The organism is Paraburkholderia sp. 31.1 (assembly GCF_014397645.1).
Lineage (GTDB): Bacteria > Pseudomonadota > Gammaproteobacteria > Burkholderiales > Burkholderiaceae > Paraburkholderia > Paraburkholderia tuberum.
This window is the reverse complement of the sequence record NZ_VZQN01000007.1, coordinates 1-56,985: the sequence shown is the minus strand read 5'-3', so window position 1 is coordinate 56,985 and position 56,985 is coordinate 1. Positions and strand designations below refer to the sequence as shown.

Genomic DNA, 56,985 nt, shown 5'->3' with positions numbered 1-56,985 from the left:
GATGTTGATGGAAGCGGAGTCACCGGAGCAACTGTCCGGCGCGGACTGGCTCGCATTCTGGACCGGCAAGGACCGCACGGCGGCCGAGAAGGCTTTGGCGGGCGCCGTTTCCGGCAAGAGCACATCGTTCACTGGAAGCTGCGCGACGACGAGAGGGCGTACCAGGTGGTGGAACTCCACGCTCACGCCAGTGACGGGCGACGACGGTGCGGTGAGCGCGCTGCTTTGTGCTTCCGAGGATGTCACCCAGCAATCCGAGCTGTTGAAGACACTGCGCGAACGCGATGAATTGATGCATGAGATGGAGTTGCATGTCCGGCTCGTGTTCTATTCGTATAGCTCGCATTTTGAACACTGTCATCATGTCAGCGCAGGTGTCGAAAGCGTGTTCGGCATTACGCCTCAAGAGCTTGGCAACAGGCCTTCCGCGTGGCTCGATCTCGTGGTGCCGGAGGATCTGGGACCATTGCTCGCCGAGATGAACCGCGTCGCGTCCGAGGTGGCGGAAGGTCGCGTCGAATACCGCATCCGCCGTCCGGATGGTTGCCTGCGCTGGATCAGAAGCACGGCCTATCCCGTGTGCGACGGCTCCGCGAACGTGGTGCGCATCGTCGGTGTCAGCGAAGACATCACGCTGGAACAGGAACGCCTCGCAGCGCTCGACCGTCTGGCCTACACCGATGGCCTGACGGGTTTGGCTAACCGGGGTGCGCTGATCCGCCAGATGAAGACGCTTTGCAGGCAGAACGTCGCCTTCAGTCTGATGTTCGTCGATCTCGACCGATTCAAGGTCCTGAACGATACGCTGGGCCATACGGCCGCTGACCGTCTGTTGCAGGACATCGCCAAAGTCATTCAGGGAGCGCTTGCGCCGGATGCCTGTGTAGCGCGCCTCGGCGGAGACGAGTTCGCGGTGATCGTCAGGGGCGAGAGCGACAAGGCCACGTTGGCGAGCCTGGCGCAGTCCCTGCTGAACCTGTTTTCAAGCGACGTTCGAAAAGACCACGCTGCGCCATTCGTCACGGCGTCGATCGGCATATCGATCTTTCCCGAGCACGGCCGCGATCACGAGGCGCTGCTGACGAGCGCGGATATCGCGATGTATGCGGCGAAAAAAGGCGGTCGCAACGGCTTCCGGTTTGCCGACGAAGCATCCAGCGACGTGCTCGGCGATTTCGAACTCGAGTGCAATTTGCCCACGGCGCTGGCGTCAAACCAATTCGTGCTGCATTTCCAGGGTATTCATGAGCCAGCCTCTCTGGCGGTGAAAGGCGTCGAAGCACTGGTTCGATGGAATCATCCAGCACGAGGCCTGGTGGGTCCGGGCAGCTTCATTCCGATCCTCGAAGAAAGCGGGTTCATCGTCGAAGTCGGGGCATGGGTCGTGGACGCGGCCCTCGCTCAACTGGCCGTCTGGCAGGCCGCCGGCAGGAAAGAGCTGTCCATGTCGGTGAACGTGTCCGCGCGTCAGCTCAGGGATGACTCGCTTGTCGCCATAGTCGACCAGGCGCTGCGAAAACACCGGGTGCCGCCGCGCTGCCTCCAGATCGAACTGACCGAAAGCGCGTTGATGGAAAACCCCTCGCTCGCGCAGGCAACGCTGATGGCGCTCAAGCGACTTGGCGTGCGCATCGCCATCGACGACTTCGGAACGGGATACTCGAGCCTGCGTTATCTGGCCGATTTTTCGCCGGACATCGTCAAGATCGACCGCTCGTTTACGGCAACGCTGGGACGCGACGCGGCGGCCGCCTCGATCGTTCGGGGCATCATTCAGATGTCGCACGAACTCGGCATCAAAGTGACGGCCGAAGGTGTCGAAACGAGTCAACAGTTGCATGCGCTGCGCGACGCAGGCTGCGACTACGTGCAAGGGTTCTTTTTGACGAAGCCGATGAATGCGGAGAATCTGGTTCAGTGCGAAAGCTTCGTGCCTTTGTCCGCAGCGGGAGCAACGAGCGACTGCTCCAACTGACGAACAGCTCCGCGACGACCGCGCGCAATCCGCGATTGGCGGCCTCGACCTACATACGATGACGCAGCCAACCCGGTCCCATTCCGGTTCTCGCCTTTGCCCTCAATGCGTGCGCACCGGTTGCCCGCTCTGTCCCGCACTCATCGCCGCGCCCCTTTCCGCTCGATGCATGGCCGCGACCTTCGCTTCGGCAGCTTGAATGTCGGCGGGATACGAACCGTCGTCGCCGACCGACGGGTTATATCCGGCCGCTTCCAGCTCCTCGAGTTCGTGCATGACTTCCGCGCGGGTGACTTGATGAGGTTCGGGCTCCGACGCAGTTTGCGCATACAGGCTCGCAGAATTGGCCATCAACCTCGCACCGGGCTTCGCAGTGTCGAGCGAGTACGACACTCTGGCGTGCCCGCGATGACGATTCGGCGCGCGTTGCGTGAGTTAGCGACTATGATTGATTGGTTGATTTTGGCCGACCGGAACCACATCGACAGGCCGATGAAAGACTTCTACCAAATCGAATACAAGTGCGGATATGCGGTGTCGGGCGGGATTGCGCGCAAGACGCGACGTGGCGTTGCGCACGCGGTGGCCGCGCCGTTGGCAAAAACAACAAAGGTCAAAGGTCATGGGTACGTCATGGCATAGGGGGCTGATGCCGCGACGTCCGGTGCCGTCTCCAGGCCTCATTGGAAGGAGACACGGCGATGAACTTGAGCAGAGAGTCGTGGCGCGCGCGTGGGCGCGTGCCGTCGTGGGTGGGGGCGTGCTGTGTGCTGGCGCTGTGCGCCATGTGGAGCCACGGCGCGTACGCGGGTTCGACAGCAGGACAATGCCAGGGCGAGGCATGCAAAAGGCACGAGCCGCCACCCCGATCGAAACTCAGCTGTCCGAATCTGAATGGATTGACCATCCGCGCCCGTGAGATCGGTCTGCCGACGACAGGCGCCGTCGTCACCTCGACGACCCAGGTGGCGGCGAGCGGCAGCGGCGCGACGGCTACCGGATCGTACTGCCTCGTGGCCGGCGCGATTCATCCGGTCGATCCATCCGCGCCAGACATCCTGTTCAACGTCGCGTTGCCGGAACAGTGGAACGGCAAGATCCTGATGCTCGGCGGCGGGGGGTTCGACGGCTCGATTCCCGCCATCACAGGTAACGTGCCGAGCGCGCCGGCGGCTCTGCCGGGACCGTTGTCGCGCGGCTACGCGGTGTTCGCGAGCGATTCCGGGCACGAGGCGAGCAACGGTTCGGTGAACGGCGCGTTCTCCGTCAACGCCGAGGCCTACGACAACTTCATGGGAGAAGCGCTGAAGAAAACGCATGACGCCTCGCTCGTGATCATCGACGCGCATTACGGCACGCATCCGTCCAGGGCGTATTTCGCGGGCGGCTCAACTGGCGGGCGCGAGGCGCTGACCGTCGCGCAGCGCTGGCCGCGCGACTGGGACGGCATCATCGCGTTCTATCCCGCGTACGACTTTACGACGCTGAGCCTTCAGCAATTGCGCGTGACCGAAGGCTTCGCAGCGCCCGGCGCGTATCTCGACACAGCGCAGCGCGCGCTGCTGCTCAACGCGGTCATGCAGGCTTGCGACGGACTCGACGGCGTGGTCGACGGTCTCATCAGCAACGTGCAGGCGTGCAATGCGACGTTCAACCCGGCGACGGCCAGCGTCGACGGCAAGCCTTTGCGTTGCGCCGGCGGTATCGCGCGCGGCGACACGTGCCTGTCGGACCGGCAGATCGCGGCGCTGAACACGATGAACACGCCGCTCGTGTTTGCGTACCCGCTCGAAAGCGGCGAAACGCTGTATCCCGGCTATAACGTGTATGGCGCCGATCTCGGGGTGGGCGGCAGTTCACCGCTCGAAGGCGCCGTCACGACGCTCGCGCTCGGCACGACGCAGCCGTCGTATCCGCTGCAAAGCACCGCGATGTTCGACGGCCAGATCGCCGACGACTTCGTCCGCTACACGGTGATGGACAACCCGGACGCAGACTCGCTGCAGTACAACCCCGCGATTGCCGGTCGATGGTCCGGCCGCGTCAGCATGCTGTCGGGGCTTGACGCGACCGATGCGAACCTGACGCCCTTCATGCGGCACGGCGGCAAGTTGCTGATGGCGCACGGCACCGTCGATCAGACCGTCAGCACGCGGGCAACCGAGATCTACTATCAGCGCATGCTGGTGACGATGGGCTTTGGCGCGGTCGGCTCGTTCGCGCGCTTCTATGAGATTCCGGGGCTGCAGCACGCGGTCGGCACCGAGTTCAATGCGTCGTGGGACTCGCTGACGACGCTGGAGAACTGGGTCGAGCACGGCATACCGCCGGCGCATCAGGTGGTCACCGACACGGAGGGTGTGCCGGGACGCACGCGGCCGCTATGCCAGTATCCGGCGTGGCCCAGCTATAACGGCGCGGGCGACGTGAACAGCGCGAGCTCGTTTACCTGCGTGCAGTGAAGCCGGTCATGGAGAGGCTTGCCGGTCGCGGCGCTAACTGGATGAATCGACATCGTGCCGGAATCGACCGGGCCTGCCGCGTCTGATGCGGATTGTCTGGTCAGCGATCCGGTGCTGTGTGTGGACGATGCGCCGTAGACGTCTGGCGGAAAGTGGGCGACGCCTCGCCCGGCGGCATGAAATTTGCGGGAGCCGCGTCAACGCATCCAGACAAGGAGACCGACATGGACACGCGGCAAATCGAAGAGCTCCGTCCCACACAAATGACCCACGGCGCGCGGGAGGTCCGCGAAAAAGCCCGCCAATACCAGTCCCTGAGCAGCCATGACCTGGAGATGGCCATCGCCGAAAAGCCGATACCGGTCGTCTGCGGACCCAACGGCATACCGTTCGCGATCGATCATCACCATGTGGCGGCGGCGCTGTGGCAGGTGGGCGTGCGCGCGGTTCCGGTCGTGCTCGTGCGGGATCTTTCGTCGTACACGTGGGCATCGTTCTGGCTCAGCATGGAAAATCAACGATGGACCTTTCCGTATGACGCGCAAGGCATGCGCCGGCCGTTTGCCGAATTGGCGGAGCACGTGTGGGAAATGAAGGACGATGAATACCGAAGCCTCGCGGCAGCGGTCCGCGATGCCGGCGGCTATGAAAAAACCAGTGTCCCGCTGGAAGAATTTCGCTGGGCCGACTTCTTTCGCGCGACGTTGCCGCAGCCCGATAGCGACGAAAAGTTCACAGCTTTGCTCAAGGAAGCCTTGAAGCTGGCCAGGAGCGACTCTGCATTGGGGCTACCGGGCTATCTCGGTCGCACGGATTGAGTCGGCGGCCCACTTAATCGTGGGCCGCTTTGCCCGCCGGCACTAGAAACTGATCCATCAACGAGATCTTCAACGGCTTGTCCGCATCGAGCGTCTTCTTCTCGATCACATACTTCCAACCATCCCCGCTACCCGGATTGCGATAGAACGCGACGACCGCCACATAGTTCGTGTCGGCCCGCATCGGTTGCGACAGGCTTGCCGACGCACCGGGATTCAGCACCGATGCCATGCTCGCCTGCAAGTCCTGCGCGAGCACCGTGCGGTCGTTCTTCAGCAGATCATCGTACGACGCCCCATCGAACATCTTGCGGTCCTTCAGCTGATACACGCGCACCGCGACCGATGTCGCACGACCAGCATCGTCGGGGTTCAGCGCTTCGCGCGCGGACAGATCGATGTCGAGCACCTTGATCTGCTTGAAAAACACCGCGTGATAAGCGCTCGACGACACGTCCGATACGGATTGCCAGGCGCCGCATGCCGACAGCAGCGCGGCGGACGCAACGGTGGAAACGGTAAAACGAAGGTTCATCAATGGTCCTTTCGGCGCGTCGTTCATGACGCGGCATGAGTCAGGTACGGATTGGCGGCGGGCTTCGGAAGCGCCCGATAGACCCCGAGTGCGACGTCGATCAGGCGTTCGTTCACGGCAGGCAGCACGGTCGTCCAGCCGAGGCGCGGCGCGGGTCCGGCCGATCCGTCAGCGACCCGGCCACGCGAGTTGATCGACGGCAGCGGCGCGAGGCGCGACGACATTGCCATCCGCAGATGCGCATCGGCCTTCAGCCCGACATACAACTGCACGAACGCCATCAAGTCGCGATGCAGCCACGCACCCGGCAACAGATCGTGCGCCTGCGTGGCATGGGCCGGCCGCAACGTCACGCGTACCGCGCGACTGCGATACGCAAGCCGCTTGCCGAGCACATAGCCGCCGCCGAGGCCGCGACGCGCGTCCTCGTTCACCGCACCGGCACGAGCGGCCGACGACGTCAGCGGCTGCGGCTCGCCCGCGCGCGCGAGCGCGGGAAAGAACTCATCGACGCGCACGTCCGCGCCGGGCACCGCGAGCGCGATCACGCCCGCGAGCCCTTCAGGTGTGCGCGTTCGCTGGATCAGCAGGCCGAGCAGCGCGAGCATCCGCGAATCGCACAAGCCGGCGCGTTGCGGCTTGTCGCCCCAGCCAAAGCCGGCGAGGCACAACAGATTGCGCGAATGCGCATCGCTGCCGCCCGCGCGAAAGCTTTCCGGATAGCGGTACTTCTTCCACGCCCGATACAGCAGCGTGACGAAACGATGATTGAACTGATCGAGAAAGGCCTTCCTCGCGCATCACGATCTCGTCGATCATGTGCGACGGCATCGCCGCGTCGACGCCGTAAAGACTCATGAACGTCGTGCGCACGGTCGGCGCCGCGGCACTGACCAGAGAATCCGGATCAGCATCGAATTCGACTGCGGCGATCTCGCCTGCCGGAAAGCCTGTGCGCGCTGCTAATCGAATCCGACGCTACGATTCAGATCTATTCGGGAATTCGCCGGTCGATTCGACCGCGACATTTGTTCACAGTTGCTCGGCGGATAACTGGCTATAGTGGGCAAGGTCGATCACGGGTCCGATCGACCTTCCCAGACAGGCATTGAGTCTGTCCTTCGGCAGCCTCGATCACGCCTCGTGTTCGAGGCTTTTTTCCTTGCTGCTCCATTAGCAAACGATCACGTGGCCAGCGTGCCGTCCGCCGCATTCATGCGCGCGGGCCGTTCATGAGGATCGGGACTATCGGTCTGAGTCGTCCCCGCCACGGAGACAATAACGGCAAACAGAAAGGATTTTCGAATAAGCATTATTTGTTCCGCTTGCTTTTTCACCCGCATTTCACACAGCCGACATAAATCGCGAGCTAAACATGCTCTTTTCATGCGGATGTGGTAGTGCATTACCGAGCGCCCGCAATGTCGACTGACAAAAAAAAATCCCGCACAGGGGGGCGGGATTAAAACAACAGGACGCTGAGGAGACGACCACGCCCTGCCTGGAACCCACACGCACCGCAGGGATACGCGTGGTTATTTCGACGCTCGCCACGACCGACAACCGTAGTCGACGGTCAACGATCCCGAGCGCTTTGAAATGCCGGGACCGCTTGGGCACCCCTGTGCGCGATCACGCCTGCCGCGTGGCACCGCGGCGCCGAGCGCCTCGTGTGGAACTCAGGCCGCCTTGCGCGCGAACCCGTCGCCCATCACGCTCACCACGTCGTCGACGACCCGAGTGGCGGCCGCAAATCCAGCCGCCAGCACTTCCCGCAGATCGGTCGACGAACGACCGGGCACCGAAGCTACCCGGAAAGCGGTCGACCACTCGTCGCCGATCAGCCGCGTCTTCAACGTGACGCTCGCCACGTACGCGCGCCGCGCCGTGGCACTGCCGACACGGGTGGACATATCGGTCGCGCGCAACGCGTTGACCACGATGTCGAATCCCCGATAACGATAGGTTTGCTCCATGCTCTTCTCCGTCTTCACCCATTGCTACATAACAGCATTTCGCCATGTATCCATGCTGCATCATTCTCGACTCGCGTTTGTCAACAATTGTCATATCCTGGGCGATTCCCGGCTAGGGCTTTCCCTGCTCTCGACCTGCCAATTCCGGCGTCAACGATGCTCAATGACGAGCAAAACAGTTTTACTGTGAGATTAGATATATGCTTTACAGATTTTGGAACAATGAATCACAAGGCTCCATGCAATGTGAAGTCATCGGACCGGCAAATTCGGATTACAGATTCATACCGTTTATTCAGATTCGATTGAATAGCCTCGACGAATCAAGCCCCGCGAACCATCTCGAAATAAAAAGCCATATCCCAAAATAAAGACCGGAACTCCTCCGGCGCTTCAGTAGTCCGAACACTGCCACTGCCCATCGTGGCGCCCGTCTGGCGAGCCTGGCTCCGCCCGGTTCGCCGTCATCCGCTCGTGGTCCAATAAAAAGCACGCTGCGTCTGACCGCCTCGTCCGCTGCGTTTGAATAAAGCGTCCGTCCCGGTACGTCGCTCGATCGCCAGCGGCAAAGATCGTGTCATTACAGACCGCAGATCGCTTATCGGATTGAATGAGCCTGAATAAGGAATAGCTGGTGAAACATCTCGCTGGTTCAATATCGCAATTGTGTCGGCATTCTCTGCCTGCCTGTTTTATGCCTTGTCGCGCGAGTTACCTCGGTGCCACCCTGATCACGCGTTCGCGCCGCCGCGAAGCGGGAGAGCGTGCACGATGAGCGTCTTCCAGATTGCCGGTGCGCTGTTCGCCATCGTCGCGCTGTTCGGCGTCCTCAATTATCGATTCATCAGGTTGCCCGACACGCTCGGCATCACCGCGGTGGGGCTCGTCGTCTGCGTCGGCATTTCTGCGCTCGGGTTCTACTATCCGGCGATGGCGATCGCCGCGCGCAAGATCGTCGTGCAGATCGATTTTGCCGACATCGTGTTTCACGGCCTGCTAAGTCTGCTGCTGTTCGCCGGCGCGCTGCACGTCGATCTGTCGAAGATGCGCACGCAGCGGCGCGCGGTGCTGATGCTCGCGACGATTGGCGTATTGATTTCGATCGCGGTGGTCGGCTTCGGCTTTTACTACGCGGCGCAATGGCTCGGCCAGCCGGTGAGCCTGCTGTGGTGTCTCGTGTTCGGCGCGCTGATCTCGCCGACCGATCCGATCGCGGTACTCAGCGTGCTCAAGCGCGCGGCGGCGCCCGAAAGCCTCGAAACCAAGATTACCGGCGAATCGCTGTTCAACGACGGCACGGCCGTCGTCGCATTCGTCACGCTAGTCGGACTCGCGACCGGCGCGAACGAGTTTTCCGCGGGCGCGATCGCATTCGATCTGCTGCGCGAAGTCGCCGGAGCGCTCGTGCTCGGCGCGGCGCTCGGCTTCGGCGCGTCGCTGCTGCTGCGAGGTATCGACAGCTATCCGGTCGAAATCCTGATCACACTCGCGCTCGCGACCGGCGGCTATAGTCTCGCCGAAGCGCTGCACGTGTCAGCGCCTCTCGCAGTCGTGATCATGGGGCTCGTGATCGGCAATCACGGCGCGTCGACGTCGATGTCGGAGAAGACGCGCGAGCATCTGTTCAACTTCTGGGACCTGCTCGACGAGTTGCTCAATCTCGTGCTGTTCGGGCTGATCGGACTCGAAATCATTGCGCTGTCGCTGCGCGTCGAGATCGTTTGGCTCGGGCTGGCGGCGATTCCGGTCGTGCTGTTCGCGCGCGGCGTCAGCGTCGCGATTCCGCTGCTCGCGCTGCAGAACTTCCGGCGGCTCAGTCCGCATTCGGCGGTCGTGCTGACGTGGGGCGGACTGCGCGGCGGCATCTCGATTGCGCTCGCGCTGTCGCTGCCGGAGTTTCACGGACGCGAAATGTTCATCGGCGTCACATATCTCGTCGTGGTATTCAGCCTACTGATTCAGGCGACGACATTGGGCCCGCTGATCCGTCGGCTCAATATCCCGGCCGCTCACGCAACCGGGCCAGCCCCGCCGGACTCATCGCCTGCACAAAACGCGCGCTAATCGTAAAGTGGATACCTACGCCGATCTGCACCGCGAGATTGGTGAGAAAATCCAAACACAGTCCGAGACCGGCGCGAGCGGCTCTCGCGTCGATTTCGACATTGGATTGGAGCGCCCGATTTAAGCGTTTTCTGAGCAGTGCCGCCGCGATTCTGACCCGGGGCGGCCCACCAGCAGGCGAGACCGATGGCGAGTCGAGCCGCCGCCGTCTCCCTCCGGCCACGGTTCACGCCGCGGCCCTGGCTCGGACTTGAACGAGTCCGCCGCCAGTTTCTGGCTTACTTTTCGCCAGTTTCCGGACCGTCGCGCCTGCCGCGGCGCCGGGCATTTGGCCGTCAATGCCGGTTCTCCCACATACCTGGCAGGCGCGGTTTGTCATCCTGTCGATTCAGGCGTCCGAAGGAGTTCGCCATGTCGGTCTATGTCGATGAAGGGTTCCGGCCCTGTGTGACGGAATGCGCGACGGTCGCGTTCCGCGTGTGCTGCGACGATCGTGCGCAGATTTTTGAAGTTAGCGCCGACGCGCTGGTCGAGTTCTGTGGCGCCGTGAGCCGTCGCAAGCAGGACCTGTTGGTCGCGTTCGAGGATGCGCAGGACGAGATCCTCTCCGTAGCCGCGCAGCGATGGCAGTTCACGCCGAGCGAGCCGGTGCGGCTCGGTCTCGACGAATTCAAATTGGTCAGACATTAGGCGCGAGAAACGCCTTCATGAGCTGGATCGCCGCCCTGCCGATGTACAACGTGACACCCGCGCTCGATCTCGAATGGCGCGAGTGGCTCGACGACGTGCTGCGCCGGGTCAAGCCCGCGTGCCGCATCGTCGAACCGGACGAGGAACTGCACGGCTTCTGGCGGCGCCCGAATCTGCTGATTTCCCAGACCTGCGGTTATCCGCTGATGCAGGGGCTGCACGCGCAGGTGCAATTGGTCGCGACACCCTGTTTCGATGCGCCCGGCTGCGACGGCGCGCATTACTCGAGCGTACTGGTCACGCGCGCCGACGCGCGCTTCGACTCACTCGCCTCGTGCCGAGGCGCACGCGCCGCCTACAACCAGGACGATTCGAACAGCGGCATGAACGCATTTCGTCACGCGGTCGCGCCGCTCGCGCGCGCCGGCATGTTCTTCGGCGCGGTGCTGCGCACGGGCTCGCATCTCGGCTCGCTGCGCGCGGTCGCGGACAATCGCGCGGACGTCGCCGCAATCGACTGCGTGACCTTCGCCTTCGTTTGCGACGTGCTGCCGGAACTCGCGGGGCGCGTGCGCGCGATCGGCATGACCGCCGCCTCGCCGGGCCTGCCGCTGATCGCCGCGGCCAATGTGCCGCCGGCCACGATCGCCGCGTTGCGCGACGCGTTGAACGAGGCGCTGAGCGTGCGCCCCGAGCGCGCAAAACGCCTGCGTTTAAGGGGTTTTTCGACGTTGCCGCTGACCGACTACGCGCGCATCGGCGAGTTGGAAAGCGAAGCGCGCGCCGCGGGCTACGAGCGGCTCGCTTGATTCACCTACTCGCTCATCTGCCACTCGACGCGCTTATTCACCCGCCTGCTGCACCTCCAGCACCAGCAGTTGCGCGCCGTCGGCGACCTGATCGCCGACCGCATACAGCACCTCGGCGACCGTGCCCGCCGCCGGGGCGCCGATCGTATGCTCCATCTTCATCGCTTCCATCACGATCAGCGGCGCGCCCTTCTCGACCACCGCGCCTGGTTCGACCAGCACCGCGATCACTTTGCCCGGCATCGGCGCCGTCAGACGGCCTTCGCCGTGCTCGGCATCCGCGGCATGCGCGAGCAGGTTCTGCCATTCGAATGCGAGCGTCTCGCCATGGCAGAACACGTGGAACCTGTCGCCGTCGACGAATACACGCCCCGTCACGCGCGCATCGCCGATCGTCGCGCGGAATTCATGGGCGCCCGCGCCGACCGACCATGTGAAGTCCTCGCGCACGCCGTCGTGTTCGAGTGTTTGCACGAGCGCTTGCGTGTCCCCGTTGCGCGCGAAAACGACCGTGAACGCGTCGGGGCTGTCGTCGTTGGCGCCGTCGTCAATCACGCGCCAGCCGAGCGTTTGCGTGTAGCCGCTATTGAGCCGCCAGTGCGACAGCGCGTCCCACGGCGACGCGCCGTGCGCGGTGCCGCCCTCGCGCGTCAACAACGCGGCGCACGCGAGCGCGAGCGCTTCCTTGAACGGCTTCTGTGCCGGCGCGAACAGCACGTCGTGATGACGCTCGATCAAACCGGTGTCGAGCTCGCCGCTCGCGAACGGCTCGCTCACGACGATGCGCCGCAGAAACTCGACGTTCGTATGCGGCCCGACCACCTCGCAGGCATGCAGCGCACGCGCGAGGCGCGCCAATGCCTCCTCGCGCGTCGCGCCGTGCACGATCAGCTTGGCGATCATCGGATCGTAGAACGGCGTGATCGTGTCACCCTCGCGCACGCCGCTGTCGAGACGCACCGGCGCCTTGCGGCCCGGCTCGCCGAGCCCGGCCGCGTCGATCGCGAACTCGACGCCTTCGGGCATGCGCAGATGCTTGAGCGTGCCGGTGGACGGCAGGAAGCCGCGCGCCGGATGCTCTGCGTAGATGCGCGCCTCGATCGCGTGGCCGTCGAGCTTCAACTGCTGCTGGGTGAGCGGCAAACTCTCGCCCGCGGCAACGCGCAACTGCCATTCGACGAGGTCCTGCCCCGTCACCATCTCGGTGACGGGATGCTCGACCTGCAGCCGCGTGTTCATCTCCATGAAATAGAACTCGCCGGTCGGCGTCATGATGAACTCGACCGTACCCGCGCCAACGTAGTTGACCGCGCGCGCGGCGGCCACGGCCGCTTCGCCCATCGCGCGCTTGACCTCGGCCGGGAGCCCCGGCGCGGGCGCTTCCTCGAGCACTTTCTGATGACGCCGCTGCACCGAACAGTCACGGTCGAACAGATAAACGGCGCCGCCGTGCCGATCGGCGAACACCTGGACCTCGACGTGACGCGGCCGGGTCAGATACTTCTCGATCAGCACGCGATCGTTGCCGAAGCTGCTCGCCGCCTCTCGCTTGCACGACAGCAGCGCGGCCGCGAAGTCCGCGCTGCGCTCGACCACGCGCATACCCTTGCCGCCGCCGCCCGCGCTCGCCTTCAGCAGCACCGGATAGCCGATCGTGTCCGCCTCGCGCTGCAACAGCTGCGGCTCCTGGTCGTCGCCGTGATAGCCGGGCACGAGCGGCACCGCGGCCGCGTGCATCAGCGCTTTCGCGGCGGCCTTCGAGCCCATCGCGGCAATCGCTTCGACCGGCGGTCCGATAAAGACGATGCCGGCCGCCTCGCACGCATGCGCGAAGTCTTCGTTTTCCGAAAGAAAGCCGTAGCCCGGATGCACGGCCTGCGCGCCGGTCGCGCGCGCGGCTTCGATGATCCGCTCGATGCGCAGATAGCTTTGCGCCGCCGTCGAACCGCCGATATGCACCGCTTCGTCGCAGGCGGCGACGTGTTTCGCGTTGGCGTCGGCGTCCGAATAGACGGCCACGCTCGCGATGCCGAGCCGCTTGCAGGTCGCCGCGACGCGGCACGCAATTTCACCCCGGTTGGCGATCAGGATCTTGTTGAACATGAGTGTCTCGATGAAATGGGCGGTACGGGGCGATGGTTGTTAGCGGAGCATGTCAGTTGCGCCAGCCCGGCGTGCGCTTTTCGAGGAACGACGCCACGCCTTCGCGGCCCTCTGCGCCGGCCCGCGTTTTCGCAATCCGCACGGCGGTGTCCTCGATCAGCGCGTCGCTCAACTCGCGGCCCGCGATGTCCTGCACGAGCCGCTTGCAGGCGCGCACCGCTTGCGGGCCGTTCGCGCACAGCGTCTGCGCGAGCTGCGCGACCGTTGCATCGAGCTGCTCGGCGCTCACCGCTTCGCTGACCAAACCCAGCCGCAACGCGCTCGCGCAGTCGAACGCCTCGGCGGTGAGGAAGTAGCGCCGCGACGCCTGCTCGCCGAGCGCACGAATCACGTATGGCGCGATCGTCGCGGGAATCAGCCCGAGCCGCGCTTCGGACAGGCAGAAGTGCGCGCTGTCGACCGCGACGACGATGTCGCACGCGGCAATCAGGCCCATGCCGCCCGCGTATGCGTCGCCGCTCACGCGCGCGATCACCGGCTTGTTGCAGCGATACACCGCCGACAGCATGCCGGCGAGCCGCATCGCATCGGCGCGGTTCTCGTCGTCCGAGTAGCCGGCCATTTTCTTCATCCAGTTCAGGTCGGCGCCCGCGCAGAACGCCTTGCCGTTCGCGGCGAGCACGACCGCGCGCACGTCGTCGCGCGTGTCGAGCGCGGTGAATGCGGCGGTCAGCTCGGCGATCATCGTTTCGTTGAACGCGTTGCGCACGTCCGGACGATTGAGCGTGACCGTCGCGATCTGGCCGGCAAGCTCGACCTTCAGCGTTTCGTATTGCATGCGTAACACTCCTTTGCCTTACGCGGTCGCATCGCGGTGACGCGGGCCATCACATTCTGAACACGCCGAAACGCGTGTCTTCGATCGGCGCGTTCATCGCCGCCGACAAACCCAGCCCAAGCACGTCGCGAGTTTGCGCGGGGTCGATCACGCCGTCGTCCCACAACCGCGCGCTCGCGTAGTACGGATGGCCCTGACGCTCGTATTGCTCGCGGATTGGCTGCTTGAACGCCTCTTCTTCCTCCGCGCTCCAGTTGCCGCCCTTCGCTTCGATGCCGTCGCGCTTGACGGTGGCGAGCACCGACGCGGCCTGCTCGCCGCCCATCACCGAGATGCGCGCGTTCGGCCACATCCACAGGAAGCGCGGCGAATACGCGCGGCCGCACATGCCGTAGTTGCCCGCGCCGAACGAGCCGCCGATGATCACCGTGAACTTCGGCACCTTCGCGGTCGCGACCGCGGTGACCATCTTCGCGCCGTTCCTCGCAATGCCTTCGTTTTCGTACTTGCGGCCGACCATGAAGCCGGTGATGTTCTGCAGGAACACGAGCGGAATCTTGCGCTGGCAGCACAGCTCGATGAAGTGGGTGCCCTTCAGCGCCGACTCCGAAAACAGAATGCCGTTGTTCGCGACGATGCCGACCGGATGCCCCCAGATATGCGCGAAGCCGCAGACGAGCGTGGTGCCGTAGCGCGCCTTGAATTCGTCGAACGCGGAATCGTCGACGATACGCGCGATCACTTCGCGGATATCGAACGGCTTGCGCGTGTCGACCGGAATCACGCCGTAGATGCTCTGGGTGTCGTAGCGCGGCGGCTTCGGCTCCTGCAATACGAGCGGCGCCGGCTTCACGCGGTTCAGATGGCCGACGATGCTGCGCGCGATCCCGAGCGCATGCGCATCGTTCTGCGCAAGGTGATCGACGACGCCCGACAGACGCGTATGCACGTCGCCGCCGCCGAGATCTTCGGCGCTGACCACTTCGCCGGTCGCGGCTTTGACGAGCGGTGGGCCGCCGAGAAAAATCGTCCCCTGGTTCTTGACGATGATCGACTCGTCGCTCATCGCCGGCACATACGCGCCGCCCGCGGTGCACGAGCCCATCACGACCGCGATCTGCGGAATACCCGCGGCCGACAGATTCGCCTGGTTGTAGAAGATGCGGCCGAAGTGATCGCGATCGGGAAATACGTCGTCCTGATTCGGCAGATTCGCGCCACCCGAGTCGACGAGGTACACGCACGGCAAGCGGTTTTCGCTGGCGATTTCCTGCGCGCGCACGTGCTTCTTCACGGTGACCGGATAGTAGGTGCCGCCCTTCACGGTCGCGTCGTTGCAGACGATCACGCACTCCTGTCCCGCGATGCGGCCGATGCCGGTGATCACGCCGGCGCCCGGCGCGTCGTCGTTGTACATGCCGTACGCGGCGAGTTGCGACAGTTCGAGAAACGGCGTGCCCGGATCGAGCAGTTGCGCGATCCGCTCGCGCGGCAGCAGCTTGCCGCGGCTCGTGTGCTTGTCGCGCGCGGCCTGGCCGCCGCCCTGCGCGAGTTGCTCGATCTTCGCGCGCAGATCGGCGACGAGCGCTTCGAGCGCCGCCGCGTTCGCGCGAAAGTCGTCCGAGCGTGGGTTCAGTTTCGATTCGATGATCGGCATGACGTCGCTTCTCCAAAGTGCGGCGTATTGAGGGGGCTCACGCGCGCTTGCATCACAGCGTTTCGGCAAACAGCTCCCGGCCGATCAGCATGCGACGAATCTCGCTCGTGCCCGCGCCGATTTCATAGAGCTTCGCATCGCGCCACAGACGACCGACCGGATACTCGTTGATATAGCCATTGCCGCCGAGAATCTGGATCGCCTCGCCAGCCATCCAGGTCGCCTTTTCGGCCGTGTACAGAATCACGCCCGCGCAGTCCTTGCGGAGCTGGCGCACATGGTCGTTGCCGAGCGTGTCGAGTTGGCGGCCCACCGCGTACAGATACGCGCGGCATGCCTGCAGCGTCGTGTACAGATCGGCGACTTTGCCCTGGATCAGTTGGAATTCGCCGATCGACTGGCCGAACTGCTTGCGGTCGTGGATATACGGCACGACCGCGTCCATCACCGCGACCATGATGCCGGTCGGGCCGCCCGCGAGCACCGCGCGTTCGTAGTCGAGACCGCTCATCAGCACTTTGACGCCGCCGTTCAATGCCCCAAGGATATTTTCCTCCGGCACTTCGACGTCCTGGAACACCAGCTCGCCGGTGTGCGAGCCGCGCATGCCGAGCTTGTCGAGCTTCTGCGCGACCGAGAAACCCTTCATGCCCTTCTCGACGATGAACGCGGTGATGCCGCGCGAATTCGCTTCGGGATCGGTCTTTGCATAGACGACCAGGGTGTCGCAGTCGGGGCCGTTGGTGATCCACATCTTGGTGCCGTTCAGCACGTAACGATCGCCCTTCTTCTGGGCGCGCAGCTTCATGCTGACCACGTCCGAGCCCGCGTTCGGCTCGCTCATCGCGAGCGCGCCGACGTGCTCGCCCGACACGAGCTTCGGCAGATACTTGCGCTTCTGCGCGTCGGTGCCGTTGCGATGAATCTGGTTCACGCACAGGTTCGAATGCGCGCCGTACGACAGGCCAACCGATGCCGACGCACGCGAAATTTCCTCCATCGCGACCATGTGCGCGGTATAGCCCATGTTCGCGCCGCCGTACTCTTCGGAAACCGTCATGCCGAGCACGCCGAGGTCGCCGAACTTGCGCCACAGGTCCATCGGGAACTGATCGGTGCGATCGATCTCCCCGGCGCGCGGCGCGATTTCTTTGGCGGCGAACGACGCAATGCTGTCGCGCAGCATTTCGATCTCTTCGCCGAGCGGGAACTGCAAACCGGGCAGATTGGGCATTGCGGTGTCTCCTGAGTTCGTGGGCGGCCGCTGGTGGAGCGCGAAGCGGCACGCGGAAGCATGTCAACGCGCATTTCACGCCAGATTGACGTATGCGTCAATAGGTATTTTTGAGTGTTACTCAGAAATTTACAAACCCGCATGAGCCGGCCGATTCGGTGCTACGATCGCGTTCACCGGGCATAGACGCAGCGTTCAATCGCCAGCTCGAGCCCCAATCCGCATCAAAAATCTGAATTTTACTCATATGACGGTTGCCGAGAAGGCCGGATTACCTGTCTCGCGTCGCCAGCCGGCCGGGCGCAAGTCGCAGCAGCGCGTGAAGGAGATTCTTCAGGCGGGGCGCGACGTGTTCTCCGAAAAGGGCTACGAACGCGCGACGACCGCGGAAATCGCGCAGCGCCTGGGCGTTTCCGAGGCGACGGTGTTCAGCTACTTTCGCGGCAAGCGCGAGTTGTGCGCTCGTGTCATCGGCGATTGGTACGACGAGATCATCGACGCGATCGAAGCGGGCCTGCCGCGCGACGGCAACGTGCGCCAGCAGTTCGCGTTCATCGTGCGCATGCATCTGCGGCTGATGCTCGTGAATGGCACCGATCTGTGCGCGCTGGTGCTGTCCGAAGGGCGCGCGCGGCATCACGAACTGAGCGAAGCGCTGACCGAACTGCAGCGCCGCTACACCGCGCCGTTGATGCGCGTGCTCGCGCAAGGCCAGCAAAGCGGCGAGATTCGCTCCGACATGCCGCTGCGCCTGTTGCGCTCGATGGTGTTCGGCCCGATGGAGCATGTGCTGTGGGACGCGACGCTGACGAACCGGCAGATCGATATCGACGCCACCGCCGATCAGCTGATCGACGTGCTGTGGGTCGCGCTGACGCCGCCCGACCTCGCGCTCGGCGCGTTGCAGCGCTTTCGCGTGGAAGTGGCCGCAGCGAGTCGTCGTTTCGACGAAGCCAGCGCCGCGGCCGGCGAAGGCAAGGCCGAGGCCCCCGGCCCGGCAAGCGCCGCGCGCCGCGAGAAAAGCGGCTAATCTACGAGCTTTCCCGCCGCAGCCCGAAGGAGAGCCCAAGTGCCCGCAGCGACAAGCGCGAAGGAAAGCAACAAGCGAAGCGAGAAGTCTGGCGAAGAACGCGGCGACAAACCGCAAGCCGCAAAGAAAGCGCCAACGAAAAAATCAACCGAAACGTCGTCCGGATCCACGTCCGCCGCACGCATTCGCATCGGCATCGGCGGCTGGACCTATGCGCCGTGGCGCGGGCCGTTTTATCCGGAAGACCTGACGCAAAGCCGCGAACTCGAATATGCGAGCCGGCATCTGACGTCGATCGAAATCAACGGCACGTTCTACGGTTTGCAGAAACCGGCCAGCTATGAGAAGTGGTATCAGGAGACACCCGACGATTTCGTGTTCTCGCTAAAGGCGCCGCGTTACGCGACCAACCGCAAGGTGCTCGCCGAAGCCGGCGACACGATCGAGCGATTCTTCGCAAGCGGCGTGCTGCTGCTCAAGCAGAAGCTCGGGCCCATCAACTGGCAGTTCGCGCCGACCAAAAAATTCGACGCCGACGATTTCGAGGCCTTTCTGAAGCTGCTGCCCGCGAGCATCGAAGGACAAAAGCTGCGGCACGCGGTCGAGGTTCGTCACGATTCGTTCAGGACACCGGAACTCATCGCGCTGGCGCGCAAGTACAAGGTCGCGGTCGTGCTCGCGGCCGACAGCGAGTATCCGCAGATCGCCGACATCACCGCGCCGTTCGTCTACGCGCGCATCATGGGCACGAGCGAAAAGCAAGCCAAAGGCTATTCGACGAAAGCGCTCGACGCATGGGCCGAACGCGCGCGCCAGCTCGCCGCGGGCATCACGCCCGACGATCTCGAGACCTGCGCGGAGCCGCCCGCGAAAGCCGCCACGCGCGACGTCTATCTATATGTGATCAGCGGCTTCAAGGAGCGCAATCCGGCCGCCGCGATGGCGTTGCTCAAGAAGCTCTGAATCCGCCGCGCCGCCTGCCCGCCGGTCCGCCTGCCATGAGGCCGGCGCGGGTGTCATAATCGCGCCAGCGCATCCGTGCGCGGTCGCGTCGGCTTCGCGTCAAGCCCGACGCAAGACCTTGCGTCAAACCTCGCCCGAGGCACGCAGTAACCCAACCCGCACGGTCCACGTCAAACCCACGCGGCGCCCGCACGCCCTCATCGCGGCGGCGCTCGCATAATCAGGCGGCAAGGCCGCCTCATCAACCGATTGCGGAGAACATCTTGAGCGCCCTCGACAATCCCCTGCACGATCAGGAAGTCGGCTCGGCCGACGCCACCCAGGACACCACGCGCATCGACGACGTGCGCATCGGCGCGGTCCGTCCGCTGATTTCCCCCGCGCTGCTGCAGGACGAACTGCCGGTGCCGCCCGCGGTGCAGTCGCTGGTCGAGACGACTCGCGTCGAAATCGCCGACATTCTGCACAGCCGCGACGACCGGCTCGTGCTGATCGTCGGCCCCTGTTCGATTCACGACCACGACCAGGCGATCGAATACGCGCGCAAGCTGAAGGCCGCCGCCGATCACTACCGGGACGATCTGCTGATCGTGATGCGCGTGTACTTCGAGAAACCGCGCACGACGGTGGGCTGGAAAGGCTACATCAACGATCCGCGTCTGGACGGCAGCTTCCGCATCAACGAAGGCCTGCGTCTCGCCCGGCAATTGCTGCTCGACATCAACGGTCTGGGCCTGCCCACGGCGACCGAGTTTCTCGACCTGTTGAGCCCGCAATACATCGCCGATCTGATCGCGTGGGGTGCGATCGGCGCGCGCACGACCGAGAGCCAGAGTCATCGTCAGCTCGCGTCGGGCCTGAGCTGCCCGATCGGCTTCAAGAACGGCACCGACGGCGGCGTGCAGATCGCCGCCGACGCGATCGTCGCGGCGCGTGCGAGCCACGCGTTCATGGGCATGACCAAAATGGGCATGGCCGCGATCTTCGAAACGCGCGGCAACGACGACGCGCACGTGATCCTGCGCGGCGGCAAGAAAGGGCCGAACTACGACAGCGCGTCGGTGCAGGCGACCTGTGAAGCGCTGAGTTCAGCGGGTCTGCGCGAGCAGGTGATGATCGACTGCTCGCATGCGAACTCGAACAAATCGCACTTGCGGCAGATCGAGGTCGCGGACGATATCGCGCGGCAACTGTCGGAGCGCGAGCGCCGCATCATCGGTGTGATGCTCGAAAGTCATCTGGAAGAAGGCCGTCAGGATCTGAAGGCCGGTGTGCCGTTGCGTTACGGCGTGTCGATCACGGATGCCTGCGTGAGCTGGGCGCAGACCGAACCGGTGCTCGCCACGCTCGCCGAGGCAACCCGCAAGCGTCGCGCGGGCTGACAGGGCAACGCACGGACCGCCCGATCGCGATGGCCGCGGCGGGTCCGCTTCAGACTCGATCGAAGCCGGTCGAGCCCACGAACGCCTGGCTCAAGGAGCCAGACACACGCGCCGCACCAGCTGCCGGCGAATCGCCTGGCCGGGCTGGGCAGCGCGTGATCCTCACGCCCGACGCATCACTCACGCGCGCCTCACAGCGGGGCTGCGGCGCGCATCGCGAATGCTCCGACGTGAAGCGCGTTGCTTACGACGCGTTGACGGCTTCCTTGAACGCCTTGCCTGCGGTGAACTTCACCGTCTTGGCCGCGGCGATCTGGATCTCTTCGCCCGTCGACGGATTGCGCCCCACGCGTGCCGCGCGCGCGCCGGTCGAGAACGAACCGAAACCGACCAGTTGCACCGTATCGCCGCTCACCACGGCCTTGGTCACTGCCTCGACGATCGCGTCGATGGTCTGGCCGGTTGCCGCTTTGCTTTCGCCCGTCGCTGCGGCGACTGCATCAATCAGTTCCTGTTTGTTCATAGCACTTCCCGTATGGTAATCATGGAACCGGCGCCCTCTGAGGCGCCGGGACCGACACACTAACGCATAGGCGCACCTTCGCGCAAACCCTTGGTGTAAGGCTTGTATCAAGGCGGAGGCGCCGTTTTGACGTTTTTGCGCCCCAAACTGCCATAAGAATCGCGAGCTTATGCGCGCGCGCCGCCTCATGAGCATTCGCCGCGCATCACAATCCGTTGCAATTTCAGTACTTTAGGTCGCGTTACGCGATCCCGCGCCGGCTTCCCGATGACGATAGCCCTTTTCCCGATGCGCGGGCGCACCATTTGCGACACATGTCACAAGTTAACTATCGGCAAGACATAAAGAAGTGAGAATTCGCCACTTTGCAACATGCGCGCTGCTCGGCGCGTTGTCGTCGGCGGCGGCCGCGGCCGACGACAACGCGTGCGCGACCCTCGTCGGTGCGACGAACTCCAGCGCCGCGCAGAGCTTTTCGCTACGCGACGGCGAACCGGTCGACTTCGTCGGCGGCGGAAAGACGGTGCACGGCAAGCTGCTCGTGTTCAGCGACGGCGACGTGTTTCGCGCGTATTGGCAGCCCGATGACAGCCCGGAAAAATACGTGCTCGCGAATGCTGGCGCCGACGCGGTCCGGCTCGTCTCGGCCGCGCCGCGTGGCACGCCCGCGCCGGCCGGCCAGCCCGGCACCGCCATGCGGCCGCAGCGGGTGCTGTCGTGCCCCACGCTTTGAGCATGCGCGAAGGCCGCCTTTTGCTCGAGTCTCGCGATCGGCATCCGGCACGAACGTCTGGTTCCAGCGCCGCCAACACGCGCCGCCAGGTAGTACTTACCGCCCGACTATCCGTAAGCGCGCAGCCGGGTTCACGGACCCTTGACTGCGATGCTCCGTTACCCCTTTGAGCGCTCAAGTTAATCAGCCTCGCGCCGATATAAACAGCTGCGTTTAGCGCGCAAACGTTAAAGGGATGGCGATGGCTTGGCTTGCGAGATTGAAGAAGGTACTGTCGGTCGCCGAGGGTGACCGGGAGCTGATGCGTGCGCAGTTGCACGCGTTCCGCCGCCAGGTACCGCTTCTCTACTTCATCCTGCTCGTCAACACGGCGGCGGTGGCGGCGACGCATCTGGACAGCGCGCCGGCCTGGCTGTCGATGTATGTGCCCGGCACGCTCGGCGCGCTGTGTGTGTTTCGCTGCGTGCGCTGGTGGCGCAAACGCAACCATAAGATGACGGACGCTCAGGCGGTCCGCGAATTGCGCAGCGTGACATGGATCGTCGGCGTGTTCGGCGTCGCGTTCAGCGGCTGGTCGGTGCTGCTGTTTCCGTACGGCACCGCCTACCAGCAGGGGCAGGTCGCGTTCTATATGGCGACGACGCTGGTCGGCAGCATGTTCTGCCTGATCCATCTGCGCAAGCCCGCGCTTCTGCTGCTTTGCATCGTCATCCTGAGTTTCTCCGGCTTCCTCGTGTCGAGCGGCTCGCCGGTGTTCTTCGCGATGGCCGTCGACATGGCGCTGGTCGGCGTCGCGCTCGCGGCGGTCATCCAGCTTTACTGGCGCACGTTTGCAGACGCGGTGCACGCGCAACGCGAACTGCAGGCAAGCCAGCACAACACCCAACGGCTCAGCGACGACAACTACCGGCTCGCCAGCATCGACAGTCTGACCGGCCTGCCGAACCGGCGCAGTTTCTTCGCGGCGCTGAGCGCGATATCGGAGCAGGCGCTCGAAACCGGTGGCGGCTTCAACGTCGGCCTCATCGATCTGGACGGCTTCAAGCAGGTCAACGACATTTACGGTCACGCGAGCGGCGACCTCGTGCTGCAGGAAGTCGGCACGCGGCTCGTGTTGATCGGCGAAACGGGCCTGATGTTCGCGCGTCTGGGCGGCGATGAATTCGGCGTGCTCGTGCGCCACAAGGTGTCGAACGAAGCGCTGGTCGAGTTGGGGCAGCGTATCTGCGATGCGCTCAGCCAGCCTTATCAAGTCGCCGACAATGTCGCGGAGCTGTCGGGCACGATCGGCTGGGCCGCGTTTCCCGACGCGGGCTCGACGGTCGCGCAGGTGTTCGAACGCGCCGACGCCGCGCTCTATGTCGGCAAGGAAAACCGCCGCGGCATGCCGGTGATTTTCTCGACCGAACACGAAACGCAGATGCGGCGTCTAAGCCTCGTCACGCAGGAGCTGCGCCATGCGGACCTCGAAGCGGAGCTGTTCCTCGAGTTCCAGCCGATCTACGATCTGCTCACGCGCCGGCCGATCGGCCTCGAAGCGCTCGGTCGATGGCACAACGCGCGGCTCGGCATGGTCAGGCCGGAGGAATTCATTCGGATTGCAGAGCGGACCGAGCTGATCCTCGGCATCACCGACGTGCTGCTGCGCCAGGCGCTCGCCGAGGTCGCGCACTGGCCCGCCGATCTGTATCTGTCGTTCAACCTGTCCGCGATCGATATCTCGACGTCGGCGCGCGCGCGCCGCCTGATCGACATCGTCGCGGCAAGCGGCGTGTCGCCGCATCGCGTGACGTTCGAAATGACCGAAACCGCGTTGACGCGCGATTTCGAGCAGGCGCACAGCGCGATGACGATGCTGAAGCAGGCCGGCTGCCGGCTGTCGCTCGACGATTTCGGCACCGGCTATTCGAGCCTCAGCTACGTGCATCGGCTGCCATTCGACGCGATCAAGATCGACCGCAGCTTCGTGAGCGACGTCGATACCAATAGCGCCTCGAAGAAGATCATCAAATCCGTGATCGACCTATGCCGCAACCTCGGGCTCGAATGCGTGGTCGAAGGACTCGAAACACCGCTGCAGGCCCAGGTCGTGAAGGCGCTCGGCGCGCGCGCGGTGCAGGGTTATCTGTTCAGCCTGCCGATGCGGGCGAGCGCGGTCGGCACGTTTCTGTGGACCGCGCTCGCCCAGAGTCACGCGGCGCAGACGCATTCGTAGCGCTCGATCGCTCCAGGGCAGCGCCGCTCAATACGCCAACTTCGGATACCAGTCGGTACCACGGCCGCCCGGCGTCATGTCGAGGATCGTCCACAACGACATCGGATCGGGCGCGCCGCGCGGATCCTGTCCGGGGTCCGACGTCGACGGCCCCATCTCCTCGGCCCAGAAGTGCCGCACGACGCCGCCCGTGCGCGTGAATACGTTCAGCGCGGGAAGGTCGTCGCCGGCGGGATCTTCGGCCGCGTAATCGCGATTGAACGTGTTGCCGCCCGACGAATACAGCCGCAGATGCCGCCAGCCGCGCTCCTGCCTGAACGCGACGAGCCTGTCGATCGGCGAGCGGCCGATCACCGCGAACGCGACGCGCTGCAGGATATCGGGCATTTCGCCGTCCCACGCGCTCAGTAGCGACGTGCACATCGGGCACGGCCGCGCGCGTTGCGGTCCGAACATCCAGTTGTAGGTCACGAGCGTGTCGTGCGCGCCGAACATCTGCGATAGCGTGACCGGGCCCGCTTCGCCGTCGAAGCGGTAATCCTCCAGCACGACGCCGCCCGCCGGCAGCGCGCGACGCTGCGCGGCGATACGCTCGATCTGGCGGCGCAGCTCGATCTCCTCGGCGAGCAACGCGTTGCGCGCGCGTCGATATTCGGGGCTCTCGCCCGGAAAGCGCGAGGGCAAGTCGGCCAGTTCGCGGGCCGGTTTCAGCGTATGCATCGAAGTGTTTGCGTCGTTCATCAGTCATCTCCTTGTGAGAAATCGTCAGAAAAACGGACGGAAGACGAGCGGGCCTCGTCGCTTTGCCGCCCTTCCTGTAGGGACGACGAACGAGGCCGCGGAAAATAGACAGGCCTCGCCATGATTTTGCAGCGGCGGCTTTTTGCGGCGATTTTGCCGGCGGTTTGACCACCCACTCGCCAGGCGCCGGCGCAAGGTATGCTTGCGCCAAACAGCAAGCTCGTTACACCCGCCAACACCACCCGGCACGCGCACCACGCACGACGCGGCGCCTTGGGGAACGCACATGCCGCTTCGTCTGCCGCCCCTGCCCGCGCTTCGCTTTTTCGAAGCGGCCGGCAGGCATCAAAGTTTCAAGCTCGCCGCCGCCGAGCTGAACGTCACGCCGAGCGCGATCAGTCACGGCATCGTCGGACTCGAGGGAGCGCTCGGCGTCGAACTGTTCGTGCGCGAGCCGCGCGGCATCTCGCTAACGGCGATTGGCGCGGATTGTCTGTCGTACGTCTCCGAGGCGTTTTCGCTGATCGCGATCGGCACGCAACGTCTGCCCAATGCCCGAGTATCTGACGCTGTGTCATATGCCGATCGGGCTGGGCGCCACCGCGCTTGCGCTGATCGGCCTGTTCAACATGGCGGGCAGTTGGGCATGCGGTTGGCTCGGCGGCCGGTTCCGCCAACATCATGTGCTCGGCTGGCTTTATCTGATTCGCAGCGCGACGATCGCCGCATTCTTCGCGCTGCCGAAAAGCGCTGTGTCCGTGGTGATTTTCGCGGCGGTGATGGGCCTCACGTGGCTCGGCACCGTACCGCTGACGAGCGGGCTAGTCGCCAAGGTGTTCGGCACCCGTCACCTCGGCAGCCTGTTCGGCGTGTGCTTTCTGAGCCATCAGATCGGCTCGTTTCTCGGCGCGTGGCTCGGTGGCCTCGTGTTCGATCTGACGGGCTCGTACTCACTGCTATGGGTAGCGACGGTCGCGGCGGGATTGATCGCGGCACTGCTGCATTTCCCGATCGACGACACCGTGGTGATGACGCCCGCGCGGCGTTCATCTCGCCCCGCGCAGGCGTGATGCGAATTGCCGATAGAGATGCTGAAGCGATTCCAGCCGAGGCTACTTTTTCGGTGTATCCGCCGCGTCTTTCGGCACACGCCCCATCAGATAGAACTCGTCGTTCGGACGCATCGAGATCACGTTGGCGATCCGGTTCGACAGCCCGAAAAACGCGGTGATTGCCGCGATGTCCCAGATGTCTTCATCGGTGAAGCCGTGGCCGCGCAGTGTCTGGAAGTCTTCTTCGTCGACCGCGCCCGACGCGCGGCACACCTTCAGCGCGAAATCGAGCATCGCCTTCTGGCGGTCCGTGATGTCGGCCTTGCGGTGATTGACCGCGACCTGATCGGCGAGCAGCGGCACTTTTTCGTAGATGCGCAGAATCGCGCCGTGGGCGACCACGCAGTAAAGACAATCGTTGACCGCGCTCGTCGCGACCACGATCATCTCCCGCTCGCCTTTCGTTAGACCGCCCTCTTTCAGCATCAACGCATCGTGATAAGCGAAGAACGCGCGGAATTCGTCGGGCCGATGCGCGAGCGTCAGAAACACGTTCGGCACGAAACCCGCTTTCTCCTGCACTTCGAGAATGCGGGCACTGATGTCTTCGGGCCACTCGCTCGGCTCGGGCACCGGGTAGCGGCTGATGGGTTGAAGCGTGGCCATGTGCTGTCTCCGTGATCTCTGTCGGGGTATGCCGACCATTGTAGCAACGCGATTTCGCGCTCGCCCGCGCTTCACCAGGTCCGCTCGATCACGTCCGACATTGCCGCCCGTATCGTCTAGACTTTCAGTTCGGCATGCGTGAAGCCGCCCGGCACGGCGGCGACGAAAGGAGTGACCATGTCAAACGATACGCACGACGCGCGGGCCCCGGTGGTCAAGGTGCGGCCCGAACGGGAAATCGCGACGATGCAGCAGTTGCCCTATTTCGTCGGCATTTCGGCGGGCACCGCGGGCAGCACCGGGCTGTCGATGTACATGGTCGTGGTCCCGCCTGGCGGCCATGCGGAGCCGCACTTTCACGCCGACTACGAGACGGCGATCTATATGCTCGAAGGCAAGATCGAGACGCGCTACGGCCCGGGCTTGCGCGAGTCGGTCATCACCGAGCCGGGCGACTTCCTGTTCATTCCGCCGGGCGTGCCGCATCAGCCGTTCAATCTCGACGCGAACGCCGCGGCGCGCGCGATCGTCGCGCGCAATCACGCGGAGGAGCATGAGCGCGTGGTGCCCTATGATCCGTCCGAGGATGCGTGAGGCAACGGGCCTCTTCCCGGACCGCCTCGCCTGAAGCGAGGCAAATCATGCTTCTCAAACCGGTTTGATCCACTTGCCGCGCGGCGCATGCAGGCCGCGCCGCGTCGTGCGCCGCGCCCATTCGTCGGTCGCGCGCGACTTCGTCGGCGTTCTTTCACAACGCCGACTCGCCACCTGTGCTAAAGCCGACCAGAACCGCCGCGAAGATCACCGCACGTCTCGCGGAGTGAATGAACAGTAGACGAAACATGCGGCATCACGCTCGATGCCGCTTTGCCAAAATCTAAAAATAAATTGACGGCATTTTTAGCTCGTATATCCTAGCTAGTGGGAGATCTTGTGGGCGGCGCGGCGAATTAAGCTAGTACCGTTTCTTCTCGATCAACCCGTGTCCTGTTTCTTCAATATCCGCTGTGGATTCGAAACAGGCCGTTCAATACCCTCAACTACGCCAGTCGAGTGTCATCGTGAGAGTCCGAGGCCCTTTGGTGAATTGGAATCGCAGTCAGGCGCGTTGTACTTGCGCTGACGGCGCCAGCGCCGACGGCAGCAACGGCAGCCTTGCGTTTCGCCGCTTTCTGTCCGTCATCACAGTCCTGTCGCGTCGTTCCGTTCGACGCCGCAACGTCCTCTCCGCGCGCGCGTTCATCGCGGTGCGCACAGACGAAGTCGCTTCGCTGCTGCCGTAGCGCCTCTCGTCTTTCTCTTTTCGCTGCTCGATTCGTCCGTTTGCTCGCGTTTTCGCGAGTTGGCTGCTTGCGTCCGCGCGGCACTGACTGATCACCGCGCATCGCGACGGATTCAGTCGAACCGCTTCTAATCGGTAAGCGCTGCGCGTTATTGCGCGGATTCGCTTTGGCGTCGACTCGCCTTGACGTTTTCCCACCTCGCCGCGCGATATTTCGCACCTTCGGCGACGCGTGTCGCCAGCGCATGCATACACGAAACCCTGCACCATGACCCAGGTCGCGGACCAAAACAGAGAGAACAATCATGCATGACATCGACGAATTTCTGAAAAAGCATCATGTCACCGAAATCGAAGCAATTATTCCGGACATGGCCGGCATCGCGCGCGGCAAGATCATTCCGCGCAGCAAGTTCGAATCGGGCGAGTCGATGCGTCTGCCGCAGGCGGTGATGATCCAGACCGTCACCGGCGACTATCCGCAAAGCGATTCGCTGACCGGCGTCACCGATCCCGATATGGTGTGCGTACCCGACGCGAGTACGATCCGGATGATTCCGTGGGCAGTCGACCCGACCGCGCAGGTGATTCACGATTGCGTGCATTTCGACGGCACCCCGGTCGAAATCTCGCCGCGCTGTGTGTTGCGGCGCGTGCTCGATCTATATAAGGCGCGCGGCTGGAAACCGGTGATCGCGCCGGAGCTCGAGTTCTATCTGGTCGACATGAACCGCGATCCCGATCTGCCGTTGCAACCGCCGGTCGGACGCACGGGTCGCGCCGAAACCGGACGCCAGGCGTATTCGATCGAAGCGGTCAACGAATTCGACCCGTTGTTCGAAGACATCTACGAGTACTGCGACGTGCAGGAACTCGAAGTCGATACGCTGATACACGAAGTCGGCGCCGCGCAGATGGAAATCAACTTCATGCACGGCGATCCGCTCAAGCTCGCGGACAGTGTGTTTCTCTTCAAGCGCACCGTGCGCGAAGCGGCGTTGCGTCACAAGATGTACGCGACTTTCATGGCGAAGCCGATGGAAGGTGAGCCGGGCTCGGCGATGCACATGCATCAAAGCCTCGTCGATATGGAAACCGGCCGCAATCTCTTCACCGCCGCCGACGGCGAGCCGACCTCGCTGTTCACCGGCTATATCGCCGGCTTGCAGAAATACACACCGGCGCTGATGCCGATCTTCGCGCCGTACATCAATTCGTACCGGCGTCTGTCGCGTTTCATGGCCGCGCCGATCAATGTCGCGTGGGGTTATGACAATCGCACGGTCGGCTTCCGGGTTCCGCATTCCGCGCCGGTCGCGCGCCGCATCGAGAACCGGATTCCGGGTGTCGATTGCAATCCGTATCTGGCGATTGCCGCGACCTTGGCGGCGGGCTATCTCGGCATCACGCAGCGGCTCGCCGCGACCGAACCGCTGGCGAGCGACGGCTATGCTCTGCCCTATCAATTACCGCGCAATCTCGAAGAAGGCTTGACGTCGATGAGCGCGTGCGAACCGATTGCCGAAGTACTCGGCGAGCAGTTCGTCCGCGCGTATCTCGCGTTGAAAGAGACCGAATACGAAGCGTTTTTCCGCGTGATCAGTTCGTGGGAACGCCGGCATTTGCTGCTGCACGTTTGAGTGCTGCGGGCCAATCGGTCAATGAGAACCTTGAAAAGACGGAGGCAGTATGAGCTATAAGACTGAAGACGTGATGTATACGCAAAAGGAAACGTCGCAGCATGGCGGCACGAAGGACGCGCCGACCTCGCAAGCCACATCGCGCAGCACCGCCGAATACCGCGCGCTCGATGCCGCGCATCACATCCATCCGTTCTCGGATATGGGCTCGCTCAATCGCGCGGGTTCTCGCGTGATCGTCAAGGCCCAAGGCGTGTACCTGTGGGACTCGGAGGGCAACAAGATCATCGACGGCATGGCGGGACTGTGGTGCGTGAACGTCGGCTACGGCCGCCAGGAACTGCCCGACGCCGCATTCCGGCAGATGCGGGAACTGCCGTACTACAACACGTTCTTCAAGACGACGCATCCGCCCGTGATTGAACTGTCTGCCCTGCTCGCCGAACTGACGCCCGCCCCATTCAATCACTTCTTCTACTGCAACAGCGGCTCGGAAGGCAACGACACCGTGCTGCGCATCGTCCATCAATACTGGGCGACGCACCGACAGCCCGCGAGGAAGTTCGTCATCGCGCGCAAAAACGCTTATCACGGGTCGACGATCGCGGGCGGCACGCTCGGCGGCATGGCTTATATGCATGAGCAGATGCCATCGAAAGTCGAGAACATCGTGCATATCGATCAGCCCTATTTCTTCGGCGAAGCGGCAAGCGATCAGACGGCGGAAGAATTCGCGCTGGCTCGCGCGCGGCAGCTCGAAGCGAAGATTCTCGAACTCGGTGCGGACAATGTCGCCGCATTTATCGGTGAGCCTTTCCAGGGAGCGGGCGGCGTGATTTTTCCGGCTGAGACGTATTGGCCGGAAATCGAGCGCATTTGCCGCAAGTACGACGTGCTGCTCGTCGCGGACGAAGTGATCGGCGGCTTCGGCCGAACCGGCGAATGGTTCGCGCATCAGCACTTCGGCTTCGAGCCGGACCTGATCACGCTCGCGAAGGGACTGACGAGCGGTTACGTGCCGATGGGAGCTGTCGGTCTACATGATCGCGTCGCCCGCGCACTGATCGACAACGGTGACTTCAATCATGGCCTCACCTACTCCGGGCATCCGGTCGCGGCGGCCGTCGCGCTTGCGAATCTGAAACTGCTGCGCGACGAGAGGATCGTGGAGCGCGTCAAAGTGGATACGGGTCCGTACTTTCAGAACAAACTGCGTGAGACGTTCGCCGGTCATCCTATCGTTGGCGAGATCAGCGGCGCGGGCCTCGTGGCGGGCGTGCAACTCGCCGAGGAGCCGCTCGGGCGCAAGCGCTTCGCGAATGGCGGCGATGTCGGTACGATGTGCCGCGACTTCTGCTTCAACGGCAATCTGATCATGCGCGCGAGCGGCGACCGGATGTTGCTGTCGCCGCCGCTCGTGGTCAGCCGGCCGGAAATCGACGAAATCGTCTCAAAGGCAAAAGCGGCGATCGATGCGACCGCGCGACAGGTGGGCATCCGATAGCACTGCGTGGTTGCGATTCAGTTTCCCTCAGCCGTCGAGTGCCCGCACAGCCTTCAAATCGCCGGTCAGCCGCAGGATCGCACCGATCATCCGCCCCCCGTGACCGCCGCCGGAATGCGCGGCGGTCCTACTTTACGTTGTACCGGTCGCGCGAGCGTTCCAGGTTATGGTCAGAAAGGCCACCAGCCCTTACCGCCGTTGCCTGCATCATGGTCCGGGTGCGACCCGTCATGATGCCCGTGCGTGTCGGAGTCCCGGTCGAAGTCGAAAAGATCGAACAGGTCGCCGATCGCGGGCGCATTGACCGGGCGACTTCGTTCCGTCGAGCACCCCTCGTTGATCTGTTCGACGGCCGCCTGGCCCGTCAGCCGTCGTCCGGCGCGAGGAAATGCCACGCCTTGTCCTTGCGCGTCTCCAACCCGTAGCGCCACGCGTGATGACCATTGCTCGCACACCGCAATAGCGTCGGGATAAAAACATTGCAAGCGTATGACAGCGAGTGCGGTTGTCTATCGACGTGTAGCACCGTATGCTTGGATACGTCGCTTTCCGTTCGTCAACTTCGAGAAGGTCATTCAGTCATGAACGAATACTGCATGTTCAAGGGAAAACTGCTGCGCGCGGCGCCTTTCAAAGATTCGTATATAGGCAGTCCGCACTATGTGATCACGGTGACCGGCAACGACAACACGCCATTCAACATCGTCGTCAATTCGGCGTCGACGCAACCGGGCGCAAGCGGTAACGACGACGTGTACTTCTATGCCGATCTGAACTTCGCCGATCCACTCACCGCGAAACTGCAGCCCCTGACCCTCGGCCTCTACACGAGCGGCTTTCCACGGCTCGATTACTTCCAGGACAGCAGCCTGCTCGACATTCACCGCATGCGGCCCGTCCCCTACGAGGATCAAAACGGCAACCGCGCCGACGTCAACGACATCATCGACGAAATCCTCACCATCGACGAAAGCAAGCCGTCGCAAAGTCTGCCCTACGACAACGGCAGCGGCCAGTTGCACAACCGCGATTTCTGGACACCGACCACCGCGGGCATCGTGGTCTACGGGTTCGGCTTTCTGTTTCTGCCGAAGAAGGACGGTCTTCACGAGACTCACATGAATCAGGGCAATCCGCGCGGCCCGCATTACAACGAAAACGGCGCGTTCCAGGACGGCGCGGTGATCGTGCAGCGCGCCGATGGGTTTGCCGCGATGTTTACCGCGTTTCAGACACAGTATTTGCCGACCAATGCGGCCGGCGATCCGGCGGCGAATGCAGTGGCGTTGCCGGTTTATATTCAGCAAGGTTGATAGCGTCGCTCGTGCATGGGGCAAGTGGAAACCGCCGCGATGCGCGGGAAACAGGTTCTTGCAAAGGGGAAAACCAGATCGCGCGCAAAAGTCCCTCGCGATACGAACGCACCGCGAGAGACGTCGCGTCGATCAGCGCGCGCTCGCGGCGCCGCGACGCGGAATATGCCGCTGCACCACCGCCAGCGCGATCAGCACGATGACCATTGCGATACCGAGCATCAGCAGATAGCCCGATGCGCCACCGGCCGTGATCACCGCGGCCCCGGCGAATGCGCTCAGAATCGCGCCGACGCGGCCGAACGCGAGTGCCGACGCGGTGCCCGTCGCCCGCACGCTGGTCGGATAGACGTATGCGCACAGCGCGTACATCGTCGATTGCACCGCATTGACGAACAGACCGTGCAAGCCGAGACCGACGATCATCAACGCCGTATGCTGCGTCGCGCTGACGCCGAGCAGCATCCATGCACTCGCGACGCCGCCCGCGCAGCACAGCAGCAGCGGCCAGCGCGAGCCGTAGCGCCCGATCGCCAGCGCGCACAGCACCGCGCCGATTACGCCGCCGAGGTTGTACGCGCTCAGGCCATAGCCCGCGAGCGACACGCTCAAGCCCTCACTCGTCAGCATCGACGGCAGCCAGCTGAACGCCGCATACACCGCGAGCAGGCACATGAAGAACGCGCCCCAGATCGCGACGGTGTCGCGCGAACGGCCATCGAGGAACAGCGCGGCAAAGCCGACGTGTTTCTCAGCACTTTGTTCGCGCACATCGGTGAAGCTCGCATCGGCCGACACGTCGCGCGCCATGCGCCGCAGCAGCTTCACGAGTTCGGGCCAGCGATGCGGACGGCGTGCCAGAAAACGCGGCGATTCCGGCAGCGCCGCGAGCAGGACGAGGGCGAGCACGAGCGGCAGCACGCCACCCGCTACGAACAGACCGCGCCAGCCATAAACCGGCAGCATCTGGCCGGCGAACAATCCGGCGACCATACCGCCCAGCGGCACGCACAGAATGGTCGCCGTCACCGCGAAGGTACGAAAACGCGCGGGCGTGAACTCGGCGGTCAGCGTGGTCGACGTCGGCAGCGCGCCGCCGATGCCGAGCCCCGCGATAAAGCGCAGCGCCGCAATGGCCGCGACGTTCGGCGCGAGACTGATCGCGCAGGTCGCCAGGCCGAACACGAACACGCTGCCGATCACCGCCCAGCGGCGGCCGAAGCGATCGGCGAACAGCCCCGCGAACGCGCTGCCGATACCCATGCCGACCAGCCCCGACGCAACCACCGGCGCAAATGCGTTGCGCGTGATGCCCCACTCCTTGGTCAGCATCGGAATCGCGAAGCCGATCAGTTGGCTGTCGAAACCGTCGACGACGATCGACAGCGCCGCGAGCACCACCGCGATTTTCTGCAGCAACGTGTAGGGGCCGTCGTCGAGTGCATGACCGATGTCGACCGTGTTGCCGCCGCGCGCGATGCCGGCGAGCGCCGCGTCGTCGCGCGCGGTCGCGGTCGAGGCCGAAGCGGGAGGAACGAAACTCATGAACCTGTCTCCGTTGTTTGCGCTGCACGCGCGTTGTTCGATTTTTTTTGCTGTCGGCAGTACGGTGCGACGCGATGGGCCGCCTCGGCGAGCTGGCCGCCGAACAGCGAGCCCATCGCGTCGCTCCTCATCAGAACGGATAGTGACGCGGCGTCGTTTGCAGCGTGACCCAGCGCAGATCGGTGAATTCCGCGATCCCCGCCTTGCCGCCGAAGCGGCCGAAGCCACTCGCCTTCACGCCGCCGAACGGCATCTGCGCTTCGTCGTGCACGGTCGGGCCGTTCACGTGACAAATGCCCGACTCGATGCGTTTAGCGACGTTCAGCGCGCGCGCCGTGTCGCGGCTGAACACCGCCGCCGACAGGCCGTATTCGTTGTCGTTCGCACACGCGATTGCGGCTTCCTCGCCACGCACGCGCACGATCGGTTTGACCGGCCCGAACGATTCGTCGTGATAGATGCGCATGTCCGGCGTCACGCGATCGAGCAGCGTCGCGGGCATCAGCGTGGTTTCGCTCTTGCCGCCGCACACGAGCGTCGCGCCTTTGGCGAGCGCGTCGTCGATCAGCGCGTTGCAGCGCTCGACCGTGCTCATGTCGACTACCGAGCCGAGCACGACCGGCCCCTTGCGCGGATCGCCGAGTGGCAGCGCGCGCGAGCGCGCGGCGAGCCGCTCGACGAACGCATCGGCGATGCTGTCGTCGACGATGATCCGCTCGGTCGACATGCAGATCTGCCCGGAATTCGCGAACGCGCCGAACACGGCCGCATCGACCGCGGCGCCGATGTCGGCGTCGTCGAGCACGACGAGCGGCGCCTTGCCGCCTAGTTCGAGCACGCAGGGCTTCAGATTGCGCGCGCACGTTTCGGCGATCAGGCGGCCCACGCGCGTCGAGCCCGTGAAGTTCACGCGACGCACGGCCGGGTGTCCGATCATCGCGTCGACGATGCGCGCGGCGTCGGCCGGCGCATTGGTCACGAAATTCACGGTGCCGCGTGGCAGATCCGCCTCCTGCATCGCCTCGATGATGAGACCGTGCGTGGCCGGGCAGATCTCCGAGCCCTTCAGCACGACCGTGTTGCCGCACGCGAGCGGCAGCGCGATCGCGCGGACCGCGAGTATCACCGGCGCGTTCCACGGCGCGATGCCGAGCACGACGCCCGCGGGCTGACGCACGCCCATCGCGAGACTGCCGGGGACGTCGGATGGGATCAGTTCGCCGGCGATCTGCGTGGTCAGCGCGGCGGCCTCGATCAGCCCGGCCGCCGCGAGATGCACGTTGAAGCCGGCCCAGATGCCCGACGCGCCGGTCTCGGCGGCCATCGCGGCCGCGAAGGCGTCGGCCTTCGCTTCGAGCGCGTGCGCGGCCTTCGTCAGCAGAGCACGGCGCTCGCTCGGTCCGAGCGCGGACCACACCGGAAATGCGGCCGCGGCGGCATCGACGGCGGCCACGGCATCTTCGACGGTCGCGGCCGGCGCGCGCGTCGCGACTTCGCCGTCGAGCGGACTGCGGCGCTCGAAGCTCGCGCCGTTGCGCGCCTGTGTCTGCTCGCCGCCGATCAGCATCGATACGTTTTTCATCGTAGGTCTCTCTCCTGTTCGTGAATGGGAAGCGCCGTTACGCGACGATCGCTTCGACGAGCGTGGGACCGCTTTTCACGTCACCGTCGGTCAGCGCGCGACGCAACACGTCGGCAAGTTCAGCCGCCTCGCTGACGCGCACGCCAGGGCAACCCATGCCCGCCGCGATCGTCACGAAGTCGAGGCCCGGCAGGTCCGTGCCCTGCACGGTCTCGCCAGGCGCGAAACCGAACACCGGCGCGAAATCCTGCAACGCCGCGTAGCGCGTGTTGTTCAGGATCACGAATGTGATCGGTAGCTGCATCTGCACCGCGCTCCAGATCGCCTGAATCGAGTACATGCTTGAACCGTCGCCGATCAGAGCGATCACGCGCTCGCCCGGCCGGGCAAGCGCAACGCCGAGCGCCGCCGGCATACCGTAGCCGAGGCCGCCGCTGTCCATCGTCAGGAACGTGCCGGCGCGCGCGATCGGCAGATAGGTCTGCATGATGGGCCGCGAACTCGGCGCTTCCTCGACGACCATGCCATCGGGATCGCGCACTTCGGCGAGCGTCTGCAACGCGAACGCGACCGACATCCGCTCGCCCCGCGCGGGCGGCAGCGCGCGCGGCGCCACCGCGCGCGGCGCGGGCAACTCGCGCGCTTTGGGCGCGGCGCGCGCGAGCAGATCCTGCACGCCGAGCCGCACGTTGCCGACCGCGGCGATGCCCTGCGGCGTCCATGCGGCAATGCCCGGATCGTCGATCAACTGACACAGCCGCGAGCCCGGCGGCACATGCGGACCATTGCCTTCGACGTGATACGTGAACGCTGGCGCGCCGATCACGAAGATCGCGTCGTGCGCGCCGAGCAACTCGACGATGCGCTCACGCAGCGCCGGCAAAAAGCCCGCGAACAGCCGGTGCGTTTCGGGGAAGCTGCAACGTCCGGTCATCGGCGCGACGTAGACGCGCGCGGAATGCCGCTCCGCGAGGCGCACGACTTCAGCCGCCGCGTCCGCGCGATCGACCGCGCCACCGACCACGAACGCGGGCCGCTCGCACGCGTCGAGCACCGTGCCGATGCGTTCGAGCATCGCCGGATCGGGTCGCATGATGTGCGCGACCTCGCGGTCGGCCACGCGCTCGGCCGGCTGATCCCAGTCGTCGGCGGGAATCGACACGAACACCGGGCCGCGCGGCTCCTGCATCGCGATCGCGTACGCACGCGCGATCGCGAGCGGCACATCCTGCGCGCGAGCCGGCTCGATGCTCCACTTCACGTAGGGCTTCGGCAATTCGGTGGCCTGCGTCGCGGCGAGGAACGGTTCGAACGGCAGGATCGAGCGGGCCTGCTGACCCGCGGTGACGACGAGCGGCGTGCGGTTGCGAAACGCCGTGAAGATATTGCCCATCGCATTGCCGACGCCCGCCGCCGAATGCAGGTTCACGAACGCCGCGTTGCCGGTGGTCTGCGCGTAGCCGTCGGCCATGCCGACCACGACCGCTTCCTGAAGACCGAGCACGTAGCGGAAATCCGCGGGGAAATCGCGGAACATCGGCAGCTCGGTCGAGCCCGGGTTCGCGAAGATCGTCGTCATGCCGACGCGGCGCGCGAAGTCGATGACCGCGTCGCGTACGGTCCACGGCGTGCTCTGTTCTTTTGCGTGTGCCTGATTCTGCTGCGGCGCGCTGCTTGTCATGCGAAGTCTCCTGTCAGGTGAGCGCGGAAAATCGAATGGCCATTATCACGGCCGCCGGGGTAGCCGAAAATTGCCCAATTCGCAAAAAGGCATTACCTTTCGGCATGACTTACAACCTGCAACAACTGCAGGCGTTCGCGGTGATCGTCGAGAGCGGCAGCCTCGGACGCGCCGCCGAAGCGCTGCACATCACACAGCCGGCCTTGAGCCGGACCATCCGCCGTCTCGAGGAACAGGTCGGCGCGCCGCTGTTCGAGCGGCATTCGCGCGGCATGCATTTGACCGCGGTCGGCGAGGCGCTGCTGCCGCACGCGAACCTGTTGCAACGCGAAGCCGAACAGGCGCGCGAGGAAATCGACGCGATGCGCGGCCTCGCGCGCGGCACGATCCGCGTCGGCGCGGTCGGCAGCATCGCGAGCCTCGTGCTGCCGCTCGCGGTGAGCGGCGTGTTGACGAAGTGGACGAACCTGCGCGTGGAGATCATCGAGGGCGTGTGGGACCGGCTCGCCGATGCGCTCGTCAAACGTCAGATCGATCTCGCGCTCAGCATGGCCGTGCCCGATACCGACGAGATCACCGCGATCGCCGATTGCCGCTGGGAAGACGCGAGCTACGTGGTCGCCGCGCTCGATCATCCGCTGCGGCGCAAGCCCGACCTCACGCTCGCCGACACGCTGGGCGAACGCTGGGCGATTCCGCCGCGCGGCACCGGCCCGTTCGAGCACATGCAGAGTGTGTTTGCCGAGCGCGGGCTGGGACTGCCGAACGTCGTCGTCGAAACGCGCTCGGTCACGGCGCTGAAGAGCCTGGTCGCGCGTTCGGGCTTTCTGAGCTGGATGGCGTCGACGATGTACGTGACCGAAAGCAAGGCCGGCGTGTTCGATACGCTCGGCGTCCCAGGCGTGGTCGGGCGGCGCACGTTGACCGCGTTCCGGCGGCGCCAGGGGATTCTGCCGAGCCCGGCGGTCAAGCTGCTGGAGCAGTTGCGGCAGTTGACGGCGGAGGGTATGACCGCGGGTTGATCGTTTCCCGCACACGCGCCACTTTCTCGGCGTTTACCCGATAAGTAGATTTTATCGACTATTTATCAATAAAGTCTCGCGTCAGATTCCATCGCCATGCGTCGAGGAAACGAAGTAAGGAGAGCCGGATGGGGGTTTTGATTGACGTGCCGATCGTGGCACTCGGCTTGCGCTTCAACGCGCTGCTGGTGGTGACGATCGCGGGCGTCGCGACCGGGATAGCCGGCGGCTTGCAGACGGTGGAGATCGTCAGCGCGTTTGGGCGCCTGCATGCGGCCACCACCGGCCGCGTGCTCTCATCACGCTGGTCGGTACGCTGACGCTCAAGTACGCGCCTTTCGTCGAAACGAAGAATCCGGTTTCTGCGGCACGCTGATGACGCCGATGGCGGCGAACTTCAACATCGTCCCCGCCGCGCTGCTCGAACTGAAGGACCAGAACGGCGTGATCAAGGCGCAATGGCCGACCGCTTTACTATTGCCGATCGTCAACACCATACTGTCGTACGTGTTCGTATTCCGCTTCTGAGGAACCGCCGATGACCACCCAGCTCACCCGCGAATTCGCGTCCAGATTCGCCAATGTCGCGCTCGCCCACCTCACGCGCGAATACCCGAACAAGCTCACGCACTCGCTCGAAGGACCGCAGGACGTGCAGGGTCCGCGCGCCTTGCATCCGATCTTCTACGGCAGCTACGACTGGCATTCGTGCGTGCACGGTTACTGGCTGATCCTGCATCTGCTCGAACGCTTCCCCGATCTGCCCGAGGCCGCGCGCATCGTCGCCGTGGTCGACGAGCATTTCACCGCGGCGAACGTCGCCGGCGAACTCGCGTATCTGGAGCTGCCGCACAACCGCGGCTTCGAGCGGCCGTATGGCTGGGCGTGGCTGCTCGCGCTCGGCGCGCAGTTGCAGTCGATGAAAATCTCGGAAGCCGCGCGCTGTGCGAAGACGTTCGCGCCGCTCACTCAGGCGTTCGTCGAGCGCTTCGAGGAGTTCCTGCCGAAAGCAACCTATCCGCTGCGCGTCGGCACTCACTTCAACATGGCGTTCGCGCTCGCGCTGACGCTCGATTTCGCGCGGCAAACCTCGCGCGAATCGCTCGAGGCGCTGATCGTCAGCACCGCGGAGCGCTGGTATCTGGACGACGTCGCGTGTCAGGCATGGGAGCCGGCCGGCGACGAATTCCTGTCGCCGTCGCTGATGGAAGCGGAGTTGATGCGGCGTGTGTTGCCGTCGGCGCAGTTCACCGACTGGTTCGGACGCTTCCTGCCGGACCTCGGCGCGAAAAAACCGGCGACGCTGTTCGAGCCCGTCACCGTGACCGATCGCAGCGACGGCAAGATCGCGCATCTGGACGGCCTCAATCTGAGCCGCGCGTGGTGCCAGCGCGCGCTCGCGCGTGCGCTGCCCGCCGGCGACGTGCGTCGCACCGTGCTGTTCGATGCGGCCGAGCGTCATCTGCACAGCGCGCTGCCGCATGTGACCGGCGACTACATGGGCGAGCACTGGCTCGCCACGTTCGCGACGCTGGCGCTCGAAGCTTGAGCGAACCGGGAACGAACTGAACCGGCTTTGAAGGGATTAAGCCGGGCTGGTTGGGGCGCTTCAGTACGAAGCGCCCTTTTCATGGCCCGTTCAACAGTCCCTGCCTGCGGCGGTAAAATCGCGCAAGGCGATTGCGCCGCTTTAAAGGTGGAAGTTTGACTGAGTTCGAGCAGGGTTTCATTTTGACCCGACATTGGCGGGACACGCCCGCCGGCACGGAAATCGAGTTCTGGCTGGCCACGGACAGCGGGCCGCGGCACATCCGTCTGCGCCCTCAGCCGTCCGTCGCCTTCATTTCGGCCGAACATCGCGAACGCGCCGAAACGATCCTGCGCCGCGACGCGCCGCTCGATCTGCGTTCGCTCGAATTGCGCGACTTCCAGCATCGGCCGGTCAGCGGGCTTTACTGTGCGCAATACCGGCAATTGAAGGGCTTCGAGAAGCGCCTCAGAGAAGGCGGTGTCGATGTCTACGAAGCCGATATCCAGCCGCCCGAGCGCTACATGACGGAGCGCTTCATCACCGCGCCGGTGTGGTTCAGCGGCGTGCCGCAGCAGAATGGTCCGGGGCTCGATGGCCCCTGGCTCGACAGCGAACTCAAACCGTCCAACGACTATCGTCCGCCGTTGAAGCTCGTGTCGCTCGACATCGAAACGAGCGCGCATGCCGAGCTATATTCGATCGCGCTCGAAGGCTGCGGCGAGCGGCAGGTGTATATGCTTGGGCCGCCGAATGGCAACCTCGGCAACGTCACCGACGCCATCGACTTGAAGCTCGAATACTGCGAAACCCGCGCACAGCTGCTCGAAAAACTGATCGAGTGGATGGAGCGGCACGATCCCGATGCGATCATCGGCTGGAACCTCGTGCAGTTCGATCTGAAGGTACTGCAACAACATGCCGGGCAGTATCGCGTGCCGCTGCGCATCGGACGAGGCGGCGCGGTGATGGAGTGGCGCGAACACGGCGTCACGCGCAATCACTTTTTCGCGGGCGTGGCGGGTCGTTGGGTCATCGACGGCATCGAGGCATTGCGTTCGGCGACGTGGAGCTTCCCGTCGTTCAGCCTCGAATACGTGTCGCGCTCGGTGCTGGGCGAAGGCAAAGCGATCGACAATCCGTATCAGCGCATGGACGAAATCCAGCGCCGCTTCGACCAAGACAAGCCCGCGCTCGCGCGTTACAACCTGAAGGACTGCGAGCTCGTCACGCGTATCTTCGCGAAGACCGAGTTGCTGCCGTTCCTGCTCGAACGCGCGACCGTGACCGGCCTGCCCGCCGATCGCAGCGGCGGCTCGGTCGCGGCGTTCACGCATCTGTACATGCCGCGCATGCATCGGCAGGGCTATGTCGCGCCGAATCTCGGCGACGTGGCCGGCGCCGCGAGCCCCGGCGGCTTCGTGATGGATTCGCGGCCCGGGCTCTACGACTCGGTGCTCGTGCTCGACTACAAGAGCCTGTATCCGTCGATCATCCGCACGTTTCTGATCGACCCGCTCGGTCTGGTCGAAGGCATGCTGCATCCCGACGACGCGAGCTCGGTGCCGGGCTTTCTCGGCGCGCGCTTTTCACGCACGCGTCACTGCTTACCGTCGATCGTCGCGCAGGTGTGGCAGGCACGCGAAGCGGCCAAGCGCGAGCACAACAAGCCGCTGTCGCAGGCGCTGAAGATCATCATGAACGCGTTCTATGGCGTGCTAGGCTCGACCGGCTGCCGCTTCTTCGATCCGCGGCTTGCGTCGTCGATCACGATGCGCGGCCACGAGATCATGCACACGACACGCGAGCTGATCGAGGCGCAAGGCTACGAAGTGATTTACGGCGACACCGATTCGACCTTCGTCTGGCTCAGGCACGCGCATGACGAGGAAGACGCCGCGCGCATCGGCCGCGCGCTCGTCGAACATATCAACGCGGCGTGGCGGCAGAAGCTGCAGGCGCGCTTCGGTATCGACAGTGCGTTGGAACTGCAGTTCGAGCGGCACTATCGGCGCTTTTTCATGCCGACGGTGCGCGGTGCCGAGGAAGGCAGCAAGAAACGCTACGCAGGACTTACGGTATTGCCGGACGGCCGCGAGGACGTGGTCTACAAAGGGCTCGAAACCGTGCGCACCGATTGGACGCCGCTTGCGCAGCAGTTTCAGCAGGAACTGTATCGGCGCATCTTCAAGCAGCAGCCGTATCAGGATTACGTGCGCGACTATGTGCGCGATACGCTCGCCGGCCGGCTCGACGATCAGCTCGTCTATCGCAAGCAGTTGCGCAGACCGATCGACGCTTACGAGCGCAACGTGCCACCGCATGTGCGCGCGGCACGCGTCGCCGATGAGTTCAATCGCCGGCAGGGACGTCCGCTGCAATATCAGAACGGCGGCTGGATCAGCTACGTGATGACGGTGGCCGGCCCCGAGCCGCTCGAAACGCTGCGCTCGGCGATCGACTACGAGCACTATCTGACGCGGCAATTGCAGCCGGTTGCCGACGCGATTCTGCCGTTGCTACGCGACGATTTCACGACGCTGATGTCGGGGCAGAAGCAGTTGTTCTGATCGGGGCGGCGAACGCGCGGCTGCGAGCATGGACGAATTGCCTACTTCACCATGGACGGCGGCTCGGCCTCTTCATCGGAGTGCGTGTCATGCACAGCAAAGGTGCGGCAGGGCGAGTTGCCGCGGGTCGCGTATCGCATGCTCCGCGCTCTCGAGGCCGGCGTAAATCGACGGCGCAATGTAACTGTGCCGCTACATCGGGGATGGCTAAAAATGTCAATCAGACACCGGTAATCCGTGATTAAAGGCGGAAAAAAACTAATCCCTGGTTTTGATTTGCAACCCTATCAACAGAATTAGAGCGCCATCATAATTTGAAGTATTCTAATTTCTTCGGTTGTTCGCGCAATTGGCGGGATTTGCATTGTTGCTTGACCTAACCCTTTATTGTCCTATAGTGCCATTTGATCCGCCTCAGAAATATTGTGGGGGCGTGTGTCTGATATCCCTGAATCTGTAGCCCCAACGATCTGCAACGACAGGAGAAGATGCATGAAAGCAATCCACGCCGTCAAACTGGTCGGTACCGCCCTTCTGATTTCGGGTTCGATTCACGCCTATGCGCAGGCGAGCAACGCTAACGCCCCTGCGTCTGCCCCGACCACGACGCCCGAAGCCCGATCGCATTACAAGTCAATGAAAGCAGCGAACCGGGCGCTACAGCGTCAGGTTCGAAATGCGCTGGTGAGAGACAGGAACATCTCAACGGCCAATATCACAGTTCGCGCCCGCGATGGTGCTGTCACGCTGCAGGGCAGCGTACCGCTTCAGGCAGAAAGCGACCGGGCAACCGAGGTGGCGAAAGGGGTACCTGGCGTAATTTCGGTCAGGAACGCGCTGTCGATCCGTCCTGTGGGCACCTGAAGCAGTCCTGGACCCCGCTTTGCAGGAAGGCCGGCGCTCTGACCGTGCATTCCATTGAGGGCATAGCCAATGCGGCACATCGCGGCGGGCCGGCTCGACAGCCGGCCTTCGCTATGCGGATATCTTCTCGAGTTCGAGCCCTTTCGTCTTCGGCCCCATCAAGCCAATCGCCAGCATCACGATCAGCATCGCGCCCGCGATGAACACGAACACGCCGGTCGTGCCGAAGTAGCGCAACACGGCCGCGATCAGAAAGGCCGTGAAAATGGCGGAAAAGCGGCTCCACGAGTAGACGAAGCCGACCGCGCGCGCCCGGATGCTGGTCGGAAACAGTTCGGTCTGGTACGCGTGATAACTGTACGAAATGATGTTGCCGGCCAGCGTCAGGCACACTCCGAGGCTCACGAGGAGCACCGCACCCGATACCTGACTGAACCACAACCCACACACGATATTGACGCCGGCCATCACGACGATCACCGTCTTGCGCTCGAAGCGGTCGCCGATAAACAGCCCGATGATCGGACCGAGCGGCGCGGCCAATGCGATCACGCTCGAATACATCAGGCTCGTCGTGATCGTGATGCCCTGCTTGATCAGCAGCGTCGGCACCCAGTTCGCGAAGCCATAGAAGCCGACCGTCTGGAAGATGTTGAAGATCGTCATCATCAGCGTGCGGCTGCGGTACGGCGGCACCCACATGTCGCGGAAGCTGCCGCGCGGGGGGATCGGCACCGGCGGCGCCGGCGGCGGCAACTCGCGGCCATATTCGTGACGTACCTTCGCCTCGAGCGCGTTCATCACGCGGTCGGCTTCGGCGAGACGTCCTTGCTGCGCGAGCCAACGCGGGCTTTCCGGCAACGCGCGGCGAATCCACCAGACGAATAGCGCGCCATGCGCGCCGATCAGCACGACCCAGCGCCAGCCGTCCAGACCGAACAGCGTGCGCGGCACCAGCAGAAACGATAGAAACGCGACCACCGGCACGGCCGTGAAGCCGACCGCCTGCTCGCACGCGAACGCGCGGCCGCGGATCTGCTTCGGCACCAGCTCGGAGATGTACGTGCCAATCGTCACCAGTTCGACGCCGATGCCGACACCGGCGACGAAGCGCCAGAAATTAAGGCCCGTCGCGGTCTCCTGAAACGCCATCACGAGGTTGCAAGTTGTTATTCAATGTATACGCTGTCAAATAGCTCAAAGCCGCGCCCCGTAAGGCTTCGAGCATTCCAGACTGTTTGGGATAATTTCAGGATAAGACGACCTATCCCAAAATGTACGATTGCTAGACCGCTTCGCCGGGTTACTCCCCGAATTCTTCGAGGAAAGCGAGATGGATGCGCGCAAGCAGGCGGCGGTACTTGACCTGCATTGCCCTTCCCCGGTCTGCGTTGGTATCAGGCCATGCGTCGTTGATCCTTCGATATTCCTCGCTGTCCTCTCCAAAAACCAGCCTGACGGGATTGGTGCCCAATTCCGCCGCGATGCGCAGCAGGTGATCGGCACGCGGCATAGCCGTGTCACCGGATTCGAGTTTGCTGATCGCCGTTGACGATACCCCGATGGCTTGCGCCAGCGCACTTGTCGAGATTTTGCGCTCCCTGCGTATCGCGCTCACCCGCGTTCCAATGTCTTTCATCCTTCAACTTTAGTCACGAACAAAGTGAGTAGATTTATATGGCATTCTGATTAAAATCTGCTTAAATTCTGGTAAAAAAAGCTGCAAGCTTCTCAACTTTGCTCGATTGAAAGTAATTAAATCTTACATTTTTCACACAATTTCGAAATCTCAGGACCACCTGTCATGACACGAACTGCTCCGAGACTTCGCGCCATCACGGCGTCGCCTCTTGCTGCTGACCCTGCGATGAAAAAGCCCGTACGTCGAATCATCTGGAAGCCGGATGAACAGGCAAAGGTCATCGCGAGAGCCGGGGAACTGATGGCCGCATCCCCGCGCATGCCGATGCACGTAGCGGCGCGTCGCGCGCAGGAAGACGTGTTACCGTGCGAACGCTGGCGAGTGTTCAGGCAGCACAGGGATGTCGAGGGCTGGCTACCAGCCACCTGGTCCCCGCTACCATCCCCGAGATTCCCGGGAGCAATTGAGCCCGTCCCGCCCACGCCGATTGAGGTCGCCGAACCGGAACCGGTTGTCCCGCCTACACCCACGTCTGTCCCTTCCGTTGACACGGCGCTAGTGCGCGCCGTGGCCGAACAGATAACGCCGATGCTCGCTGCAACCATCAACGAGTGCGCAAAGGAATTGGTCGGGGCGCTAACCAGTGCGCTCCAGCAGGCGAGCACGCAGGCATCGGCAGAGACTGATGCAGGCATGGTGCACTCGCGAAGAGTCACACTGCCGCCACGCACGCGGTTGCCGCGCGTATGCGTAGTCGGCCTGATCAACCAGCAGGAACGCGACGTATCGACAGCGTTCGATGGCGTTATTGAATTCATCTTCGTGAAGGCGCAGCGAACAGGCGGAGGCGGTCACGGCGGCGCGGGCATGCTCACAAGAAGTGCGAGTTCCGATCTCGTAATCGCCATGACAGATTTCATAGGCCATGACGTGGAGGCTTCAGCGAAACATCTGCACGTTCCCTTCGAGCGCGTGACGGGAAGCGTCTCCGCGCTCAAGCGCTGGCTGACAACCTGGCTTTCAACGGGGGGACGGCACGACCACAGCCGCGTTCCGCCCGGAGGTTCCTGACTTTGCCGCTGTCACCGGTCTGGATCGGGCCGGGTGCAAGAAGCATAAAGGACACCTCCCATGGGCACACATCATGCGCGATCTTCTTCAAACGAAAGTCGAGGAGTTGACACATCATGCCGAAAACGAAGTTCGCCGTCTCCGCAGAAACCGAAGCGCAGTTTGTGCGCGCGCTTGTGAAAGCGGCGATGCAATTCGCGCCGTCGATCGAGGTGCTACAAACAGCCGTCGCGCGGCACTATTTCGAAGAACAGGGGACGCCCGATCTGATGGCGCTATTCAAACCGGCGACGCCTGAAAACGGCCCACTGAATTCATCGGCGCGGCTCGTCGATCTTCTCGACGGCGTGCCGCGTTTCCGGTCGCTCGAAAAGCACGGTATCAATACCTTGCGCGACCTGAGCCGATACAGCGAGGCCGAGCTTCGCGATCTGAAGGGTGTCGGCCCGTTCCTGATCGGGCGCGCGAAGGAGCAACTGGCGCGATCGTCGCTAAAGTTGCGCGCAGACTGAAGCGGCCATGCTCCGGACCATCATGGTGGAACGCCATGCCTGCGGAAACAAGAGCTTGGGCCCAAGGCCCGCGCAAATGGACACGCAGAAGGGGAAATGGAGCACCAGACAGAGCTTTGCATCAGGCGCGGCGAAATCCCCATCACGCCGCGCGTGTGTTTTGCGCCCGCCTTAGTGCGGGCGTTTTTTTAGGGGGCGGTTATGGAACCTCGTGGTGCCAGCGGGGGGCATGGCTTATGGAAAAACATCAAATGCGTTCAGGCTTTCACGCACTGGTCGCGGTCAGACATCGCGGATCAGGTGCTGTACTACGCAGGGACGATGGACCGCAAAAGGTTGCACCATGCACTAAGTCTCGTAATCGAGCGCCGTCAGTTACGGTGGAAGTATGCCCCGGCGCTTGCGCACGCCTGGGGTATCCGTGAACTGGAACTGCTACACGGCGACTTCACCACATGTGCAACACTCGAGGAACTTGAAAGAAAATACGGCTTCAATCTTGACGACATCATCGGACGTTGGGAAGAACACAGGGAGCAGGACGCGGAAACCGCCCGTTCCCTGAAGGTGATTGATTGGCTCAGGAAGTTCAGGACGCCGGGTGACGATGACGACTGACGCCTACGCGTCACAGTTCGGATCGTCGCGCACGGCAGTTCGTCCTGCTAACACCACGCTATCGCCCTGCTCCCGCTTCAGAGCATCGGCCAGTCTTCCGCGCCCTGGTGCACCCGCATGGATTCGGGCACGGGTTGCAGCCGCCAGGGTGAGCCGTGTTCCCTGTACCAGCGGCCACGTCCATCCCAGGTGAACGGCCTGTCCCTGCACAGGCCGTCCTCAATCGCCTCCATGTACATGACGGCTGAGACATAGGACCGCCAGCCGCGGATTCCTGACAGCGCCATCGCCCCTGCAAGATAGAGCCACGCAAATACCGCCACGGCCACGGGATACCCCCATGCCGGTGCCCGGTCCCACCAGCCCCACAAGGCGATGGCCGCAAGCAGGACCGCACATGCGATGCTCAACAGCAGCCACCTGCTGACGCGGACTTTCATGTAGACCTTGCGCCATCTTTCACGTGACTGCACGCGTGATTCATACGGCGCGGCATACCCTGCATATTTCGGCATATCGTTCTCCTTCTCGTCATCCAATCATGCTCGCCACAAAGTCCAGTGTCGATTCCACCATCCGTGAGAAAAGTCCAGGATGACGGATGAAGAAAAACACCAGCATCAAAAGGAAGGTGACGCACGTAACAAGCGTGTCCGTCGAACTCCAGCCCTTGTCCGGCGACAGCAGCATGCTCACCATCCAGAACGACGCGAGCGCGCCGACTTCAGGACCCAATAGCGGCCCGTAGCCGTATTCCTCCTTCCATGGCACGTCCACCGGAGCCGGGTCCTTCGCCACCAGATTCAGCGCGACACCCTGTTCGTGGGGCAGTGCAATCACTTGCGGTCCCTGCCCGAAATGCGCCATCTTCGCGGCCAGCGCCTGAATCACCCAGCGCACCACGGGGGCCTGCGGGCCGATAGCCGGATCGAGCGCGTGCGCTTCCACCTTCAGGCCGGACTCCCTGACCGCGCCAAGCGTCGCATGCTGCGCCAGCCCCTTGAGTCCGCTGTGCCAGAAGTGACGGATACGCTCGCTGGGCACCTGTCCGGCCTTCAGCAGCGAGGCAAGCAGGCTGTCCACCTTGTCGGCCTCACCGGTAATCTGGCGCAGCAGCCACGCCTGGTGCTTCAGGTCCGGCTTCTCGTGCATGAGGGCAGGTGATCCCAGCAGCAGCGCCACCGCCGCTTCGGAGTCCGTGTGCTTAATGTCCGGTCCACTTCTGTTCAGATGCCAGGCGAGCATAAGCCGATACTTTGGCGTCGTGTCCTGCGAATGGTAGGGCCAGTAACTAGCCTTGCTCTCGAACCACGTGTCCGCAAAGCCAACGTCGCGGCGGTTATCGAGCCACCGGACAACAGGCTTGCCCGGGAGCGCCAGTCTGGCCCACGCTGCCAGAACCTCGTTGGAGAGCACCTCGTGGTCGCACTGCACCACGATCTCGAACGATCCGCCTTTCGCCGCCTGCACGAGCTTTGCGGCCAGCGGCGCAAGCAGGGCATCCAGCAGGCTGTTCAAACGCGAGCCGTCATCTGCTGCCTCTATGCTTGCTAACGCCATGACCTTGCCGGGATTCTCGGGCGGCGTGCCTTCGAGTGCCAGCATGCGCTCGGCCAGGTCCGGCTCGGGCGTGAGGATCACGCTGTCGAGCACCGCCACGCCCGAGCGGCTTTGCCGCTGCCAGCCGGTCATCTGGTGCCAGCGTGCCGAGTTATGTTCTGCGGCCTGCGTCGCCGGGATGTCATACGAAAACCAGTACACCGTACAACTTAGTGCCAGCCAGCAGAAAAACGGCAGCGCCACCGCGTAATGCAGGACCCTGTCCCAAGGGATCGCCCCCCTTGGGAGGCCAGGCACCACCAGGGCGAGTGCGACACCCTCGACAATCAGATACAGCAGCAGATAGAACCAGAGGGGCAGCGGCTTATAGGTCGCCCGCTCGGACGGAAACTGCGGGTTCCAGCGAAAACTCATCCAGCCTCCTGTCAGTCAGCCGTCCACTCGTGCTGTGAGGCAAGCAGCATGGGTTTCGGATTGCAGGCACACAGGCAGAAGTCGTTCTCCAGCGCGGGCACCTTGCCGTACCAGTCCTGTTCGAAGCGCTCGCCGTTACGGCCTATCCTTCCGGTAGTGCCGCAAGCAGGGCAGATTACCGGCGCGCCGATATAGCCCATCCTGCGTCCGTTGTAGCCGGTGCCATCGATACCATCGGCGACGGTTCCGCCAGCGGTGGTGCGGTCGCCTTCAAAAATATGGGCGCGTGCTCCCATCTCAGGCTCCCACCCATTCCCAATCGGCCCGCTCGCCCGCACCCTTGATCGATGGCATCGGCTGGCCGCGCCGCAGCGTCACGAGGCTCGACAGGTCATGACGGTATTCCGGGCGCAGGTAATCCGATCCCGCATATAGGCGGGCCACCCAGCGCCCGCTGCGCGGACAGACCGAACCCGCCGCACAGAACTGCGTGGTGTCTTCAATAATGTCGAACGAGTACTGCTTGACCGGTGTCGGCGCGGTAGCTTCCCACTCCCATTGCGCCGGCCCGTTGATGTTGACGCCGTTCCCGTTCTCCATCGGCATCTTCACGTTCTCGGTGGTGGCGACGTCCCCAGCCTTGAACGGCTTGACCTGGAGACTGCAATAACGGCCACCGTGAATCAGCGTCACCGCGCGATACAGACCATCCTCCGCGAAAGTCTCGCCAGGCTTGACCGGCCGAAACGACATCTCGGCGCGTCGCGTCGCTTCCCACTGTTCGCGTTCCTCGGGTGTCGAAGGATAGTCGCGGTCGAACGTGATCCGGGTCGGCTTCTTGTAGTCTGAATGGAAATCGACACGCAACAGGCTGGACTGGATTCCGACGACCTCTATGTCCATGAATGCACCCGCGTTTAAATTGTATTCGCCAGCAGAAAATTTTTCGATGGAATTAGTCTTTAGCTTCACCACTATGAAGCTATGGGGGGCAAGTTCAATCTCTCCACTAGGAAATTGTGCTGAATCGACAAGAGGCTGGCCCGCCAACGCAAGGGCAAACTTATCTTTCCGAGAATTTACCTGCGCACCATTTACACCTAAAATAGCCATACGCTTCCCCATTCGAGTATCCCATTTATCTGGCGTCTTGAACTTGATAAGGTAGTCGCCGCTATTGCTAAAACTAACGGAAACCAGAAATCCATCTCTAGCACGCTCGATTGAAACAAGTGAAACGTCGAGTTTCACAACCTTTGTCCCTTGGACCCCCGCATTTGTAAGCGAGTCCACCAGATCAGCAATCTTGCTCACGACATCGCGACTAAAATCTCTCACGTAACTGCTTCTCATCTCCCCACCACATTTCGCGATGTAAAGATCGGGAATCGTCACATCGCTTTTCGGGTCTTTCGGCGAGCATAGCAATTCCGCAAGTTTCTTGGCATCTTCCAGATTCTGGTTCAACAGTTTCAAATCAAATATTCCGACCCCATTGATATTTCGATCCAGCGAGGAGTTACCAATCTGAACCCTTAAGGTATCGCCCGAAACTGATATTGAATTGTTCCCATAGGTGTTAATGCTGCCATCCGCAGCGCCATTTGTCGTATAGCTAAATTGCATCGATTGATTCTCCGTGTTTACTGCCTCAGCGTGTGCATTGCTTCCAAGCATATACAAGGCGAGAGCCGCATGCCCCAAATGCCTGATCCATGAATTATGGTTCATAGCCAACCCTCCACAACTTGTTCGTCGCAAGCGAATACTGACGCCGCACATATTCCAGGTAATATGGCTTGATCGTCGCGCGACCCTTCTGCAACGGCAGGTTGGCGCCATAGCCCATCAGATTTGTCTGCGAACGCCCTTGCCACGCCAGGGTTCCTGCTTTTGCATCGACCAGTGAAAAATCGATCCGCCCATCCTTGATATAGGTTTCGTGAAGCCAACCGCCCTGGTCGTAGTATTCATCGGGGAAATTGAAATAATGGCCGCACTCATGCGCTTCGACATTCGCAATTGGATAATCATGTATTACCTGATTCTGGTCTTGCCATTTATGCTGCTCCCCCCATGAGGATGTATCCGCCCGAAGGACGGAGGGGTACAGATGGAGGGAGACGTGCTCCTTGAATCCGCTGACCGGCGCACCTCTGATCGATAAGCGGAAATCAACCTTGAAGTTGACCTTCACCCGGCATCCGCATGCCGCCCCCTTGGAGCAACCGTCCAGGATCAGCTTGTAGCCGCCCTGATTCAGCACCGCTTCGATACGACTTTTCAGCGCGATGAGATCGTATTTATCTCCCACCGAATCGCGATAGTCCATTTTGACACCCTTGCGTATAGAGCCAAGCGTCATTGTCGAATGAGCGGAAAAATTGTACGGAATCGTCTGATCGTCAGCCGTAAGATCACGCTTTCCAGTTCCATCAACCGGAAACAGATCCATCGGAATCAGCATCACGCGAACGGTGCAGGTAATCGCCTTGTCCTGCTCGCTGTACGCAAATTCGAAATTCGAATCTCTCGAACCACCGCCCCGGTACTGCGTCGTTTTATCGTCGCTCATCCAAGGCGTCCGGTTATCCAGCATGCCCAAATACGATTTAGCTTCGATATGCTGCTCGACATCAGCTTTCAAATCCGTGCTTTTCCAGTCACAGGGAACAGCGTTCACCAGCTTGATGGGATCAGGCGCAACAGGAGCCTTCGGCTGATCGTCGGGACTATTCAGTGTGGTCTTGGCTTTAGGAATCCCTGAATCCACATTTGAGGGCTTCCCGTCAAACGGCGAATAAGCAGACGCGCCTGGCGGCAGAGCATCACTGGATTTACGCGAGAAAAAGTCGCCAAGCGGTGATGGTGCCACCCCGCCCGCATCGGGTGCAGGCGCAACCATGTTCTCCGCTGTGTCCATCTCGGGCGCAGGTGCGGGCGGAGGAACGAAAGCCGGGTTGGTGCGCCACACTTCACACGCTGTCGTGTACGGCACGAACGCAGGAGCGAACGCCGCGCCGCCCAGGTCCATCTGCGCGGGCCCGCTCCCCTTCACGCCAGCCGTGCGGAACAGCACGCCGCCGCGCGAACCGATCTCGACGCCGCCCCCGCTGATCTTCACGTAGGTGCCGTTCACGTTCAGGATGATTTCCTTCGCTGCCTTCACATGAACCACGCCGTTGACGGACTCGAAGGACATGTCTTCCTGCGAAGCAAGCTGCATTCGGCCACGCTGCGCCTGCGCGACGAAATCCCCCGCCGACGTAATGAGGCTCATGCCCTTCTGCGCGAACATCGACAGCACATCTCCGGCTGCGGCGGTGATACGCCTGAGCGTACTGAAATGCACGCCTTTCTTCGCGGTGCCGATGATAGGGCCGTCAGCGGCAAGGTGCATCCCGCCCCCCGAAACGACGCCAGCCGGCCCTGGACCCGTGACCAGGACGCCAGGCTTCTTCAGTTCCTTCAGGCCATCATAGATCGCCTGCTGCGCATCCATATCGGCAGGCGACGCCTTCGACGCCGTGACGGCATCCGCAAGTGACCTGGCGAACACCTGGTGATCCGTCAGTTGCGCATCGGTCTCGTCCATGGCGAGCACCTTGCCGCTGCCACCGGCCTGGTTGTACGCCGTCACCATCACGCCGGCTCCTCCGCGCGTGACCGCGTGACCGGCCGTGCGAAGCTCCGCGCCCGCTCCGCGCTCTTTCAGTTCACCGTCCGGTATGAAACCGAGGTTGAGCTGCGAGCGCCCCGAGTGCTCGGTGCTGAGTTCGATTCCCTGCTGGTTGTCCCAGTCATCCATCCACAGCTTGTTGCCAGACTGCGTACGGATTTCGTTGCGCGACATGCGCCGCCGTGAGGAATTGATAAGGTCGGGACGCTGGCTGTTTGGCATGAAGCCCACCAGGATCGGCTTGTTCGGGTTGCCTTCACGAAAGCCCACCAGAGCCTCATCGCCGTCCAGCGCGGGCATGTGCATGCCGGTGTTGTTCTTGCCCGAGAATGGCTTCGCCAGCCGCAAGGGAACGCTCTCGGCGCCCTTCGGCCATTGGCCGAAGTCGCAATGAAAGCGCGCAATGTACTCCCCCTTGTCAGTCAGGTAGGCAAACTTGTATTTATCCGGAGAACAGATCGTTGCGCCGAGTGTGCCATGTATGCGAGGCCACCGGCTTTCATCGATCACCATCCGGTAGGGGCGGTCGGCGGGAATGGCGGTGAAGCGGTTCATGTAGCTGGCGTCCCGCGCACCACTATGCACGACCTTCGTAACGACCATGCCCGATTTCGTGTCTTCAAGCGCCCGGTCCGAGCGCACGAGGCAACCCGGCCTGAGTTCGAGCACGGTCGATTTGACCTTGTAGCGTACCTGCTGCGCGAGCGCCGCCTCGTGCCGCAACTGCGCGTCGCGCTTCGCGCCTTCGGCGTCACCATGATGCGTGCCCCATACGTAGGGCTGGCCGATCATTGTCGGGTCGTCCCAGGCTGGCTCCCTCTCGTTGCGAAGAATCTCCCAGGCGCTTTCCGGGTTGTAGTCCGCGACCACAAAGGACTCCGGCACGGTGCGGGTATGCACCCTGAAGGTAAAGATCGACTCCTCGAACGTTGACAACCCGGCAGTAGGACGGTCACGCACAGTGACATGAGGCCGTTCGTAACCGTCGATATCATCGGCAATGACCAGCACTTCACCGTGCTCGCCGGTCTTCGTGAAGCAGAACAGCCCAGCCTGTTCCATTTCCAGCCTGATATAGGCCCAATCACCCATGTTGTACTGGAAACGGAAGTCATGTCTCGGATGCTCACGTCGCAGGCGAAATTCAACCTGCATCCAGAAGCGGATGTCGTGGCGTTCAAGGATTGCCTTGATGATTTCCCACGATGCCATCCGCTGGTAGGTGACGCAGTTGCTCGGGCCGTCGAGCATGGCGAGTCGCTGGCGAACCACCACGTGGTAGGTGCAGCCATCACGCGATTCCGACACCAGATCATAGCGCGACACGAAGCCGCTGAATCTGCGCAGTCCGCGCCCATCCTCGGGCTGGATCGAGAACTCTGCGAACTGCCCGAGCACCTTCTTTCTGCTGACCGGCTCCGTCGTCGTGATCACGGCCTTGATGCAATACGGCTCACAGATTTCCTCATGCACTTCCCATGACACGACCGACGCAAGCGGCATCGGTTTCGGCTTGCCCGTCTCACGGTCAACCTTCTGCGGCTTGCGCGGCATGAACTTCAGATGCGCCGATTGCCGCCCTGTCAGATACTTTGTTATTCGATCAGATTCCGCCATATCTAGCCCGTTAAAGCAGTGAGGTATTTACCAAACTCGCTACGTCACCATCTAACGCCTCCCGGGTCAACTGGCTTAAATCGAGATAACCTAGAATTAACAATCATTAACAGATGCACGATGCAATCGATTCATGATGCATGGTTCTGCATCGACACCCAGAAAAAAGGCGGCATTGAGCCGCCTTCTCCGTAAGTGATCGGCGCCAGTTAGTGCTTTGTCCACGAAGCGTCCATAGCCGCCAGTTTCCCGTTCGCGCCCTGCGCAGCGTCAGCCAGAATCGATGCCGCGTCCGTCGGTGTCAGTTGGCGGTTAGGAAGCCCCTTGGCGTCGAGTGCAAGCACCGTGAACAGTTCCTGATCGCAGCGGTTGGCGGCGTGGTAGTCCTCGCCGAGCTGGATCATCACCTCCAGCAGGCTCCGGTGTTCGTGCCTTTCCTCGGCAGTCACAGGAGGACTCCTGAACATCGAGGTCGCAAGTGTAATCAGATGTCGGAGTTGCTGCCCCTGCCGGTCGCAAAGATGGAAGGCGGCCAGCGCGAGACGTTCATACTGGAGAGCGTCTACAGGGGGACGGGTGGGAGATTGCTGCTTTCTGGTGGGTTTGGTCATGCGCGGTCCTGGTTATCGTGAAGGATCGCCCGGACACATAGGGAGGTGGTGAGCGGGCACATTGGCAGGGGTGGAAAACCGGCTCCGAAGACCAGCAACCGGCAGGCGCGAGCGCCTCCCTGCCACGGCCCGCCCATAGAACAATGGACGTGCAGCAACAAGGTACTGCCTGCCGCAGCAGGCGTACCGGTCCTCAGAAATTCTCAGGTTTCCACGCCTGAACCGTCGCTGTTTTGACGGCATTCCGATTATAAACGGATGCCGCAGCATTGACGATTATTGGGATAGTGCGCTGTCGCGAAGGCTTGACGGGACTTTCACCGTGCCCGTATGACCTTCAATGCCACTCACGGTGTTTGCATTGCCTTCGATGTAAATCACGGTGCAGGCCGTCAGCATCGGGACCGCGAGAACGATCAGGGTCATTGCAACACGTCGCATGATGCAGTTCTCCTGCGCGACAGGTAGGCGTGTACCGTCGCGCCGTGGTCCTTATCAACTGTATTCACGCATAACCAGCAGCCCGTCGCTGCCATTGCCAGCGTTGTACGAACTTGGCAGGCCGGTTCCACCCCCGCCGCCCGCTCCCCGACCCGAAGCGTCATGAACCGGGGTCGCCCCTGATGGACCATATAGGCCGCCCATCCCGCCAATGCCGTACATCGACTTTCCGCCTGGCGTGTAGTTCGATACCGTCGTGCTGACAACCGGCAGGGAACCCTCACCGCGCACGTTCAGGTCTCCGTTGACGCCGGTCCCACCGGGCGCACCCAGGAGGCCGGCATTTGTCGCCGAACCGGTGCCACCCGCACCACCGGTCGCGTAGGCAACGGGTGATAGCGGGTCGCCCAGATAGGTATTCGCGCCCTGCCTACCCGAGGTACCCGAGGCCGGTACGATGCCGCCCGCGCCGATAATAATTGGAAGCTCGTCGGGCAGACTGGCAGCCAAGCGGCGCAGCCACCCATAGCCGCCCGCGCCGCCCCCTGTCGCCGTACCCGCGTTGGACGTCCGGCTCGCGATGCCGCCTGATCCGCCACCGGCCTGAATCGCGGTCTCCACAACGGCCGGACCGTGATCCGACTTGCGCCACGGCGGATTCGCAATCGAGTGCGTACCCGTCCCCGCGTCGGTCATCGATATGGCCGCGCCGCCCTGATCAGTGCCGATCTGGAACGTGCTCTGGTCGGCGGACACCTGAACCACGAAATAGGTCGCGCCCTGCGCAATGCTGCCCGGTAACGAGTCCGTACTGCTGAACGTCACCGGCGATCCGGTGAGAGGCGAATGGAGCGAGCATGTGATGACCGGCGAGCCGGCCGAGAACGTGACGCTTTGAGCTACGACCGAATAAACGGTGACCGCGAGCAGCGTCGAGCCCCGCTGCGGAGCCGGAATTTCCGGCCTGTTGAGTATCGCGGCGATGCCCGAGTCTGCATTCCAGTCGGCATTGACCTGTGCGGCGGGAATGACAGGCTGGTCTGTCAGGTCGTCATAGCTGCCGCTCAGTGCAACCGTGGCGAGACTTTCAGTAACGGTGCTGACGGTCTTTGCGAACGATTCAACCAGAACATCGGCAAGCTGGTTGACCTGCGTGAAGTCCGGAGTTCCACCAAGCGCGATGATGGCGTTGCGCAGTTCCTCGGTAATCGCGTGATACCACCACTCGCCGGGCACAGTTCCGGTAATACCCGCCGCCGGATTGCCATTGGCCGGAAAGCCCCCTGTATTATCTGCGGGTGTTTCGGGCGCATCCTCGACCGCGTTGGCCTGCCAGTAGCGATCCATGTCATTCCCCGTCACCCGGTACAAAGTCGGCGATATCGCCAAAGTCCCCTGCGAGGCACGCCTCGAAAATGTCGCGACCGTGCTCGTGCGGATCGTCCGGCATGGCGATGAATGGCATGAAGTTGTCGAGGCGCTCGAAGTGGACCTCGCAACGAATGCCGGTGTGTTCCGCGTCGGCCCATGCGGGATTCCTGACAGCAACAATGTCCATCACGCGATCCTCGTCCATACGCACCAATAGTCGCCTGCAGCGGCCGCATTGCCGCTGCTAAGCCACGTTCCGGGGCGCCCCGGCAGCGCTGCGACCGTACCTTCCGGCGCGGACTGGCTGCTATCGCCTGCACGCACGATGAACGCTACCCACCCGATTCCATTTCCGCTGAGCGGTTGCAGGTTGGCCGGTGTCCATGCGCCGCCCACCTGGCCCCGCAGATCGTTCACCGCGTTGTTCACGTTGTTGATGTTGTTTTGCAGGT

Annotated in this window: 51 protein-coding genes and 5 pseudogenes (1 of these 56 only partly in view); 28 read left to right on the top strand and 28 right to left on the bottom strand. The window is 63.0% G+C overall.

Annotated features, from left to right (window positions below):
• Positions 1 to 1,975, top strand: partial view of an EAL domain-containing protein gene (locus tag F6X37_RS06530; protein WP_262419826.1) — the 3' portion only. 272 nt of this gene lie to the left of the window's left edge; the window shows 1,975 of its 2,247 coding nt (coding positions 273-2,247); its start codon lies beyond the left edge, outside the window; the stop codon is at positions 1,973 to 1,975.
• A gap of 102 nt (positions 1,976 to 2,077) precedes the next feature.
• Here F6X37_RS06530 and F6X37_RS06525 read toward each other — a convergent pair whose 3' ends face one another.
• Positions 2,078 to 2,368, bottom strand: a complete 291-nt coding sequence (locus F6X37_RS06525) for a DUF4148 domain-containing protein (RefSeq protein WP_410451207.1) — start codon at positions 2,366 to 2,368, stop codon at positions 2,078 to 2,080.
• Between the two features lie 15 nt (positions 2,369 to 2,383).
• Here F6X37_RS06525 and F6X37_RS06520 point away from each other — a divergent pair, with 15 nt between their 5' ends.
• The 3 genes from F6X37_RS06520 (at position 2,384) to F6X37_RS06510 (ending at position 5,255) form a co-directional block, all read left to right on the top strand.
• Positions 2,384 to 2,617, top strand: coding sequence for a hypothetical protein (locus tag F6X37_RS06520; protein ID WP_187610729.1), 234 nt, complete (start codon positions 2,384 to 2,386; stop codon positions 2,615 to 2,617).
• 59 nt (positions 2,618 to 2,676) lie between these two features.
• Positions 2,677 to 4,437 carry a tannase/feruloyl esterase family alpha/beta hydrolase gene (locus F6X37_RS06515; RefSeq protein ID WP_262419824.1) on the top strand — a complete coding sequence of 587 codons (1,761 nt, stop codon included), beginning with the start codon at positions 2,677 to 2,679 and terminating at the stop codon, positions 4,435 to 4,437.
• Positions 4,438 to 4,661: 224 nt separating this feature from the next.
• Positions 4,662 to 5,255 (top strand): ParB-like protein, encoded by a 594-nt coding sequence (locus F6X37_RS06510; protein ID WP_187610728.1) that lies wholly within the window; start codon positions 4,662 to 4,664, stop codon positions 5,253 to 5,255.
• A gap of 13 nt (positions 5,256 to 5,268) precedes the next feature.
• On the opposite strand, the gene tssJ is transcribed toward F6X37_RS06510, so the two are convergent.
• From tssJ to F6X37_RS06490, 4 genes and pseudogenes are all read right to left on the bottom strand, one after another.
• The gene (tssJ, locus tag F6X37_RS06505; RefSeq protein WP_262419823.1) at positions 5,269 to 5,790 is read right to left on the bottom strand and encodes a type VI secretion system lipoprotein TssJ; all 522 of its coding nucleotides are present in this window, start codon (positions 5,788 to 5,790) and stop codon (positions 5,269 to 5,271) included.
• 23 nt (positions 5,791 to 5,813) lie between these two features.
• Positions 5,814 to 6,765 (bottom strand): annotated as a pseudogene (tssG, locus tag F6X37_RS06500) (type VI secretion system baseplate subunit TssG); the annotation flags it as partial.
• A 209-nt stretch (positions 6,766 to 6,974) separates the two neighbouring features.
• A complete protein-coding gene (locus F6X37_RS06495) occupies positions 6,975 to 7,196 on the bottom strand; it encodes a hypothetical protein (protein ID WP_187610726.1) in 222 nt (73 codons plus the stop codon).
• Between the two features lie 273 nt (positions 7,197 to 7,469).
• Positions 7,470 to 7,766 (bottom strand): hypothetical protein, encoded by a 297-nt coding sequence (locus F6X37_RS06490; RefSeq protein WP_090806660.1) that lies wholly within the window; start codon positions 7,764 to 7,766, stop codon positions 7,470 to 7,472.
• Positions 7,767 to 8,537: 771 nt separating this feature from the next.
• On the opposite strand from F6X37_RS06490, the gene F6X37_RS06485 reads away from it, so the two are divergent.
• The 3 genes from F6X37_RS06485 (at position 8,538) to F6X37_RS06475 (ending at position 11,329) form a co-directional block, all read left to right on the top strand.
• Positions 8,538 to 9,830, top strand: a complete 1,293-nt coding sequence (locus F6X37_RS06485; RefSeq protein WP_187610725.1) for a cation:proton antiporter — start codon at positions 8,538 to 8,540, stop codon at positions 9,828 to 9,830.
• 411 nt (positions 9,831 to 10,241) lie between these two features.
• Positions 10,242 to 10,520, top strand: a complete 279-nt coding sequence (locus F6X37_RS06480; RefSeq protein WP_018423012.1) for a DUF1488 family protein — start codon at positions 10,242 to 10,244, stop codon at positions 10,518 to 10,520.
• Between the two features lie 17 nt (positions 10,521 to 10,537).
• Positions 10,538 to 11,329 carry a phosphate/phosphite/phosphonate ABC transporter substrate-binding protein gene (locus tag F6X37_RS06475; protein WP_090806666.1) on the top strand — a complete coding sequence of 264 codons (792 nt, stop codon included), beginning with the start codon at positions 10,538 to 10,540 and terminating at the stop codon, positions 11,327 to 11,329.
• 33 nt (positions 11,330 to 11,362) lie between these two features.
• Here F6X37_RS06475 and F6X37_RS06470 read toward each other — a convergent pair whose 3' ends face one another.
• The 4 genes from F6X37_RS06470 to F6X37_RS06455 are packed head-to-tail and all read right to left on the bottom strand — an operon-like array spanning position 11,363 to position 17,161.
• Positions 11,363 to 13,432, bottom strand: coding sequence for an acetyl/propionyl/methylcrotonyl-CoA carboxylase subunit alpha (locus F6X37_RS06470; RefSeq protein ID WP_187610724.1), 2,070 nt, complete (start codon positions 13,430 to 13,432; stop codon positions 11,363 to 11,365).
• Positions 13,433 to 13,484: 52 nt separating this feature from the next.
• Complete coding sequence (locus tag F6X37_RS06465) at positions 13,485 to 14,270, bottom strand: enoyl-CoA hydratase/isomerase family protein (protein ID WP_187610723.1); 786 nt, start codon at positions 14,268 to 14,270, stop codon at positions 13,485 to 13,487.
• Positions 14,271 to 14,319: 49 nt separating this feature from the next.
• Positions 14,320 to 15,927, bottom strand: a complete 1,608-nt coding sequence (locus tag F6X37_RS06460) for a carboxyl transferase domain-containing protein (protein ID WP_187610722.1) — start codon at positions 15,925 to 15,927, stop codon at positions 14,320 to 14,322.
• 52 nt (positions 15,928 to 15,979) lie between these two features.
• The gene (locus F6X37_RS06455; RefSeq protein ID WP_184064705.1) at positions 15,980 to 17,161 is read right to left on the bottom strand and encodes an isovaleryl-CoA dehydrogenase; all 1,182 of its coding nucleotides are present in this window, start codon (positions 17,159 to 17,161) and stop codon (positions 15,980 to 15,982) included.
• Positions 17,162 to 17,408: 247 nt separating this feature from the next.
• Between F6X37_RS06455 and F6X37_RS06450 the strand changes: the two genes are divergently transcribed.
• The 3 genes from F6X37_RS06450 (at position 17,409) to F6X37_RS06440 (ending at position 20,536) form a co-directional block, all read left to right on the top strand.
• Positions 17,409 to 18,191, top strand: coding sequence for a TetR/AcrR family transcriptional regulator (locus F6X37_RS06450; RefSeq protein WP_187610721.1), 783 nt, complete (start codon positions 17,409 to 17,411; stop codon positions 18,189 to 18,191).
• A gap of 39 nt (positions 18,192 to 18,230) precedes the next feature.
• The gene (locus F6X37_RS06445; RefSeq protein WP_187610720.1) at positions 18,231 to 19,154 is read left to right on the top strand and encodes a DUF72 domain-containing protein; all 924 of its coding nucleotides are present in this window, start codon (positions 18,231 to 18,233) and stop codon (positions 19,152 to 19,154) included.
• Positions 19,155 to 19,417: 263 nt separating this feature from the next.
• The gene (locus F6X37_RS06440) at positions 19,418 to 20,536 is read left to right on the top strand and encodes a 3-deoxy-7-phosphoheptulonate synthase (protein ID WP_316251943.1); all 1,119 of its coding nucleotides are present in this window, start codon (positions 19,418 to 19,420) and stop codon (positions 20,534 to 20,536) included.
• Positions 20,537 to 20,780: 244 nt separating this feature from the next.
• Here F6X37_RS06440 and F6X37_RS06435 read toward each other — a convergent pair whose 3' ends face one another.
• Entirely contained in the window at positions 20,781 to 21,059 is a 279-nt protein-coding gene (locus F6X37_RS06435; protein ID WP_013092091.1) for an HU family DNA-binding protein, read from the bottom strand.
• Between the two features lie 349 nt (positions 21,060 to 21,408).
• Here F6X37_RS06435 and F6X37_RS06430 point away from each other — a divergent pair, with 349 nt between their 5' ends.
• A complete protein-coding gene (locus tag F6X37_RS06430; protein ID WP_187610719.1) occupies positions 21,409 to 21,792 on the top strand; it encodes a hypothetical protein in 384 nt (127 codons plus the stop codon).
• A 241-nt stretch (positions 21,793 to 22,033) separates the two neighbouring features.
• On the top strand, positions 22,034 to 24,007 hold the full coding sequence (locus F6X37_RS06425; protein WP_187610718.1) for a putative bifunctional diguanylate cyclase/phosphodiesterase: 1,974 nt from the start codon (positions 22,034 to 22,036) through the stop codon (positions 24,005 to 24,007).
• A 27-nt stretch (positions 24,008 to 24,034) separates the two neighbouring features.
• On the opposite strand, the gene F6X37_RS06420 is transcribed toward F6X37_RS06425, so the two are convergent.
• On the bottom strand, positions 24,035 to 24,748 hold the full coding sequence (locus tag F6X37_RS06420; RefSeq protein ID WP_187610717.1) for a DUF899 family protein: 714 nt from the start codon (positions 24,746 to 24,748) through the stop codon (positions 24,035 to 24,037).
• A gap of 286 nt (positions 24,749 to 25,034) precedes the next feature.
• Here F6X37_RS06420 and F6X37_RS06415 point away from each other — a divergent pair.
• Positions 25,035 to 25,325: pseudogene (locus tag F6X37_RS06415) on the top strand (LysR family transcriptional regulator); the annotation flags it as partial.
• A pseudogene (locus F6X37_RS06410) lies at positions 25,300 to 25,818 on the top strand (MFS transporter); the annotation flags it as partial. The pseudogenes F6X37_RS06415 and F6X37_RS06410, both read left to right, overlap by 26 nt.
• A 42-nt stretch (positions 25,819 to 25,860) precedes the next feature.
• On the opposite strand, the gene F6X37_RS06405 reads toward F6X37_RS06410, so the two are convergent.
• Positions 25,861 to 26,466, bottom strand: coding sequence for a peroxidase-related enzyme (locus tag F6X37_RS06405; protein ID WP_187610716.1), 606 nt, complete (start codon positions 26,464 to 26,466; stop codon positions 25,861 to 25,863).
• A gap of 177 nt (positions 26,467 to 26,643) precedes the next feature.
• Here F6X37_RS06405 and F6X37_RS06400 point away from each other — a divergent pair, with 177 nt between their 5' ends.
• From F6X37_RS06400 to F6X37_RS06390, 4 genes are all read left to right on the top strand, one after another.
• Positions 26,644 to 27,060: a cupin domain-containing protein gene (locus F6X37_RS06400; protein WP_187610715.1), complete on the top strand. Its 417-nt coding sequence runs from the start codon at positions 26,644 to 26,646 to the stop codon at positions 27,058 to 27,060.
• Positions 27,061 to 27,527: 467 nt separating this feature from the next.
• Positions 27,528 to 27,749, top strand: coding sequence for a hypothetical protein (locus tag F6X37_RS36710; RefSeq protein WP_026226309.1), 222 nt, complete (start codon positions 27,528 to 27,530; stop codon positions 27,747 to 27,749).
• 304 nt (positions 27,750 to 28,053) lie between these two features.
• Positions 28,054 to 29,388, top strand: coding sequence for a glutamine synthetase family protein (locus tag F6X37_RS06395; RefSeq protein WP_187610714.1), 1,335 nt, complete (start codon positions 28,054 to 28,056; stop codon positions 29,386 to 29,388).
• A gap of 49 nt (positions 29,389 to 29,437) precedes the next feature.
• Positions 29,438 to 30,892 (top strand): aspartate aminotransferase family protein, encoded by a 1,455-nt coding sequence (locus F6X37_RS06390; RefSeq protein ID WP_187610713.1) that lies wholly within the window; start codon positions 29,438 to 29,440, stop codon positions 30,890 to 30,892.
• A gap of 170 nt (positions 30,893 to 31,062) precedes the next feature.
• Here F6X37_RS06390 and F6X37_RS06385 read toward each other — a convergent pair whose 3' ends face one another.
• Complete coding sequence (locus F6X37_RS06385; RefSeq protein ID WP_187610818.1) at positions 31,063 to 31,287, bottom strand: hypothetical protein; 225 nt, start codon at positions 31,285 to 31,287, stop codon at positions 31,063 to 31,065.
• 186 nt (positions 31,288 to 31,473) lie between these two features.
• Here F6X37_RS06385 and F6X37_RS06380 point away from each other — a divergent pair, with 186 nt between their 5' ends.
• Positions 31,474 to 32,205 carry a DUF2278 family protein gene (locus F6X37_RS06380; protein ID WP_187610712.1) on the top strand — a complete coding sequence of 244 codons (732 nt, stop codon included), beginning with the start codon at positions 31,474 to 31,476 and terminating at the stop codon, positions 32,203 to 32,205.
• Between the two features lie 132 nt (positions 32,206 to 32,337).
• Here F6X37_RS06380 and F6X37_RS06375 read toward each other — a convergent pair whose 3' ends face one another.
• The 3 genes from F6X37_RS06375 to mdlC all read right to left on the bottom strand — a co-directional run bounded on the left by F6X37_RS06375 (position 32,338) and on the right by mdlC (position 37,013).
• Positions 32,338 to 33,750 carry an MFS transporter gene (locus tag F6X37_RS06375; protein WP_187610711.1) on the bottom strand — a complete coding sequence of 471 codons (1,413 nt, stop codon included), beginning with the start codon at positions 33,748 to 33,750 and terminating at the stop codon, positions 32,338 to 32,340.
• Between the two features lie 130 nt (positions 33,751 to 33,880).
• Positions 33,881 to 35,332, bottom strand: a complete 1,452-nt coding sequence (locus tag F6X37_RS06370; protein WP_187610710.1) for an aldehyde dehydrogenase — start codon at positions 35,330 to 35,332, stop codon at positions 33,881 to 33,883.
• A 37-nt stretch (positions 35,333 to 35,369) separates the two neighbouring features.
• A complete protein-coding gene (gene mdlC / locus F6X37_RS06365) occupies positions 35,370 to 37,013 on the bottom strand; it encodes a benzoylformate decarboxylase (protein WP_187610709.1) in 1,644 nt (547 codons plus the stop codon).
• Positions 37,014 to 37,117: 104 nt separating this feature from the next.
• Between mdlC and F6X37_RS06360 the strand changes: the two genes are divergently transcribed.
• From F6X37_RS06360 to F6X37_RS06335, 6 genes and pseudogenes are all read left to right on the top strand, one after another.
• Entirely contained in the window at positions 37,118 to 38,035 is a 918-nt protein-coding gene (locus F6X37_RS06360) for a LysR family transcriptional regulator (protein WP_187610708.1), read from the top strand.
• Between the two features lie 128 nt (positions 38,036 to 38,163).
• On the top strand, positions 38,164 to 38,355 hold the full coding sequence (locus F6X37_RS06355) for a 5-oxoproline transporter, DUF969 family subunit (RefSeq protein WP_410451206.1): 192 nt from the start codon (positions 38,164 to 38,166) through the stop codon (positions 38,353 to 38,355).
• A 34-nt stretch (positions 38,356 to 38,389) separates the two neighbouring features.
• Positions 38,390 to 38,563 (top strand): annotated as a pseudogene (locus F6X37_RS06350) (5-oxoproline transporter, DUF979 family subunit); the annotation flags it as partial.
• 10 nt (positions 38,564 to 38,573) lie between these two features.
• Positions 38,574 to 39,584 carry a DUF2891 domain-containing protein gene (locus tag F6X37_RS06345; RefSeq protein ID WP_090806833.1) on the top strand — a complete coding sequence of 337 codons (1,011 nt, stop codon included), beginning with the start codon at positions 38,574 to 38,576 and terminating at the stop codon, positions 39,582 to 39,584.
• A 155-nt stretch (positions 39,585 to 39,739) separates the two neighbouring features.
• Positions 39,740 to 42,133, top strand: coding sequence for a DNA polymerase II (locus tag F6X37_RS06340; protein ID WP_187610707.1), 2,394 nt, complete (start codon positions 39,740 to 39,742; stop codon positions 42,131 to 42,133).
• 492 nt (positions 42,134 to 42,625) lie between these two features.
• A complete protein-coding gene (locus F6X37_RS06335) occupies positions 42,626 to 42,997 on the top strand; it encodes a BON domain-containing protein (protein WP_187610706.1) in 372 nt (123 codons plus the stop codon).
• A gap of 111 nt (positions 42,998 to 43,108) precedes the next feature.
• Here F6X37_RS06335 and F6X37_RS06330 read toward each other — a convergent pair.
• Positions 43,109 to 44,167: pseudogene (locus F6X37_RS06330) on the bottom strand (MFS transporter); the annotation flags it as partial.
• 133 nt (positions 44,168 to 44,300) lie between these two features.
• Positions 44,301 to 44,636, bottom strand: a complete 336-nt coding sequence (locus tag F6X37_RS06325) for a helix-turn-helix domain-containing protein (protein ID WP_187610705.1) — start codon at positions 44,634 to 44,636, stop codon at positions 44,301 to 44,303.
• Between the two features lie 570 nt (positions 44,637 to 45,206).
• On the opposite strand from F6X37_RS06325, the gene F6X37_RS06320 reads away from it, so the two are divergent.
• The 3 genes from F6X37_RS06320 to F6X37_RS06310 all read left to right on the top strand — a co-directional run bounded on the left by F6X37_RS06320 (position 45,207) and on the right by F6X37_RS06310 (position 46,840).
• Positions 45,207 to 45,710 (top strand): hypothetical protein, encoded by a 504-nt coding sequence (locus F6X37_RS06320; protein WP_187610704.1) that lies wholly within the window; start codon positions 45,207 to 45,209, stop codon positions 45,708 to 45,710.
• Between the two features lie 116 nt (positions 45,711 to 45,826).
• A complete protein-coding gene (locus F6X37_RS06315; RefSeq protein WP_187610703.1) occupies positions 45,827 to 46,222 on the top strand; it encodes a hypothetical protein in 396 nt (131 codons plus the stop codon).
• A gap of 201 nt (positions 46,223 to 46,423) precedes the next feature.
• Positions 46,424 to 46,840, top strand: a complete 417-nt coding sequence (locus tag F6X37_RS06310) for a hypothetical protein (RefSeq protein WP_187610702.1) — start codon at positions 46,424 to 46,426, stop codon at positions 46,838 to 46,840.
• 77 nt (positions 46,841 to 46,917) lie between these two features.
• On the opposite strand, the gene F6X37_RS06305 is transcribed toward F6X37_RS06310, so the two are convergent.
• The 10 genes from F6X37_RS06305 to F6X37_RS06260 all read right to left on the bottom strand — a co-directional run.
• Entirely contained in the window at positions 46,918 to 47,379 is a 462-nt protein-coding gene (locus F6X37_RS06305) for a hypothetical protein (RefSeq protein ID WP_187610701.1), read from the bottom strand.
• Positions 47,372 to 48,814 carry a hypothetical protein gene (locus tag F6X37_RS06300; RefSeq protein WP_187610700.1) on the bottom strand — a complete coding sequence of 481 codons (1,443 nt, stop codon included), beginning with the start codon at positions 48,812 to 48,814 and terminating at the stop codon, positions 47,372 to 47,374. Before F6X37_RS06300 ends, F6X37_RS06305 begins: the two co-directional genes overlap by 8 nt.
• A gap of 11 nt (positions 48,815 to 48,825) precedes the next feature.
• The gene (locus F6X37_RS06295) at positions 48,826 to 49,110 is read right to left on the bottom strand and encodes a PAAR domain-containing protein (protein WP_187610699.1); all 285 of its coding nucleotides are present in this window, start codon (positions 49,108 to 49,110) and stop codon (positions 48,826 to 48,828) included.
• A 1-nt stretch (position 49,111) separates the two neighbouring features.
• On the bottom strand, positions 49,112 to 50,440 hold the full coding sequence (locus F6X37_RS06290; protein ID WP_262419822.1) for a hypothetical protein: 1,329 nt from the start codon (positions 50,438 to 50,440) through the stop codon (positions 49,112 to 49,114).
• A 94-nt stretch (positions 50,441 to 50,534) separates the two neighbouring features.
• A complete protein-coding gene (locus tag F6X37_RS06285; RefSeq protein WP_187610697.1) occupies positions 50,535 to 54,110 on the bottom strand; it encodes a type VI secretion system Vgr family protein in 3,576 nt (1,191 codons plus the stop codon).
• Between the two features lie 209 nt (positions 54,111 to 54,319).
• The gene (locus F6X37_RS06280; protein ID WP_187610696.1) at positions 54,320 to 54,721 is read right to left on the bottom strand and encodes a hypothetical protein; all 402 of its coding nucleotides are present in this window, start codon (positions 54,719 to 54,721) and stop codon (positions 54,320 to 54,322) included.
• A gap of 276 nt (positions 54,722 to 54,997) precedes the next feature.
• Positions 54,998 to 55,162, bottom strand: coding sequence for a hypothetical protein (locus F6X37_RS06275; RefSeq protein WP_187610695.1), 165 nt, complete (start codon positions 55,160 to 55,162; stop codon positions 54,998 to 55,000).
• A 54-nt stretch (positions 55,163 to 55,216) separates the two neighbouring features.
• Complete coding sequence (locus F6X37_RS06270) at positions 55,217 to 56,509, bottom strand: hypothetical protein (RefSeq protein WP_187610694.1); 1,293 nt, start codon at positions 56,507 to 56,509, stop codon at positions 55,217 to 55,219.
• Between the two features lies 1 nt (position 56,510).
• The gene (locus tag F6X37_RS06265) at positions 56,511 to 56,738 is read right to left on the bottom strand and encodes a hypothetical protein (protein WP_187610693.1); all 228 of its coding nucleotides are present in this window, start codon (positions 56,736 to 56,738) and stop codon (positions 56,511 to 56,513) included.
• Positions 56,720 to 56,985, bottom strand: a 266-nt coding sequence (locus F6X37_RS06260) for a hypothetical protein (protein ID WP_187610692.1), incomplete at its 5' end; no start/stop codon positions are given. The genes F6X37_RS06265 and F6X37_RS06260, both read right to left, overlap by 19 nt.

Excerpts from the sequence above, each read along its gene's own strand:
- F6X37_RS06520 (WP_187610729.1), top strand. The coding sequence starts at position 2,384 with ATGACGATTCGGCGCGCGTTGCGTGAGTTAGCGACTATGATTGATTGG.
- F6X37_RS06515 (WP_262419824.1), top strand. The coding sequence starts at position 2,677 with ATGAACTTGAGCAGAGAGTCGTGGCGCGCGCGTGGGCGCGTGCCGTCG.
- F6X37_RS06510 (WP_187610728.1), top strand. The coding sequence starts at position 4,662 with ATGGACACGCGGCAAATCGAAGAGCTCCGTCCCACACAAATGACCCAC.
- tssJ (WP_262419823.1), bottom strand. The coding sequence starts at position 5,790 with ATGAACCTTCGTTTTACCGTTTCCACCGTTGCGTCCGCCGCGCTGCTG.
- F6X37_RS06495 (WP_187610726.1), bottom strand. The coding sequence starts at position 7,196 with ATGCACTACCACATCCGCATGAAAAGAGCATGTTTAGCTCGCGATTTA.
- F6X37_RS06490 (WP_090806660.1), bottom strand. The coding sequence starts at position 7,766 with ATGGAGCAAACCTATCGTTATCGGGGATTCGACATCGTGGTCAACGCG.
- F6X37_RS06485 (WP_187610725.1), top strand. The coding sequence starts at position 8,538 with ATGAGCGTCTTCCAGATTGCCGGTGCGCTGTTCGCCATCGTCGCGCTG.
- F6X37_RS06480 (WP_018423012.1), top strand. The coding sequence starts at position 10,242 with ATGTCGGTCTATGTCGATGAAGGGTTCCGGCCCTGTGTGACGGAATGC.
- F6X37_RS06475 (WP_090806666.1), top strand. The coding sequence starts at position 10,538 with ATGAGCTGGATCGCCGCCCTGCCGATGTACAACGTGACACCCGCGCTC.
- F6X37_RS06470 (WP_187610724.1), bottom strand. The coding sequence starts at position 13,432 with ATGTTCAACAAGATCCTGATCGCCAACCGGGGTGAAATTGCGTGCCGC.
- F6X37_RS06465 (WP_187610723.1), bottom strand. The coding sequence starts at position 14,270 with ATGCAATACGAAACGCTGAAGGTCGAGCTTGCCGGCCAGATCGCGACG.
- F6X37_RS06460 (WP_187610722.1), bottom strand. The coding sequence starts at position 15,927 with ATGCCGATCATCGAATCGAAACTGAACCCACGCTCGGACGACTTTCGC.
- F6X37_RS06455 (WP_184064705.1), bottom strand. The coding sequence starts at position 17,161 with ATGCCCAATCTGCCCGGTTTGCAGTTCCCGCTCGGCGAAGAGATCGAA.
- F6X37_RS06450 (WP_187610721.1), top strand. The coding sequence starts at position 17,409 with ATGACGGTTGCCGAGAAGGCCGGATTACCTGTCTCGCGTCGCCAGCCG.
- F6X37_RS06435 (WP_013092091.1), bottom strand. The coding sequence starts at position 21,059 with ATGAACAAACAGGAACTGATTGATGCAGTCGCCGCAGCGACGGGCGAA.
- F6X37_RS06425 (WP_187610718.1), top strand. The coding sequence starts at position 22,034 with ATGGCTTGGCTTGCGAGATTGAAGAAGGTACTGTCGGTCGCCGAGGGT.
- F6X37_RS06420 (WP_187610717.1), bottom strand. The coding sequence starts at position 24,748 with ATGAACGACGCAAACACTTCGATGCATACGCTGAAACCGGCCCGCGAA.
- F6X37_RS06405 (WP_187610716.1), bottom strand. The coding sequence starts at position 26,466 with ATGGCCACGCTTCAACCCATCAGCCGCTACCCGGTGCCCGAGCCGAGC.
- F6X37_RS06400 (WP_187610715.1), top strand. The coding sequence starts at position 26,644 with ATGTCAAACGATACGCACGACGCGCGGGCCCCGGTGGTCAAGGTGCGG.
- F6X37_RS06395 (WP_187610714.1), top strand. The coding sequence starts at position 28,054 with ATGCATGACATCGACGAATTTCTGAAAAAGCATCATGTCACCGAAATC.
- F6X37_RS06390 (WP_187610713.1), top strand. The coding sequence starts at position 29,438 with ATGAGCTATAAGACTGAAGACGTGATGTATACGCAAAAGGAAACGTCG.
- F6X37_RS06380 (WP_187610712.1), top strand. The coding sequence starts at position 31,474 with ATGAACGAATACTGCATGTTCAAGGGAAAACTGCTGCGCGCGGCGCCT.
- F6X37_RS06375 (WP_187610711.1), bottom strand. The coding sequence starts at position 33,750 with ATGAGTTTCGTTCCTCCCGCTTCGGCCTCGACCGCGACCGCGCGCGAC.
- F6X37_RS06370 (WP_187610710.1), bottom strand. The coding sequence starts at position 35,332 with ATGAAAAACGTATCGATGCTGATCGGCGGCGAGCAGACACAGGCGCGC.
- mdlC (WP_187610709.1), bottom strand. The coding sequence starts at position 37,013 with ATGACAAGCAGCGCGCCGCAGCAGAATCAGGCACACGCAAAAGAACAG.
- F6X37_RS06360 (WP_187610708.1), top strand. The coding sequence starts at position 37,118 with ATGACTTACAACCTGCAACAACTGCAGGCGTTCGCGGTGATCGTCGAG.
- F6X37_RS06355 (WP_410451206.1), top strand. The coding sequence starts at position 38,164 with ATGGGGGTTTTGATTGACGTGCCGATCGTGGCACTCGGCTTGCGCTTC.
- F6X37_RS06345 (WP_090806833.1), top strand. The coding sequence starts at position 38,574 with ATGACCACCCAGCTCACCCGCGAATTCGCGTCCAGATTCGCCAATGTC.
- F6X37_RS06335 (WP_187610706.1), top strand. The coding sequence starts at position 42,626 with ATGAAAGCAATCCACGCCGTCAAACTGGTCGGTACCGCCCTTCTGATT.
- F6X37_RS06325 (WP_187610705.1), bottom strand. The coding sequence starts at position 44,636 with ATGAAAGACATTGGAACGCGGGTGAGCGCGATACGCAGGGAGCGCAAA.
- F6X37_RS06315 (WP_187610703.1), top strand. The coding sequence starts at position 45,827 with ATGCCGAAAACGAAGTTCGCCGTCTCCGCAGAAACCGAAGCGCAGTTT.
- F6X37_RS06310 (WP_187610702.1), top strand. The coding sequence starts at position 46,424 with ATGGAACCTCGTGGTGCCAGCGGGGGGCATGGCTTATGGAAAAACATC.
- F6X37_RS06300 (WP_187610700.1), bottom strand. The coding sequence starts at position 48,814 with ATGAGTTTTCGCTGGAACCCGCAGTTTCCGTCCGAGCGGGCGACCTAT.
- F6X37_RS06295 (WP_187610699.1), bottom strand. The coding sequence starts at position 49,110 with ATGGGAGCACGCGCCCATATTTTTGAAGGCGACCGCACCACCGCTGGC.
- F6X37_RS06290 (WP_262419822.1), bottom strand. The coding sequence starts at position 50,440 with ATGCAATTTAGCTATACGACAAATGGCGCTGCGGATGGCAGCATTAAC.
- F6X37_RS06285 (WP_187610697.1), bottom strand. The coding sequence starts at position 54,110 with ATGGCGGAATCTGATCGAATAACAAAGTATCTGACAGGGCGGCAATCG.
- F6X37_RS06280 (WP_187610696.1), bottom strand. The coding sequence starts at position 54,721 with ATGACCAAACCCACCAGAAAGCAGCAATCTCCCACCCGTCCCCCTGTA.
- F6X37_RS06275 (WP_187610695.1), bottom strand. The coding sequence starts at position 55,162 with ATGCGACGTGTTGCAATGACCCTGATCGTTCTCGCGGTCCCGATGCTG.
- F6X37_RS06270 (WP_187610694.1), bottom strand. The coding sequence starts at position 56,509 with ATGGATCGCTACTGGCAGGCCAACGCGGTCGAGGATGCGCCCGAAACA.
- F6X37_RS06265 (WP_187610693.1), bottom strand. The coding sequence starts at position 56,738 with ATGGACGAGGATCGCGTGATGGACATTGTTGCTGTCAGGAATCCCGCA.